Annotated in this window: 48 protein-coding genes, 1 tRNA gene, 1 pseudogene and 3 riboswitches (1 of these 53 running past the window's edge); of the genes and pseudogenes, 23 read left to right on the top strand and 27 right to left on the bottom strand. The window is 75.4% G+C overall.

The window, feature by feature from the left end; all coding sequences use genetic code 11:
- A protein-coding gene (locus tag F1544_RS11780; RefSeq protein WP_167585497.1) for a 2'-5' RNA ligase family protein crosses the window boundary here: on the top strand, positions 1-468 show its 3' portion. Its footprint begins 66 nt before the window's first position; the window shows 468 of its 534 coding nt (coding positions 67-534); its start codon lies beyond the left edge, outside the window; the stop codon is at positions 466-468.
- A 92-nt stretch (positions 469-560) separates the two neighbouring features.
- The gene (locus F1544_RS11775) at positions 561-1,085 is read left to right on the top strand and encodes a dihydrofolate reductase family protein (RefSeq protein ID WP_167585494.1); all 525 of its coding nucleotides are present in this window, start codon (positions 561-563) and stop codon (positions 1,083-1,085) included.
- Between the two features lie 124 nt (positions 1,086-1,209).
- On the opposite strand, the gene F1544_RS11770 is transcribed toward F1544_RS11775, so the two are convergent.
- On the bottom strand, positions 1,210-2,568 hold the full coding sequence (locus F1544_RS11770) for an MFS transporter (RefSeq protein WP_167585491.1): 1,359 nt from the start codon (positions 2,566-2,568) through the stop codon (positions 1,210-1,212).
- A gap of 57 nt (positions 2,569-2,625) precedes the next feature.
- Positions 2,626-2,736: riboswitch (SAM riboswitch) on the bottom strand.
- A gap of 188 nt (positions 2,737-2,924) precedes the next feature.
- A riboswitch (SAM riboswitch) is annotated at positions 2,925-3,035 on the top strand.
- 53 nt (positions 3,036-3,088) lie between these two features.
- Here F1544_RS11770 and F1544_RS11765 point away from each other — a divergent pair.
- Entirely contained in the window at positions 3,089-4,363 is a 1,275-nt protein-coding gene (locus tag F1544_RS11765; protein WP_308470025.1) for an acyl-CoA dehydrogenase family protein, read from the top strand.
- Positions 4,364-4,473: 110 nt separating this feature from the next.
- Positions 4,474-5,688: an MFS transporter gene (locus F1544_RS11760; RefSeq protein ID WP_167585488.1), complete on the top strand. Its 1,215-nt coding sequence runs from the start codon at positions 4,474-4,476 to the stop codon at positions 5,686-5,688.
- A gap of 6 nt (positions 5,689-5,694) precedes the next feature.
- Here F1544_RS11760 and F1544_RS11755 read toward each other — a convergent pair whose 3' ends face one another.
- The 6 genes from F1544_RS11755 to F1544_RS11730 all read right to left on the bottom strand — a co-directional run bounded on the left by F1544_RS11755 (position 5,695) and on the right by F1544_RS11730 (position 12,460).
- Entirely contained in the window at positions 5,695-6,828 is a 1,134-nt protein-coding gene (locus F1544_RS11755; RefSeq protein WP_167585485.1) for a cysteine desulfurase family protein, read from the bottom strand.
- A complete protein-coding gene (gene nadC / locus F1544_RS11750) occupies positions 6,825-7,709 on the bottom strand; it encodes a carboxylating nicotinate-nucleotide diphosphorylase (protein ID WP_167585531.1) in 885 nt (294 codons plus the stop codon). The genes F1544_RS11755 and nadC overlap by 4 nt, the downstream gene beginning before the upstream one ends.
- A complete protein-coding gene (gene nadB, locus F1544_RS11745) occupies positions 7,706-9,307 on the bottom strand; it encodes an L-aspartate oxidase (protein ID WP_208971715.1) in 1,602 nt (533 codons plus the stop codon). The genes nadC and nadB overlap by 4 nt, the downstream gene beginning before the upstream one ends.
- Positions 9,304-10,602: a quinolinate synthase NadA gene (nadA, locus tag F1544_RS11740; RefSeq protein ID WP_167585482.1), complete on the bottom strand. Its 1,299-nt coding sequence runs from the start codon at positions 10,600-10,602 to the stop codon at positions 9,304-9,306. The genes nadB and nadA overlap by 4 nt, the downstream gene beginning before the upstream one ends.
- A gap of 86 nt (positions 10,603-10,688) precedes the next feature.
- On the bottom strand, positions 10,689-11,381 hold the full coding sequence (locus tag F1544_RS11735; protein WP_167585479.1) for an NUDIX hydrolase: 693 nt from the start codon (positions 11,379-11,381) through the stop codon (positions 10,689-10,691).
- A gap of 212 nt (positions 11,382-11,593) precedes the next feature.
- Positions 11,594-12,460 (bottom strand): NAD(P)-dependent oxidoreductase, encoded by an 867-nt coding sequence (locus tag F1544_RS11730; RefSeq protein ID WP_167585476.1) that lies wholly within the window; start codon positions 12,458-12,460, stop codon positions 11,594-11,596.
- Positions 12,461-12,861: 401 nt separating this feature from the next.
- On the opposite strand from F1544_RS11730, the gene F1544_RS11725 reads away from it, so the two are divergent.
- Positions 12,862-14,160, top strand: a complete 1,299-nt coding sequence (locus tag F1544_RS11725) for an MFS transporter (protein WP_167585474.1) — start codon at positions 12,862-12,864, stop codon at positions 14,158-14,160.
- 87 nt (positions 14,161-14,247) lie between these two features.
- Entirely contained in the window at positions 14,248-15,078 is an 831-nt protein-coding gene (locus F1544_RS11720; RefSeq protein ID WP_167585472.1) for an oxidoreductase, read from the top strand.
- An 18-nt stretch (positions 15,079-15,096) separates the two neighbouring features.
- Here F1544_RS11720 and F1544_RS11715 read toward each other — a convergent pair whose 3' ends face one another.
- Positions 15,097-16,002 (bottom strand): LysR substrate-binding domain-containing protein, encoded by a 906-nt coding sequence (locus F1544_RS11715; protein WP_167585470.1) that lies wholly within the window; start codon positions 16,000-16,002, stop codon positions 15,097-15,099.
- Between the two features lie 194 nt (positions 16,003-16,196).
- Between F1544_RS11715 and F1544_RS11710 the strand changes: the two genes are divergently transcribed.
- Positions 16,197-17,240, top strand: coding sequence for an LGFP repeat-containing protein (locus tag F1544_RS11710; RefSeq protein ID WP_167585468.1), 1,044 nt, complete (start codon positions 16,197-16,199; stop codon positions 17,238-17,240).
- 37 nt (positions 17,241-17,277) lie between these two features.
- On the opposite strand, the gene F1544_RS11705 is transcribed toward F1544_RS11710, so the two are convergent.
- Positions 17,278-18,642, bottom strand: coding sequence for a cryptochrome/photolyase family protein (locus tag F1544_RS11705; RefSeq protein WP_167585466.1), 1,365 nt, complete (start codon positions 18,640-18,642; stop codon positions 17,278-17,280).
- Between the two features lie 131 nt (positions 18,643-18,773).
- Here F1544_RS11705 and F1544_RS11700 point away from each other — a divergent pair, with 131 nt between their 5' ends.
- From F1544_RS11700 to F1544_RS11660, 9 genes are all read left to right on the top strand, one after another.
- The gene (locus tag F1544_RS11700) at positions 18,774-19,460 is read left to right on the top strand and encodes an iron-dependent transcriptional repressor DtxR (RefSeq protein WP_167585464.1); all 687 of its coding nucleotides are present in this window, start codon (positions 18,774-18,776) and stop codon (positions 19,458-19,460) included.
- A 258-nt stretch (positions 19,461-19,718) separates the two neighbouring features.
- Positions 19,719-19,851, top strand: a riboswitch (cyclic di-AMP (ydaO/yuaA leader).
- A gap of 87 nt (positions 19,852-19,938) precedes the next feature.
- Positions 19,939-20,757: a C40 family peptidase gene (locus F1544_RS11695; protein ID WP_308470023.1), complete on the top strand. Its 819-nt coding sequence runs from the start codon at positions 19,939-19,941 to the stop codon at positions 20,755-20,757.
- 358 nt (positions 20,758-21,115) lie between these two features.
- Positions 21,116-21,607, top strand: a complete 492-nt coding sequence (locus tag F1544_RS11690; RefSeq protein ID WP_167585528.1) for an HNH endonuclease — start codon at positions 21,116-21,118, stop codon at positions 21,605-21,607.
- A gap of 138 nt (positions 21,608-21,745) precedes the next feature.
- Positions 21,746-25,204 carry an ATP-binding cassette domain-containing protein gene (locus tag F1544_RS11685; protein ID WP_167585459.1) on the top strand — a complete coding sequence of 1,153 codons (3,459 nt, stop codon included), beginning with the start codon at positions 21,746-21,748 and terminating at the stop codon, positions 25,202-25,204.
- A 145-nt stretch (positions 25,205-25,349) separates the two neighbouring features.
- The gene (locus tag F1544_RS24405) at positions 25,350-25,715 is read left to right on the top strand and encodes a hypothetical protein (RefSeq protein ID WP_167585456.1); all 366 of its coding nucleotides are present in this window, start codon (positions 25,350-25,352) and stop codon (positions 25,713-25,715) included.
- Positions 25,712-25,933 (top strand): RNA-binding S4 domain-containing protein, encoded by a 222-nt coding sequence (locus F1544_RS24400; RefSeq protein ID WP_167585453.1) that lies wholly within the window; start codon positions 25,712-25,714, stop codon positions 25,931-25,933. Before F1544_RS24405 ends, F1544_RS24400 begins: the two co-directional genes overlap by 4 nt.
- A 30-nt stretch (positions 25,934-25,963) precedes the next feature.
- Complete coding sequence (gene murQ / locus F1544_RS11670; protein ID WP_167585450.1) at positions 25,964-26,872, top strand: N-acetylmuramic acid 6-phosphate etherase; 909 nt, start codon at positions 25,964-25,966, stop codon at positions 26,870-26,872.
- 254 nt (positions 26,873-27,126) lie between these two features.
- Positions 27,127-29,346 (top strand): maltose alpha-D-glucosyltransferase, encoded by a 2,220-nt coding sequence (gene treS, locus F1544_RS11665; protein ID WP_373368075.1) that lies wholly within the window; start codon positions 27,127-27,129, stop codon positions 29,344-29,346.
- A 46-nt stretch (positions 29,347-29,392) separates the two neighbouring features.
- On the top strand, positions 29,393-30,358 hold the full coding sequence (locus F1544_RS11660; protein ID WP_167585444.1) for a threonine/serine dehydratase: 966 nt from the start codon (positions 29,393-29,395) through the stop codon (positions 30,356-30,358).
- Between the two features lie 260 nt (positions 30,359-30,618).
- Here F1544_RS11660 and F1544_RS26325 read toward each other — a convergent pair whose 3' ends face one another.
- Both F1544_RS26325 and F1544_RS11650 read right to left on the bottom strand, forming a co-directional pair.
- A complete protein-coding gene (locus F1544_RS26325; protein ID WP_167585441.1) occupies positions 30,619-31,284 on the bottom strand; it encodes a PAS domain-containing protein in 666 nt (221 codons plus the stop codon).
- Positions 31,285-31,562: 278 nt separating this feature from the next.
- Positions 31,563-31,635 (bottom strand) — tRNA-Arg (locus F1544_RS11650).
- A 63-nt stretch (positions 31,636-31,698) separates the two neighbouring features.
- Between F1544_RS11650 and ettA the strand changes: the two genes are divergently transcribed.
- Both ettA and F1544_RS11640 read left to right on the top strand, forming a co-directional pair.
- On the top strand, positions 31,699-33,381 hold the full coding sequence (gene ettA, locus F1544_RS11645) for an energy-dependent translational throttle protein EttA (protein WP_167585436.1): 1,683 nt from the start codon (positions 31,699-31,701) through the stop codon (positions 33,379-33,381).
- Positions 33,382-33,504: 123 nt separating this feature from the next.
- Positions 33,505-34,557 carry an LLM class flavin-dependent oxidoreductase gene (locus F1544_RS11640; protein WP_308470022.1) on the top strand — a complete coding sequence of 351 codons (1,053 nt, stop codon included), beginning with the start codon at positions 33,505-33,507 and terminating at the stop codon, positions 34,555-34,557.
- A 41-nt stretch (positions 34,558-34,598) separates the two neighbouring features.
- Here F1544_RS11640 and F1544_RS11635 read toward each other — a convergent pair whose 3' ends face one another.
- The 6 genes from F1544_RS11635 to F1544_RS11610 all read right to left on the bottom strand — a co-directional run bounded on the left by F1544_RS11635 (position 34,599) and on the right by F1544_RS11610 (position 41,143).
- Positions 34,599-34,874: a hypothetical protein gene (locus tag F1544_RS11635; RefSeq protein WP_167585433.1), complete on the bottom strand. Its 276-nt coding sequence runs from the start codon at positions 34,872-34,874 to the stop codon at positions 34,599-34,601.
- A 252-nt stretch (positions 34,875-35,126) separates the two neighbouring features.
- Positions 35,127-36,791 carry a flavin monoamine oxidase family protein gene (locus F1544_RS11630; RefSeq protein WP_167585522.1) on the bottom strand — a complete coding sequence of 555 codons (1,665 nt, stop codon included), beginning with the start codon at positions 36,789-36,791 and terminating at the stop codon, positions 35,127-35,129.
- A 50-nt stretch (positions 36,792-36,841) separates the two neighbouring features.
- Positions 36,842-37,816, bottom strand: a complete 975-nt coding sequence (gene speB, locus F1544_RS11625) for an agmatinase (protein ID WP_167585430.1) — start codon at positions 37,814-37,816, stop codon at positions 36,842-36,844.
- Positions 37,817-37,927: 111 nt separating this feature from the next.
- The gene (locus F1544_RS11620; RefSeq protein WP_167585427.1) at positions 37,928-38,986 is read right to left on the bottom strand and encodes a mannose-6-phosphate isomerase; all 1,059 of its coding nucleotides are present in this window, start codon (positions 38,984-38,986) and stop codon (positions 37,928-37,930) included.
- Positions 38,983-39,774, bottom strand: coding sequence for an SDR family oxidoreductase (locus F1544_RS11615; RefSeq protein WP_167585520.1), 792 nt, complete (start codon positions 39,772-39,774; stop codon positions 38,983-38,985). The genes F1544_RS11620 and F1544_RS11615 overlap by 4 nt, the downstream gene beginning before the upstream one ends.
- Positions 39,775-39,952: 178 nt before the next feature.
- Positions 39,953-41,143 carry a Gfo/Idh/MocA family protein gene (locus tag F1544_RS11610; protein WP_308470019.1) on the bottom strand — a complete coding sequence of 397 codons (1,191 nt, stop codon included), beginning with the start codon at positions 41,141-41,143 and terminating at the stop codon, positions 39,953-39,955.
- A 122-nt stretch (positions 41,144-41,265) separates the two neighbouring features.
- Between F1544_RS11610 and F1544_RS11605 the strand changes: the two genes are divergently transcribed.
- The gene (locus F1544_RS11605; RefSeq protein ID WP_167585424.1) at positions 41,266-41,988 is read left to right on the top strand and encodes a hypothetical protein; all 723 of its coding nucleotides are present in this window, start codon (positions 41,266-41,268) and stop codon (positions 41,986-41,988) included.
- 78 nt (positions 41,989-42,066) lie between these two features.
- Entirely contained in the window at positions 42,067-43,017 is a 951-nt protein-coding gene (locus F1544_RS11600; protein WP_167585421.1) for a GGDEF domain-containing protein, read from the top strand.
- Between the two features lie 29 nt (positions 43,018-43,046).
- On the opposite strand, the gene F1544_RS11595 is transcribed toward F1544_RS11600, so the two are convergent.
- From F1544_RS11595 to F1544_RS11555, 9 genes are all read right to left on the bottom strand, one after another.
- Entirely contained in the window at positions 43,047-44,174 is a 1,128-nt protein-coding gene (locus F1544_RS11595) for an SDR family oxidoreductase (protein WP_167585418.1), read from the bottom strand.
- The gene (locus F1544_RS11590; protein WP_167585415.1) at positions 44,171-44,953 is read right to left on the bottom strand and encodes an urease accessory protein UreD; all 783 of its coding nucleotides are present in this window, start codon (positions 44,951-44,953) and stop codon (positions 44,171-44,173) included. Before F1544_RS11590 ends, F1544_RS11595 begins: the two co-directional genes overlap by 4 nt.
- A complete protein-coding gene (gene ureG / locus F1544_RS11585) occupies positions 44,950-45,852 on the bottom strand; it encodes an urease accessory protein UreG (protein ID WP_167585412.1) in 903 nt (300 codons plus the stop codon). The genes F1544_RS11590 and ureG overlap by 4 nt, the downstream gene beginning before the upstream one ends.
- Entirely contained in the window at positions 45,845-46,507 is a 663-nt protein-coding gene (locus F1544_RS11580; RefSeq protein ID WP_167585409.1) for an urease accessory protein UreF, read from the bottom strand. Before F1544_RS11580 ends, ureG begins: the two co-directional genes overlap by 8 nt.
- Before the next feature lie 5 nt (positions 46,508-46,512).
- The gene (locus tag F1544_RS11575) at positions 46,513-48,216 is read right to left on the bottom strand and encodes an urease subunit alpha (protein ID WP_167585406.1); all 1,704 of its coding nucleotides are present in this window, start codon (positions 48,214-48,216) and stop codon (positions 46,513-46,515) included.
- Positions 48,209-48,550, bottom strand: a complete 342-nt coding sequence (ureB, locus tag F1544_RS24390; RefSeq protein ID WP_167585403.1) for an urease subunit beta — start codon at positions 48,548-48,550, stop codon at positions 48,209-48,211. Before ureB ends, F1544_RS11575 begins: the two co-directional genes overlap by 8 nt.
- Positions 48,547-48,849 carry an urease subunit gamma gene (locus F1544_RS11565; protein WP_167585400.1) on the bottom strand — a complete coding sequence of 101 codons (303 nt, stop codon included), beginning with the start codon at positions 48,847-48,849 and terminating at the stop codon, positions 48,547-48,549. Before F1544_RS11565 ends, ureB begins: the two co-directional genes overlap by 4 nt.
- A 96-nt stretch (positions 48,850-48,945) precedes the next feature.
- Positions 48,946-50,649: a purine-cytosine permease family protein gene (locus F1544_RS11560; protein ID WP_208971712.1), complete on the bottom strand. Its 1,704-nt coding sequence runs from the start codon at positions 50,647-50,649 to the stop codon at positions 48,946-48,948.
- Positions 50,650-50,847: 198 nt separating this feature from the next.
- The gene (locus tag F1544_RS11555; RefSeq protein ID WP_167585397.1) at positions 50,848-51,714 is read right to left on the bottom strand and encodes an acyl-CoA thioesterase; all 867 of its coding nucleotides are present in this window, start codon (positions 51,712-51,714) and stop codon (positions 50,848-50,850) included.
- A gap of 58 nt (positions 51,715-51,772) precedes the next feature.
- Between F1544_RS11555 and F1544_RS11550 the strand changes: the two genes are divergently transcribed.
- Complete coding sequence (locus tag F1544_RS11550; protein ID WP_167585394.1) at positions 51,773-52,738, top strand: zinc-binding dehydrogenase; 966 nt, start codon at positions 51,773-51,775, stop codon at positions 52,736-52,738.
- Between the two features lie 54 nt (positions 52,739-52,792).
- Here the strand turns inward: F1544_RS11550 and F1544_RS11545 are convergent, their stop codons facing one another.
- The gene (locus F1544_RS11545) at positions 52,793-54,727 is read right to left on the bottom strand and encodes a phosphoenolpyruvate carboxykinase (GTP) (RefSeq protein WP_167585392.1); all 1,935 of its coding nucleotides are present in this window, start codon (positions 54,725-54,727) and stop codon (positions 52,793-52,795) included.
- A 128-nt stretch (positions 54,728-54,855) separates the two neighbouring features.
- Between F1544_RS11545 and F1544_RS11540 the strand changes: the two genes are divergently transcribed.
- Positions 54,856-56,382, top strand: coding sequence for a helix-turn-helix domain-containing protein (locus F1544_RS11540; protein WP_167585511.1), 1,527 nt, complete (start codon positions 54,856-54,858; stop codon positions 56,380-56,382).
- A gap of 154 nt (positions 56,383-56,536) precedes the next feature.
- Positions 56,537-57,406: pseudogene (locus tag F1544_RS24385) on the top strand (glutamate-cysteine ligase family protein); the annotation flags it as partial.
- Positions 57,407-57,671 lie beyond the last annotated feature (265 nt).

Raw genomic sequence — 57,671 nt, 5'->3', positions numbered from 1 at the left:
CGCGAGCGGCACTTCCCGCCGCAGCGCAACCAGCTGCGCGCCCACGTCACGATGTTCCACCAGCTGCCCGGCGAGGAGCTGCCCGCCGTCCTCGACGCCGTGCGCGAGGCCTGCGCGCGGCCGGCCTTCACCGTCGAGGTCGCGGGCGTCCGCTCCCTCGGGCGCGGCGCGGCGCTGGTCCTGCGCTCGCCCGAGCTGGACGCCCTGCGCGCCGACCTCGCCCGCCGCTTCACGCCGTGGCTGACGCGGCAGGACGCGCAGAGGTTCTCCGCGCACGTCACCGTCGCGAACTTCCTGGCGCCCGACGCCGCGAAGGCCCTCGTGGCCGACCTGAGCGCCGGGTTCACGCCCTGGGCGGTGCGGGCCGAGGGGGTGGCCGTGCACCGCTACCTCGGCGGCCCCTGGGAGCTCGTCGACGTCGTCCCGCTGGCCGGCGGCCAGGCGGAGGCGGTCGCCCCCCGCCCGTGACCCGGGCGCAGGCGGAACTCCCTCGACCCCGGCCGGGAGCCCTGCCAGGCTGAGCGTCCCGGCGGACGCCGGTCGCCGCGGAGGGAGTCGACGTGCGCAGGCTGACCTACTACGTGGGCGTGACCCTGGACGGGTACGTCGCCGCCCCCGACGGTTCCTCCGACGTGTTCCCCGTCGACGAGTCGGTCCTCGCGTTCATCGCCGCGGAGTTCCCCGAGACCCTGCCCACCCACGTGCGCGAGCAGCTCGGCGTCACGGCCGCGGGGACCCGCTTCGACACCGTGCTCGTGGGCCGGGCGACGTACGAGCCCGCCCTGCGGGCGGGCATCACGAGCCCCTACGCGCACCTGGACCAGCACGTCGTCTCCACGACGCTGCCGCCGCGCGAGGAGGCGGGCCTGCACGTCGGCGGCGGGGACCCCGTCGCGCTCGTGCGGCGGCTGAAGCAGGAGCCGGGCGCGGGGATCTGGCTGGCCGGCGGCGGGAGGCTCGCCGGTGCGCTCCTGGCGGAGATCGACGAGCTGGTGCTCAAGCGCTACCCGGTGGTGCTCGGGGCCGGCATCCCCGTGATCGCCGCCGCCCGGGCTGCGCCGCAGCCGTTCCGCGTCACGGGCTAGACCGTCCTGGCCGGGGGTGCCGTCGTGACGACGTCCGCCCGCACGGGCTGAGCACCACCGCAGGTCGCGGCGGGGCCCGGCCCGTGCGGGCGGCGGAGGTCCTGCGCTGGAGGGGGTTCCCCCGTCAGGACCCGACCGGAGCGGGCACGTGCTCCAGGTCGCCCAGCGTCATGCCCCGCGCCTCGACGCCGCGCGACCACCAGACCACGCCCGCCACCGAGCCGATCAGCCAGAAGGCGGCGAGCAGCACGAACATCGACGTGACGGAGAAGGCCACCGCGACCTCGGCCAGCAGCACCTGACCCACCACCGCGCCCATGCGGCCCACGCCGACCGACGCACCGACCCCGGTGGCGCGCAGGTGGGTGGGGAACTGCTCCGAGAACGTGGGGTAGGCCGAGACCCAGGCGCACGTGGCGAAGAACGCCGCGACGGTGAACGCCACGAGCACGAGCGCCCGCGAACCCGTCGACGCCGCCGCCGCGCACCCGAGCATGCTCAGCGACGCACCCGTGTAGGCCGCGACGACCGACGGCTTGCGCCCCAGGCGGTCCAGCGCCCAGGCGATGAGCACGCCGCCGGCCAGCGCCCCGACGTTGGCGATGAGGAAGTAGTACGGCAGCGCGGCGTCGGAGATCGGCACGGCACCCGAGGCGGAGGAGAACACGAAGACGCTCATCGCCGTGAACAACCCGTAGTAGCCCGCGGCCTCGGAGAAGTCCAGCGCCATCCCCAGGAACAGCTTGCTGCGGTGGTGGGCCCACAGCTCACCCAGGGCGCTGCCGCCCCGGGCCGACGAGGGCGGCAGCGCGTAGCCCTCCGCGCTGGCCTGCCCGGTGATCGCCTCGACCACGGCGTCGGCCTCCGCCAGCCGTCCGCGGGAGGCCAGCCACCGCGGGGACTCGGGCACCAGGCGCCGGGCGAGCAGGCCGTAGACGGCGCTGACCACCCCGAACAGCAGGGTGTAGCGCCACGTCAGCCCGAACGTGGAGATGACGAGGATGGAGACCAGCGAGGACAGGATCCCGCCGAGCGCCCAGAAGCTCATGACCAGGCCGTTGCTGCGCCCGCGGTTGCGCGCCGGCGTGAACTCCGAGATCGCCGAGGTGATCGCCGAGTACTCACCGCCGACCCCGAGGGCCGTGATGAACCGGAACACCATGAAGACCTCGTACGAGGGTGCCGCCGAACTGGCCACCGCGGCGATCGAGTACACCAGCAGGGTCGCGACGAACAGGCGCTTGCGCCCCACCTTGTCGGCGAGCCAGCCGAAACCGACGGCGCCCACGGCGATCCCGAGGAACCAGACGACGTTGATGGTGACCGCCTGGCCGGCGCCCAGGCCGAACTCGGCCTGGATGCCCGGGATCACCGAGCCGATGATCTGCACCTCGAAGGCGTCGAGCATCCAGCCGATGCCCAGGGCGGTGGCGATGCGGGTGTGCGCGGGTTTCCAGCGCGAGTGGTCGAGCCGTGCAGCCATGGGGGTCGTCCTCGAGTCGTAGCCGCGGCGTCGACGACAGGGAGGCAGGCCGGGGGAGGCTCGTCCTTACCGGTGCGTCGGCACCAGGTCAGGTCATCACCCGGGGCACCCCACGACGAGGAGGGTTGCCGCCCAGCAAGCCGGGGCTCTCTGCTGGAACTCGTGACCGGGGCAGAAAGTAACCAGCGCGGGAACCGGCTGTCAACCGGTTCCCCGACCCTCCTCCGGGGCCGCGGACCCGGCGGTGCGGCGGCCGCCCCGACGGGCCGGCGAGGACGGCGACGGCGCCGGCCCCGCCCGGGCGGACTTCGCCGTTCGCTCGACGCGTGTCGGCGTCCTGGGGTAGTTTCGTCGGCGGTCACGAGTTCCAGCGCGAAGCCCCGGCTCGCTGGACGGCAACCCTCCTCGCTGTGGGGTGCCCCGGGTGATGACCTGACCTGGTGCTCGCGCACGGGTAAGGCGGGCCCCCGGGCACGGTCGTCGGACGCGGGCACCCCGACGACGACCTGGGGAGCACCCTGTGACCACCACCACCGACGCGACCTCCGCCGCCGCCACCCGCGGGAGCGCCGAGGAGCGCGCCGGCCGCCTGGCCGCCGCCCGCGCCCGCCTCGCGCCGCTGTTCGCCGAGGCCGCCGAGGGCGCGTCGCGCCGCGAGGCCGAGCGCGAGCTGCCCCGCGCGCAGGTGCGCGCCCTGGCCGCCGCCGGGTTCGGGAACCTGCGCGTGCCCGCCGACCTCGGGGGCGACGGGCTGACGTGGGTCGAGACCGCCGAGCTCCTGGTGGAGGCCGCGACCGCCGATCCCGCTCTCCCGCAGATCTTCCGCGGCCACCTCGCGTGGGTGGAGCACCTCCTGACGCTGCCGCCGGGCTCCTACCGCGACGGCTGGCTGGCGCGGGTCACCGCGGGGGACCTGGTCGGCAACGCGTGGTCGGCCACGGGCGACGTCATCGGCCGCTCGGGCACCGTCGTCGAGCGCGACGGTGCGGGGTGGGTCGTCAGCGGCCGCAAGTACTACACGACGGGCACGATCTTCGCCGACTGGGCGGACGTGACCTGCCGGGTGGGCGACGAGGCGTCCACGGCGCTGGTGCGCACCGGCCAGGACGGCGTCACCGTCTCCGACGACTGGGACGGCTTCGGCCAGCGCGTCACCGGCACCGGCACGCTCGTCCTGGACCGGGCCCGGGTCGAGGAGGAGGACGTGGCCCCCTTCGAGGGCCGCTTCCGCTACCAGACCGCGCTCTACCAGCTGGTGCTGCTGACCGTGCAGGCCGGCATCGCCGCCGCGATCGAGCGGGACACGGGCGCCGAGGTGCGCGCCCGCACCCGCACCTACACCCACGGCCTGGCCCCGCTGGTGCGCGAGGACCCCGCCGTCCTCGCCGTGGCCGGGGAGATCAGCGCGGCCGCGTTCGCCGCGCGCCTGCTGGTGCGCGGGGCGGCCGAGGCGGTCCAGGGCGCCGCCGACACCGCCGCCCGGCGCGACTCGCCCGAGGACCTGGCCGCCAACGTCGTCGCCGAGATCGCCACGGCCCAGGCCCAGGTGGTGCTCTCGCGCTCGGTGCCGGCCGCGGCGACCGCGCTGTTCGACACCCTGGGCGCCTCGGGGGTCTCCACGAGCAGGAACCTCGACCGGCACTGGCGCAACGCGCGCACGGTCGCCAGCCACAACCCGGTGATCTACAAGGCGCGCATCGTCGGGGACTTCTCCGTCAACGGCACCACCCCGCCGTACGTGTGGGACATCGGCACCGCCGCGTCGGTCGCGCAGCAGGGCGGTTCCACCGCCTGACTCCTCCCACCCGTCCGCACCCGCTGCGGTGCAGCGGCTCCGGGACGTGCGGTGCGGTGGCGCGCCGCTCGGCCGCCCGGCCGCGTGCGGCGCTCCCGTAGGTTCGGAGGATGACCTCCCCCGTCTCCGCGCGCCCGGGGTTCTCCCCGGCGCTGGCCCGGCGCCGCGCCGCCATCTTCACGGTCATGCTCGTCGTCGGGACGGGGACCGCCTCGTGGGTCGTGCGGACCCCGGCGGTCCGCGACCTGCTGCAGGCCTCGACCGCGGAGATGGGACTCGTCCTGTTCGGCATCTCCGTCGGGTCCATGACCGGCGTGCTGTCCTCGGCGGGGGTGGTGCGCCGCCACGGCGCCCGGCGCACGATCGGGGCGGGCGGGGCGACGTTCGTCCTGGGTGTGGCCCTCATCGGGGCCGCGGCCCCGATGTCCTCCTCCGCGGGCGCCTTCGCGGGCCTGGCCCTCGTCGGGTTCGGCATCGGGCTGTCCGAGATCGCGATCAACGTGGAGGGCGCGGCCCTCGAGGCCGCGTCCGGGCGGCGGGTCCTGCCCGTGCTGCACGGCTGCTTCAGCCTCGGCACCGTGGTGGGGGCCGTGGTCGGCGTCGGGCTGACCGCCCTCGACACGCCCGTGCCCTGGCACCTGGGGGGCGTCGCCGTGGTGGGGGCCGTGGCGGTCGCGTGGGCCGTCCCGGCGATCCCGAGCGACACCGGGCGGGCGGTCCCCGGGGCCGGGGGCGGCCCCGGCTGGCGCACGCAGCTGGGGCTGTGGCGGCAGCGGCGCATCGTCGCCCTGGGGGTCATCGTCCTCGCCCTGGCCCTGGCCGAGGGGTCCGCCAACGACTGGCTCCCGCTGATCATGGTGGACGGCCACGGCGTCTCGGCGACGCTCGGCTCCGTCGTCTTCACGGGCTTCGCCGCCGCCATGACCGTGGGCCGCTTCGCCGGGGAGCCGCTGCTCGCCCGGTTCGGCAACGCCGCCGTCCTGCGGGCCAGCGCCCTGGTCTCGGCCGTCGGCATCGCCGTCGTGGTGTTCTCCGACAGCGCGCTGCTGGCCGGCTGCGCCGTCGTGCTGTGGGGCCTGGGCGCCGCCCTCGGCTTCCCCGTGACGCTCTCGGCCGCCGCCGACAGCGACGACCCGACGTCCTCGGTGGCCACGGTCGCGGTCGCCGGCTACCTCGCCTTCCTGGTGGGGCCGCCGCTGCTCGGGTTCCTCGGGGAGCACCTGGGGCTGCGCGCCGCGATGGTCGTCGTGCTCGTCGTCGTCGCCGCGGCCAGCCTCCTCACGTCCGCGGCCCGTCCGCGGGACCCCGCCGCCGCCGACCGCTGACGCCGCTCAGACGGAGGCGGCGGCGCCGACCGCGGCCGGCAGGACGCGCAGGACCTCGGCGACGTCGTCGGCGGTGGTGCTCGCGCCGAGGGTGAACCGCACCGCGGTGCGGGCGAGGTCGGCGTCGATCCCCATGGCCAGCAGCACCGCGGAGGCGTCGTCGGAGTCGGCCGCGCACGCCGAGCCGCTGGAGCACACGATCCCGGACTGCTCGAGCTCGGCGAGGACCGTCTCGCCCCCCACGCCGCGGAAGCAGAACGACGCGTGGCCGGGCAGCCGGTGGACGGGGTGGCCGGTGAGGACGGCGGTGGGCACGCTCGCCAGGACGCCGGCGATGAGCTCGTCGCGCAGGGCGCGCAGCCGCGGGCCCTCGCTCGCCCGGGCGGCGTCCGCGGCGCGCAGGGCCACGGCGGTCGCGACGGCCGAGGCGACGTCGACGGTGCCGGAGCGGCGGCCGCGCTCCTGCCCGCCGCCGTGCAGGACGGGGTCCAGCGCCAGCGCGCCCCGCACGTGCAGGAACCCCGCGCCGCGCAGGCCGCCCAGCTTGTGCCCGGACACCGACAGCGCGTCCACGCCGAGCGCGTCCACGCGGAGGTCGAGGTGGCCCGCGGCCTGGACCGCGTCGGTGTGCAGCGGGACCCCGTGGGCGCGGCAGAGGGCCGACACCTGCGCGAGCGGCTGCAGCGTGCCCACCTCGTTGTTCGCGGCCATGACGGACACGAGGGTGGTGTCGTCGGTCACGACCGCGGCGAGCTCGTCGAGGTCGACGGTCCCGGCCGCGTCGACGCCGACCACGTCGACCCGGAAGCCGCGGTGGCGCAGGGCGAGTGCGGTCTCCAGGACGGCGGGGTGCTCGACGGCGGTCGTCACGACGTGGCGCCCGCGCGGAGTCGCGGTGGCGATCCCGGTGACGGCAAGGTTGTCGGCCTCGGTGCCCCCGGAGGTGAACACCACCTCGCCGGGCCGGCAGCCGAGCACGGCGGCGACGGTCTCGCGCGCCGCGTCGAGCCCGGCCTTCGCCGCCCGCCCGACCTCGTGGGCGCTGGAGGGGTTCCCGGTCACCTGCGTGAGGTAGGGCCAGGCCGCCTCCAGCACCTCCCGCGTGGGCGGGGTGGTCGCCGCGTGGTCGAGGTAGATCACGGGGCCGCGGTCCCCGGGGCGGCCAGCGCCGTGTCGAGGCCGATGTCGAGGGTGGGGGAGTTCTGCGTCAGGGCGCCCACCGACACCAGGTCGACGCCGGTCGCGGCGATGGCCGCGACGGTGTCCAGCCGCACGCCCCCGCTCGCCTCGACGAGAGCGCGCCCGGCGACCCGGCGCACCCCCTCCTCGAGGTCGGCGAGGCTGAAGTTGTCGAGCAGGACGACGTCGACGTCCGCGGCCAGGACGGCGTCGAGCTGGTCGAGGGAGTCCACCTCGACCTCGATCACCGTCGTGTGCGGCACCTGCTCCCGCACGCCCTTCAGGGCCGTCGTGACGTCGAGGCCGCCCGCGGTCAGCACCGCCAGGTGGTTGTCCTTGACCAGCACGGCGTCCGACAGCGAGAACCGGTGGTTGTGGCCGCCGCCGGCCCGCACCGCGGCGCGCTCCAGCGCCCGCAGCCCCGGGGTCGTCTTGCGGGTGTCGACCACGCGGGCGCGCGTCCCGGCGACCTGCGCGACGAAGGCGGCCGTGAGGGTGGCGACCCCCGACAGGTGCTGCACGAGGTTCAGGGCGACCCGCTCGGCGCGCAGGACGGCGTGCGCGTTCCCGCTCACCCGGCCCAGCACGTCCCCGGCGGCGAAGACGGTGCCGTCGGCGGGGACGTCGGTCACGCGGACCTCTCCGCCGACGAGGGCCGCGGCCTGGGCGAACGCCGCGTGGACGGCCGCGCCGCCCGCGAGCACGCCGGGTTCCCGGGCGCGCAGCTCGGCGGTGGCCAGCGACCCGGCCGGGACGAGGGCCTCGCTGGTCAGGTCGCCCCAGGGGGCGTCCTCGGCGAGGGCGGCGGCGACGACGGCCGCGACGGCGGAGCGGGAGTTCAGCACGGGGTCCTCCGCAGGGTGAGGCGCCGGGGGACCGGCGGCGGGTTCGGGTGGTCGCTGCGGTGGTGGGCGCCCAGGGAGTTCTCCCGGGCCGTCGCGGCGGCGACGAGCAGCTGCCCCGCGAGCAGGAGGTTCGCGTCCTCCCGCGTCCCGCGGCGCACGTCGGTGCCCGGTTCGAGCGTGACGGGTTCCTCGTCGGGGGTCAGCAGCTTCGCCGCGACGGCGAGGCCGGCCGCCTCGCGGACGAGGCCCGTGTGCTCCCAGAGGGCCGCCTGCAGGTCGCGGCGGGCCAGGTGGGCCGCCGCGGTCGAGGCCGTCCCGGGCAGCTCCAGCACGTCCTCGTCGGCCCCGGGGCGCACGGGCGGGCGGTCGGCGTCGAGGTCGGCGACGACGCGCCCGCCCGTGACGAGGGCCTCCAGCAGGGAGTTCGACGCGAGGCGGTTCGCGCCGTGCACGCCCGTGCAGGCGACCTCGCCCGCGGCCCACAGTCCGGGCAGGCTGGTGCGGCCCGCGGCGTCGGTGCGCACGCCGCCCATCCAGTAGTGCGCCGCGGGGGTCACCGGCACCGGGTCGTGCTCGGGGTCGAGGCCCTGCTCGCGGCACATCGCCGCGATGCCCGGGAAGCGCTGCGCGAACGGCGTCCCGAGCCGCCGGGAGACGCCGGTGGCGTCCAGCAGGACGGGGCGGCCGCCCGTGCGCCCCATGGCGGCGGCGATGGCGCGGGCCACCACGTCGCGCGGCGCGAGCTCCGCACGCGCATCGACGTCGGGCATGAAGCGGTGCCCCTCGGCGTCGAGGAGGAGGGCGCCCTCGCCGCGCACGGCCTCGGAGACGAGGAACGGCCGCGGCAGCGCGGCCGCCGTGGGGTGGAACTGGTACATCTCGAGGTCGCTGACGTCGGCGCCCGCCCGCCACGCGGCGGCGAGGCCGTCGGCCGTGGCCACCGCGGGGTTCGTGGTGCGGGAGAACAGCTGCCCGGCACCGCCCGTGGCGAGGACGACCGACCCGGCCAGGAAGCAGTGCAGGACGTCGCGGCCGTCCGGCCCGGCCAGCAGGACGTCGGCGCCGACGACGCGGCCGTCGGCCACCACCAGGTCGGCGAGGAACCCCTGCTCGCGCACGTCGACGTCGCTGCGGCGCACGGCCGCCGACAGCGCCGCGGAGATCGCGGCGCCCGTCCGGTCGCCGTCCACGTGCAGGATGCGCGGGCGCGAGTGCGCCGCTTCCAGGCCGAGCGACCAGTGCCCGTCGCCGCCGCGGTCGAAGGCGACGCCCCGCTCCGCGAGGACGCGCACGGCCTCCGGGCCGGCGGCGCAGAGCGCCTGCACCGCAGCGGGGACGCCGAGACCGGCGCCCGCGGCCAGGGTGTCGGCGACGTGCGCGGCGACGTCCTCGCGGCCGTCCGCGACGGCGATCCCGCCCTGGGCGTAGTGCGTGCTGCCGTCGCCGAGCTCGGTCTTGGTGACGAGCACGACGGAGCGGGTCCGGGCGGCCTCCAGCGCCGCGGTGAGGCCCGCGATGCCCGCGCCGACGACGAGGACGTCGGTGCGCACCGCCTCCGGCGCGGGACGGGGAGCGGCGGCGGAGAGCGTGCTCACGGCCGCACCGCGAGCATCCGCTCCAGCGCCACCCGGCCGGCGGCCGCCACGTCGTCGGCGACCTTGACCTGGTTCACGACGGTCCCGGCGACCAGCGACTCCAGCACCCACGCGAGGTAGGCCGGGTGGATCCGGTACATCGTCGAGCAGGGGCAGATGACCGGGTCCAGGCAGGTGATCGTGAGGTCCGGGCGGGCGTCGGCGAGGCGCCGCACCATGTTCACCTCGGTGCCGATGGCGAACGCCGTGCCGGCGGGGGCCTCGTCGACGACGCGCTGGATGTACTGGGTGGAACCGTTCTCGTCGGCCGCGTCGACGACCTCGGCCGGGCACTCGGGGTGCACGACGACGCGGACGTCGGGGTTCTCCGCGCGCGCCTGCGCGATCTGGTCGACCGTGAACCGCGCGTGCACCGAGCACCAGCCGCGCCACAGGACCACGCGGGCGTCGGTGAGGGCCTCGGCGGAGTTCCCGCCGCGCGCCTTGCGCGGGTCCCACACGGGCATCTGCGACAGCGGCACGCCCATGGCCTTGGCCGTGTTGCGGCCGAGGTGCTGGTCGGGGAAGAACAGCACGCGCTGGCCGCGCTGGAACGCCCACTCGAGCACCTGCGCCGCGTTGGAGGAGGTGCACACGATGCCGCCGTGGTCGCCGCAGAAGCCCTTCAGCGCCGCGGAGGAGTTCATGTAGGTGACGGGCACGACGGGGACCCTGCCGTCGGCGTCGGGTTCGGTGCCGTACAGCGCCTCGAGCTGCTCCCAGCACGCCGTGACGGAGTCGATGTCGGCCATGTCGGCCATCGAGCAGCCCGCCGCGAGGTTCGGCAGGACGACGACCTGGTCCTCGCGGGAGAGCAGGTCCGCGGTCTCGGCCATGAAGTGCACGCCGCAGAACACGACGAACTCCGCCTCCTGCGCTGCCCGCGAGGCCTGCGCCAGCTGGAAGCTGTCCCCGACGACGTCGGCGAACTGCACCACCTCGTCGCGCTGGTAGTAGTGCCCGAGCACGACGAGCCGGTCGCCCAGCGCCGCCTTCGCCGCACGGATGCGCTCCTCGAGCTCCGGGGCGGGCGTGCGGCGGTACTCCGCCGGGATCTGCTGCTGCACCGGGGTGGTCGGCGGGGCGACGTCGAACCGGGAGGCGCCCGCGCCGTAGGTGGGCGCGGGCAGCGGCAGGCCCGGGGTGGCGTCGAGCGTCCACGGCCCGTCCGCCAGCGCGGGGTCGCACACCGAGTCGGCCGAGCGGGGCGACGGGGTGCGGGTGAGCAGGTCGATCTGGACGGGCACGGAGGCCATCGGGGGAGCCTTCCTGGGCTGGGAGGACGCGCGGGGACGAGAGCCGGCCGGGGGCCGGGAGCGTGCGGGTGGTGCGGCGGGCGGGCTCAGGCGAGCGGGCCCACGTCCTGGAACGGGCCGGTGGAACCCGCGGCGACGAGCGCCCGGTAGAGCCGGGGCGGGCGGTGCCGGCCGCCCGTGAGGCGCTCCTCGGTGGGGGCGATGGTCCCGGAGCCCTCGATCTGGCGGCGGAAGTTCGCCGGGTCGAGCGGGCGCTGCAGGATCGCCTCGTGGACCTCGCGCAGCTGCGCGAGGGAGAACCGCTCGCCGAGGAAGTGCAGGGCGACGTGGGCGTGCTGCACCTTGCTGCGCAACCGGAACAGGGCGTAGCGGACGATCTCGTCGTGGTCGAAGGCGAGCCCCGTGCAGTCGTCGGCGGACGTCCACCGGACGTTGTCGCCCTCGACCGCGGTGGCGGCCTCGTGGTTCCTCACCAGCGCGGAGTAGACGACCGAGACGACCCGCTGGCCGGGGGAGCGGTCGACCCCGCCGAACGTGTAGAGCTGCTCCAGGTAGCTCGGGCGCAGGCCGGTCGTCTCGGCCAGGGTGCGCCGGCCGGCGTCGCTCAGGCTCTCCTCGGTGCGCACCCAGCCCCCGGGCAGCGCCCACTGGTCGCAGAACGGGTCCCGCGTGCGGCGCACGAGCGGGAGGTGGACGCGCACCTGCCCGTCGCGGTCGGGCAGCAGGGCGAAGATCACGGTGGACACCGCGACGAGGATCGCCTGCGAGGTGCCGTTCATCGGGTGCGCCGCCGTCTCGGGTGCCTGCCGGACCCTCTGCTCCAGATGAGTAAAGGTGGTTCCGACAACAACTGCTGGGTTGCACAGTAGGCGATGCCCCGCGCGCCGGGCAAGCCGCCCCCGCGTGTTCGGGTGGTTCCGACCCTCAGTCGGCCTGGACGGGCCGTCCGCCGGCCCGCGGTCCCCCTTCGGACCACGGGCCGGCGACCGCGTCAGCCCCGGCGGTCGTGCGCCCGGATGACCGTGCTGACGTCCTCGTCGCCGTGCCCGGCCTCGACGACGGTCCGGAAGTGGTCTCGCACCGTCGCCGGCAGCGCGGCCTCCGCGCCCGCCGCGGCCGCGGCCTCGAGCACCAGCTCCAGGTCTTTGAGCCCGCCGGCGGCGCCGAACTGCGGGGCGTGCTCGCCGGCGATCATCGCCTTGCCCTTGAGCTGCACGTAGGGGGCGTCCATCGCCCCGCCCGCGACGGCGGCCAGGAAGTCCGCCGGGTCCAACCCGAGGTCGCGGGCCAGGGCGACCGACGTGGCGACGCCGTCGACGACCGTCAGCACCCAGGCGTTGCACACGAGCTTCAGCCGGGTGGCGTCGCCGACCCCGTCCAGCCACACCGTCCGCTGGCCGATCGCTTCGAAGACGCCCTCGACGCGCTCGCGGACCGCGCCCGCGCCGCCGGCCAGGACGGTCAGCGCGCCGTCGGCCGCCGGGCCCTTGGTCCCGAGGACGGGCGCGTCGACGTAGGTCAGGCCGAGCTCGGCGGCGACGGCGGCCAGCCGCTCGGTGCCCGCGACCCCCACCGTCGAGGTCTGCACCCACACCGCCCCGGGCGCGAAGCCCGGGGCCGCGGCGCGCACGGTGGACTCGACGCTGTCCGCGTCCCACAGCATCGTCAGGACGACGTCGGCGCCGGCGACCGCGTCGGCCGGGTCGTCCGCCACGCGGGCGACGTCGGCGAGGGCCTGCGCCTTGTCGGCGGAGCGGTTCCAGACCGCGAGGGGGAAGCCGGCGCGGGCCAGGGACCGGGCCATGCCGGCCCCCATGGTCGAGGTGCCCAGGAGGGTCACGGGGAGTCGTTCGCTCATGGCGCCATGGGCTCACGAACCGCCCGGCACCACCAGCCGGGAGGCCGCCGCCGACCCCGCTCCGGCGACGCCGCGAAACGGGGTGACAACTCCGGGGAGGCGGGTCTACCGTTCTCGTACACGAGGAAGGAGGTGGTCCAGAGCATGAGTTCTTCTCGGACACGTGAGGTGGCTGCCAGCTAGCAGCTGCGTGCAGGACGCGGACCGCTCTGGTCGCCCCGCGCAGCGCGGCGAAACCCAGGCAGTCACCGGGTCCCCGGGCGCCGGTCTGTCCATCCGGCCCTCCACCGACGTGGAGGAAGCGCCCGGGGACTTCCCCTGTCCCCGGCCCTGCGCCCCAGCTCCCGCGACGACGCGGTGAGCGGCGCAGCGGTGGCCCCGGGCCACTTACGCTGGGGGGTGTGACCCCACCACCCGCGCCCGCGCGGGAGCGCCGCCGGCTCTTCGTCGACACGGCCCCGCTGCGGGAGAACCCGCACTTCCGCCGGTTGTGGATCGGCCAGTCGCTCGCCGGCATCGGCAACCAGCTCGCCGTCGTCACGATCGGCCTGCAGGTCTACGCGCTCACCTCCTCCACCTTCTCGGTCGGCCTCGTGGGGCTCGCGGCCCTCGTGCCGCTGGTCCTGCTGGGGCTCTACGGCGGCGCGCTGGTCGACGCCCACGACCGCCGCCGCGTCGCCCTCGTCGCCTCCGTCGTGCTGTGGGTGGTCTCCCTCGCCACGGCCGCGCAGGCGTGGCTGGGTCTGGAGTCCCCGGGCCTGCTGTACGCGCTCGTCGCCGTCCAGAGCGCGGCCTTCGCGATCAACAACCCGGCCCGCTCGGCGATCCTGCCGCGGCTGGTCTCCCGCGAGCAGCTGCCCGCGGCCAACGCGCTGAACGCGACCACGTGGTCGCTGGCCCTCACGCTGGGCCCGCTGCTCGGCGGCGTCCTCGTGGCCACCTGGGGCTTCGAGGTCGCCTACACGATCGACGCCGTGACGTTCCTCGCGACGCTGTGGGGGGTGTGGCGGCTGCCGCCGCTGCCGCCCGAGCCGGGTGCCGAGGGCGTGCGGCGCGCCGGGTTCCGGTCGGTGCTGGAGGGGCTGCAGTACCTGGGCACGCAGCCCAACGTCCGCATGACCTTCCTCGTCGACCTGTGCGCCATGGTCTTCGCGATGCCCCGCGTGCTCTTCCCCGCCGTGGGCGCGGTGCTGCTCGGAGGCGGGGCCGAGACGGTCGGCGTCCTCACCGCGGGCATCGCCATCGGCTCCGTGCTCGCCGGCCTGCTGTCCGGGCCCCTGGGCGCCGTGCGCCGCCAGGGCGCGGTCGTCGTCGGCTGCATCGTCGTCTACGGCGCGTCGATCGCGGGCTTCGGGACGGTCCTCGTCCTGGCCCCCGACGGCGGGTCGTGGCGGCTGCCCGTGCTCGTGCTGCTGCTCGCCGTCTCCGGTGCGGCGGACGCGGTGAGCTCCGTGTTCCGCGGCACGATCCTGCAGGTCGCCACCCCCGACGCCATGCGCGGGCGCCTGCAGGGCGTCTTCATCGTCGTCGTCGCCGGCGGCCCGCGCCTGGGCGACCTCGTCCTCGGCTCCACGGCCGAGGTCACGGGCGAGGGGCTCGCGGCGCTGGTCGGTGGCATGCTCTGCGTCGCCGGGGTCCTGCTGCTGGCCCGCCTGCAGCCCCGCTTCGTGCGCTACGACGCGCTCGACCCCCAGCCCTGACCACTCAGCCCTGACCACTCGTCGTCTGACCACTCACCTCCGGCGCCGACCCCTGGCGCCGAGCCGACCCACCCCTGAGGAGACCCCGTGTCCACCTGGCTCATCACCGGCTGCTCCACCGGCCTCGGCCGCGCCCTCGCCGAGGCCGTCCTCGCCGCCGGCCACCAGGCGGTCGTGACGGCCCGCGACGCCGCGACGGTCCAGGACCTCGCCGACGCGCACCCCGGCACCGCCCTGGCGCTCGCCCTCGACGTGACGGACGCCGCTCAGGTGGCCGAGTCCGTGCGCGCCGCCGAGGAGCGCTTCGGCGCCGTCGACGTCCTCGTCAACAACGCCGGGTACGGCTACCGCGCGGCCGTGGAGGAGGGCGACGACGCCGACGTGCAGCGGCTCTTCGCGACGAACTTCTTCGGCGCGGTCGCCATGGTCAAGGCCGTGCTGCCGAGCATGCGCAGCCGCCGCTCCGGCGCCGTCGTCAACGTGTCGTCCATCGGTGCGCAGATCTGCCCGCCCGGATCGGGCTACTACGCCGCGGTCAAGGCCGCGCTGGAGGGCATGTCCGGGTCGCTGCGCAAGGAGCTGCAGCCGCTGGGGATCCAGGTCGTGGCCGTCGAGCCCGGCGGGTTCCGCACCGACTTCGCGGGCCGCTCGCTGACCGGCGCGACGCAGCCGATCGCCGACTACGCCGAGACGGTGGACGCGCGGCGCAAGGAGAACGACACCGCCCACGGCACCCAGCCGGGTGACCCGGCCAAGGCCGCGCGCGCGATCGTCGAGGCCGTCGAGTCGGGGTCCGCGCCCGGGCTGCTGCTCCTCGGCACCGACGCCCTGGCCGCGGCCGAGGGGATCCTCGACGCCCGCCGCGCCGAGCTCGAGCAGTGGCGCACGCTGAGCGCGAGCACCGACTTCGAGGACTGAGTGCAGGGGTTGGCCGGCCTAGACGCCGGCCAGCTCCTCCGCGCGCTCGGCGACGACCTGCAGCAGCTCGTGCAGGACCGGGCGCCGGTCGGCCCGGCGGTGGCACACCGTGAACACCACGGGGGGCAGCCCTTCAATGGCGACCGTCCGCAGCGGCGGCGGGAGCAACCGGGCGAACGGCCGGGGCATCACGGTCACGGCCCTGCTGCGCACGAGTGCGGTCAGCAAGGACCGGTGGTCGTCGGCCGCCACCTCCACCAGCCGTGCGTCGCTGCGGGCCCGCAGGTCACCCAGGTACCAGAGCCGCATGTAGGAGTCCGGCGCCCGCGGGTTGTGCAGCAGTTCCGCATCAGCGAAGTCCTCGACCGGCACCGTCACCGCGTCCGCGAACGGCGATCGCGGTCCGACCACGCCGGAGCGGTGCAGCACGGCGCACGGTGTGCTCACCACGCCGGGGTGGGTCACCGCGCCGGCCATCCAGACCACGTCCACGCTCTCGCTGACGAGGCCGCGCACCAGGTCGGTGAAGGGCAGACCCTGGCACTGCAGCGTGACGTCGGGGTGCGTTCGCCGCAGCCGGGCCCCCAGGGCGACGAGGTCGCGCCGGCGGGGGTACTCGCCCACGGCACCGGGCACCCCCAGGCGCAGGACTGTGCGCCCGGGGGAGCGCGCGGCGCGCCGGGCCGCCCGGGCCTGCTCCAGCAGCGGACCCGCCTCGCGGGCGAACCGCGCCCCGGCGGGCGTCGGGCCGGGCGCGGCCGCTGCGCCCCGCACCAGCAGGGGGACGCCGACCTGCCGCACGAGGCGCTGCACGCGCTTGGTCAGCGCCGAGGACGTGATGCTCAGGCGTGCGGCCGCCCGGCGGTGGTGACCCTCCTGCACCAGCACCAGGAAGCTCTCGACGCACACGAGGTCCAGGTCCACCGGACCGCCTCCTCCCGCCGTGCGCCGGGCCGGCGGCTCGCGCGGACGCCGGGACGTCCAGGCTGACACGCAGCCCCCGGCTGCGGAGGGTCAATGGCCGGTTCCGCATCGGAACCGGGGAGGGCCGCACGGGTGAGGCGCGCGCAGCATCGACGTGCCACACCGGCGAGGTCCACCACTGCGGAGGTCCCGAGATGACGAGCACCACGACCACCCCGTCCCTGTCGCGCACGCTGACGACCCCCCGCCCGCTCCCCGGCGGCGGGATCGTCAAGGTCTTCAGGCCGACACCGCCCGTCGACCTCCACGCGCTGTTCTGGAAGCCCTTCGAGGACGCCGTCGCGCGCCTGGGCGGCGCACCGGGAGCCCCGCTGTCGCCCGGCTCGATGCCCGAGCCCGCGGGTGAGGGCACCCGGGTCCGCTACCAGGACGGGACGGTCTACCGGCGCAAGGACGGGGGCACGGCCTGGGTCCACGGCGCCATCGAGCAGCGCTACGACCAGCTGGGCGGCGCCACGAGCTGGCTCGGCCTGCCGCTGGCCGACGAGGCAGCCTTCCCCGACGACGGCCGCATCAGCACCTTCGAGCACGGCTCGATCTACTTCTGGGGCGACACCGGGGCCATCGACCTGCGGGAGGTCGTCGTGACGTACTCGGGCCTGCTCTGCTTCGGGGAGACGGACTGGGACGGCGACCCGACGCCGAGCGAGGACGAGCCGTACGTCCTGTTCGGGCTGGCCGGCCCGGCGGGGCAGGTGAACACCCGCTCGCAGATCTACTCCGGGGTCGACGCCGGCGAGGCGCGCCCCGACCGTCTCGAGCTGTACCGGGGGCAGCCGTGCGGGCTGGTGCTGGCGGCCACCCTCATGGAGCACGACTTCGGCGATCCCGAGAAGTTCAAGCCGCTGGTCGAGGAGTTCGTCACCGAGGCGTCGAAGGCCGTGGCTGAGGCGGTGGTCTACGTGCCCGTGGTCGGGCCCGTGCTGGGGGAGATCGCGCAGAAGGTGCTGCCCAAGCTCGAACCCGTCATCACCGACTTCCTGAACGCGCTGCTCGACACGGGCGACGACACGCTGGGCAACGCCGCGTTCGCGCTGTCGGCCAGGGACATGGTCGTGCTGGCGGCCCGCACGGCGCCGGACGTCTACTACGGCGTCGTGTCCAAGCGGCAGTCGGAACTCCTCGGCGGGGGCGCGGGCGCCTCCTACAAGGTGTGCCTCGGCGTCGACGCCGTCTGAGCGCCGGGCCCCGCCCCCCTCCAACTCCGGGCGGACGTCAGCTGCGGATGCGGGCGTAGTCGTCGAGGGCGACCTTGCGCTCGTGGGCGTGGTCGACGATCCGCTCGGGGTAGCCGGAGGCGTAGCCGTCCGCGGCGTCCCACGGTTCGTGCGCCTTCGCGCCGGCGAGGTGGCGCAGCTCCGGCACGTAGCGGCGGACGTAGTCGCCCTGGGGGTCGAACTTCTTGCCCTGCGTCACGGGGTTGAACACCCGGAAGAAGGGCGCGGCGTCCGTCCCGGAACCCGCGACCCACTGCCAGCCGTGGTTGTTGCTCGCCAGGTCGCCGTCGCGCAGGAAGTGCATGAACTCCCGCGCCCCGTGGCGCCAGTCCACGTGCAGGTCCTTGACGAGGAAGCTCGCCACGATCATCCGGACCCGGTTGTGGATCCAGCCCTCGGCGCGCATCTGCCGCATCCCCGCGTCCACGACGGGGAAACCCGTCCGGCCCTCGCTCCACGCGCGGAACGCCTCACCGGGTTCGGTGTAGGCCAGCGCCTCCAGCTGCGGGCGGTAGTACTCGCGCGCCGTCTCCGGCCGGTGCCACAGCACGTCGGCGTAGAACTCCCGCCACGCGATCTCCGTGCGGTACGTCTCCGCGCCCGCGGACCGCTTGCGGCTCAGGTCGGCGAGGATCGTGCGGGGGTGCAGCTCGCCCCACTTCAGCGGCGCCGACAGCTGCGACGTGCCGTTCTGGTCCGGGCGGTCCCGGTCCGTGGCGTAGTCGTCGATGCGCTCCTCGAGGAACTCGTGCCAGCGCGCCAGGGCCGCCTTCTCGCCCGCCGCGGGCAGGGCGAGGTCGCCCAGGTCGGGTTCCGCCGGCCAGTGCGGGCCGTCGACGCCGTCGCCCGCACCGGAGGCGAAGCGGGCGTCGCCGGGGGAGACGGCGGGCCGGGGCCAGCCGTGCTCGCGCCACGCGCGGGAGAACGGCGTGAACACCTGGAACGGGGAACCGGAACCCGTGAGGAGCGTGCCGGGGCCGATCGAGTAGTTCGTGCCGGTGCGCACCAGCTCGCGGTCGTCCGCGGCGAGGGCGTGCTCGACGGCCTCGTCGCGGCGGCGGCCGTAGGGGCCCGTGTCGGCCGTGACGTGCACGCGCCGGGCCGAGGTCCGGGCGGCCACGGCGGGCAGCACCGCGACCGGGTCCCCCTCCTCCACGACGAGCCGGCCGTCGAGGGAGGCGTCCAGGGCCCGCAGCGAGCGCAGGAGGTAGGCGCGGCGCACGTCGCCGGAGGGGCCCCAGAGCGCCGGGTCGACCACGAAGAGGGGGACGACCTCCCCGTCGGCCGCGGCGGCCAGCAGGGCCGGGTGGTCGGACAAGCGCAGGTCGCGGCGGAACCAGAGCAGGGAGCGGAGTTCCGTCACGTCTGCGGACGCTATCCGCGGCACCCCCCGCCCACCACCCGGCCGCACCCGTCGCGCGGCGTGCGCCCACGGCCGGCAGGCCCCCGGGGGACGGATGCGCCCGGCGCCGCGGATGAGGGACGATGCCGGGTGTGAGCGACCTCATCGACACCACCGAGATGTACCTCAAGACGGTCTTCGAGCTCGAGGAGGAGGGCATCGTCCCGATGCGCGCCCGGATCGCCGAGCGCCTGCACCACTCGGGACCGACCGTGTCGCAGACGGTGGCGCGCATGGAGCGGGACGGGCTGCTGCACGTCGGCACCGACCGCCGGCTCGAGCTCACGGACGCGGGCAAGGCCAAGGCGATGCGGGTCATGCGCAAGCACCGGCTGACGGAGCGGCTGCTCACCGACGTCATCGGCCTCGACTGGTCGCTGGTGCACGAGGAGGCCTGCCGCTGGGAGCACGTGATCTCCGAGGAGGTCGAGCGCCGCCTCGTCGACATCCTCGACCACCCGCACTCCTCCCCGTACGGCAACCCGATCCCGGGGCTGGAGGAGCTGGGGGAGATGTGCGAGACGGAGGACTTCCGCGCCGGGGTGCAGCCGCTGACGACGCCGCAGCTGCAGGGCCGCACGGTCGTCGTCCGCCGCCTGGGGGAGCCGCTGCAGACCGACGTGCCGCTCATGGCGCGCTTCGGGGCGGCCGGGCTCACGCCGGGCGCCGAGGTCGTCGCCAAGGCCTCCGCGTCGGGTGTCGAGGTCTCCGTCGCCGGCGAGGTCGTCGACCTGTCCACGGCCGAGGCGGGCCACATCTTCGTGGGACCCGTGGACTGAGACCGGTCTCACACCCGGACGGTCCTCGGGCCGCCGGAACGCCCGTCACTCCTTGCGGTGGCGGGCGTTCGCTGCGTTCAAGGTGATGACACGTAGCGCCGATGGAAGTACGGAGAGTAGCCAGACTGGCATCTGCCCGTGATCAGTGCGTGACATCCGCGCAGCCGGTGGGTTACTGTCCACCCGCTCCCTAGGTCATGCATCCGGGGAGTCCTCACGCGGACGCCGAGCCCTGCCACCGCGAGGAGGTCCCACGACACCCATGGCAGGGGTGGGGGAACCAAGTTCCCGGGCCGAGCGAGACCTGCGGGTCGAGCAGAAGTCCTTGGGGTGAAGCCGGTGCGAACCGGCCGGGCGACCTTCCCGCCCGAACCCGACAGCTCACCTCGCAGGCGTCGGAGAGGCCACCACCTTGACCCCTCACGTCCCGGGGCGGCACCGTGCTGCCGTTCGTCCCCTCACGTCCTTCGCCCACGCGGTGACGACCACCGCGAGCGGAGCCGGTCGCGGCGTCGCCGTCCTGGCCGCCGCCGGGGGCCTGGTCGCCACGATCGCCCTCCCCGCGAGCGCCGCCCCCGAGGCTGCTCCCGCGACGGTCCCGGCGTCCGTCGCTGCGGCCGCGCCCACGGCCGTCGACAGCGCCTTCGGCACCGCGGTCCCGGCCGTCGTCTCGGCGCCCGCCGCGGCGGCCGTCGTCACCACCGCCGCGACCTTCACCGCGGTCCCGACGCCGGCCCCCGTGGTCGTCGTCCCGGCCGTGACCACGAAGGCCACCGTCTCGGTGAAGCCCGCCGTCACCGTGAAGCGCAAGGCCCGCGGCGCGACCGCGGCGCCCAAGGTCCAGGCCGTCCTCCCCGACGCCCCGGCCCCCGCGGCGGCCCAGCCGGCCGCCGCCGCTGTCGTCGAGGTCGTCGCCCAGGCGGCGCCCCCCGCGAGCGGTCTCGGCGACCGGATCCTCAACACCGCCTCGCAGTACGCGGGCCTCCCGTACGTCTACGGCGGCACCACGCCGGCCGGCTTCGACTGCTCCGGGTTCACCGGCTACGTCATGCGCCAGAACGGGGTGTCCCTGCCCCGCACGGCGAACGCCCAGAAGTCCGCGTCCACGCGCATCGACCGCTCGCAGGCCGTCCCCGGCGACCTGGTCTTCTTCTCCAGCGGTGGCCGCGCCTACCACGTCGGCATCTACGCCGGCGGCAACAAGATGTGGGACTCGCCCCGCACCGGCAAGCCCGTCGCGCTCCGCACCATCTGGAGCAGCGCGGTCACCTTCGGCCGCGTGGCCCCCGTCGCCTGATCGACCTCTCCGGCGTCCGACGAGGCCCGGCACCCCTCGGGGTGCCGGGCCTCGTCGCGTCCGCGGCTGACGCGGACGGGCGGCGACCCGCGGGCGAACCTCCGGGAAAGGCGCTGACGCGCGAGCGCTGCCGACGTACAGTGCGCTCACGACGACTGCACCCGCGGGGGAGGCTTCCGATGTCCCAGCGCACCGTGCGTCCGGACCAGGACGCCGCGCCCACGACGCCCAGCGCGCCCGGCCACGTCCGGGCGCCCCGCAGGCACCACCATCCGGTCCGCGTGCTCTCGCACGTCGTCGCCGTCAGAGGCGCCCTCCCCGCCGGGGAGGGCGCCTCTCGTCGTCTGTGGAGGTGCCTGTGCGCACGCTCGTGCTGAACGCCGGCTACGAACCCCTCGCGGTGGTGTCCTTCCGCAGGGCGCTCGTCCTCGTGCTCGCCGGGAAGGCGTCGGTGGTCCTCGCCGACGCCGAACCCGTCCTGGGCGCCTCCATGAGCCTCGAACGGCCGTCGGTCATCCTGCTGTCCCGCTACGTGCGCGTGCCCCGGGGTTCCGTCGTGCCCGTCAGCCGCCGCGGGGTGCTGCGCCGCGACCACCAGCGGTGCGCCTACTGCCGCGGGCACGCCACGACGGTCGACCACGTCCTGCCCCGCAGCCGGCGGGGACCGGACAGCTGGGAGAACCTCGTGGCCTGCTGCATCCGCTGCAACAACGCCAAGGGCAATCGGACGCCCGAGGAGATGGGCTGGGCGCTGCCCTTCCGGCCCGCCGCCCCGCGGGGCGCCTCGTGGGCGGTGCGCGGCGCCGAGCAGCCCGACCCGCGCTGGGACGAGTACCTCGCCGCCGCGTGAGCCCGACCCCGCCTGAGCCCGCCCCCCCTGAGCCGCACCCCCGCCGCCCGGAAACCCGGCGGCGCCGCGTCCACCCCACCGGCTAGCGTCGCAGGCAGGACGCGCGCCGCCGGCGCGCCGGGGTGAGGAGGCGTCGTCGTGGGAGAGCGGACGCTCACCGCACGGCGGCTCGCAGGGCCCGCGGTGAGCGCGGCCCTCGTCCTGGCGGTGGTGGCGGCGGTCGCGGAGACCGCCGCGACGGTGCTGACCGGCCGGCTCGCGCAGGACGCGACCTCGGCCCTGCTCGTCGCGCTGGCCGCGGCCCTGCTCGGGGCCACCGTGCTCGACACCGTCGGGCGCACCGTGTTCTCCGGCGCCGTCGGCCGCGCGGAGGGGGTCCTGCGCGGGGACCTCCTGCAGGCCGCGCTCGCCCAGCCGCTGCCGGCCCTCGCCGACCAGGCCGTCGGCGAGGTGCTCGACCGCGTCGACGACGACCCCCGGCAGCTGGCGCAGCTGCTGCGCACCACGGGGTGGGACCTCGCCCGCTCCCTCGCCCGCTCCTGCCTCGCGTGGGTCGTGGCCGGGCTGACGTGGTGGCCCGCGTGGATCGCGTTCCCGCTGGTCACGGCCCTGGCGCTGCTCGTCGCCCGCCCGCTCACCCGGGTCCTGGCCGCCCGCAAGGTCGTCGAGGAGACCGCCTGGACCGACCACGCCGCGCAGCTGGAGGAGGTCGTCGCGGGCCGCGACGACGTGCGCGCCAGCCTCGGTCAGGCGCACGTCGTGCGCCGCTACGCCGACCAGGCCCGCGCCGTGCTCGACGCCGTCCGCGCCACCTCCAGCGCGTCCGCCGCGGTGGGGCTGCGCACGACGCTCGTGCTGTCCGGGCTGCTCGCGGCCCTCGCCGTCGGGGGCGTCGTCCTCGTCAGCGGCGGCGGGCTGGGCGTGGGGGAGCTCGTCACCCTCTGGCTGCTGGTCGGGGGCTTCGTCGGCGACGTCACCCAGGTCAGCAACCGGCTGCCCGAGGTGCAGGCGGGCCTCGGCGCCCTGACGCGCATCCGCGGCCTGCTCGGGGCCCCGGCCGAGGACGCCGGCGGCGCCGCGGTGCCCACCGGCGCGCTGGACGTGGAGCTGCGCGACCTCTCCTTCGCCTACCCCGACGGCGGCTTCGCCCTGCAGCACGTGAGCCTCGCGGTCGCGGCCGGCACGACCCTCGCGGTCCTCGGGCGCAGCGGCGCCGGCAAGTCGACGCTGGCCTCGCTGCTCTCGCGCGCCGTCGAGCCGCCCCGGGGCGCGGTGCTGCTGGGCGGGCAGGACGTGCGCGACACGGCGATCGCGGACCTGCGCCGCGCGGTCGGCGTCGTCACCCAGCGCACCGAGCTGCTGGCCGCGACGCTCGCGGAGAACATCACCCTGTTCACGGGGGTCCCGCGGGCCGCCGTCGTCGCGGCCGTCGAGGAGCTCGGGCTCGCCGGGTGGGTGGCGACGCTGCCCGACGGGCTGGACACCCGCCTCGGCCCCGGCGGGCTGACCCTGTCCGCGGGGGAGGAGCAGCTCGTCGCCTTCGCGCGGCTGCTGGTGCGCGACGTCGGCGTCGTCGTGCTCGACGAGGCGACGGCCCGGATGGACCCCGTCACCGAGCACCGCGTCACGACGGCCGCCGAGCGCCTGCTCGTCGGGCGCACGGGCCTGCTCATCGCGCACCGTCTCTCGACGACGCGCCGCGCGCACACCGTCGCCGTCCTCGAGCGCGGGCGGCTCGTGCAGCACGGCCCCCGCGGGGAGCTCGCGAGCGCGCCGGGGCCCTTCCGCGACCTGCTCACCGCCGCGGGCGAGGAGGCGGGAGCAGGCGGGGACGTCTCGACGGCCCCGGACCCGACGCCGCGCCCGCGCCGCGACCCCGGCCCGCCGCCGCCCCGCCGGCGGCCGCGGCTGGCCCGCACCGTCCTGCAGACCGTGGCCGTCGCCCCCTCCTGGGGCGTGGTCGGGGCCCTGCTCTTCCTGGCGGTCTCGGTGCTGGGCGCCTACGGCACCCTGACCGGCTGGCTGTGGGGACTGCTCGTGCAGGACCTGCGCGCCGGCGAGGGCCTCTCCGAGGTGGCCTGGACCACGGCCGGGCTGTGCGCGAGCCTGCTCCTGCTGCCCCCCGCGCTCGCGGGCGCCTTCCGCGTCTACCCCCTGTGGTGGAACCTCGTCACGCTGCAGCTGCGCCTGGCCGTCCTGCGCGGGCAGACGCGCCAGCGCCGCCTGCTGCGCACCCCGCCCGGGGAGGTCACGGCCCGCTGCCTGGACTCCGAGCGGCTCGTCCTCTACGCCGACCGCTGGGTCGACGTCGTCATCGGCGCGGTCGTCGTCGTGGTCACCGGCGTCACCTCGGGGAGCGTCGCGGCGGCCGGCGTGGTCGCCGCCGTCATGGCGCTGTCCGCGGCCGTCTCCGTGGCGGGCGCCCCCGTGGCGGGCGCCTCGGGCCGCACGGCGGGCGACGCCCGGGTGGCCTTCGGTCGCTCGCTCGCCTCCAGCCTGGACGCCGCGCGCACGGTCAAGCTCGCCGCCGCGGGACCCGCTGTGCTGCAGCACCTCGCGGACGTCGACCGGCACCGCGTCGCGGCCAGCGTGCGGGAGTTCCGGGTCCGCGCGCTGCTCGACGGCGTCCCGGGCCTGCTGGTCCAGACCGCCACCGTCGCCACCTGGGTCGCCTACCTCGCCGGTGTCTGGGACATCGCCACCACCCTCCTCGTCGCCACGACGCTCGCGGGCGCGACGTGGTTCGGGACCGTCGCGGGGGCCGCCGTCACCGAGGCCCCCGTGGCGCGGGAGTGGGTCCGGGCCATGACGGAGCTCGCCGGCGGCGACGAGCTCGTGGCCCTGCCCCCGGGCGTCGACCTGCGGCGCGGGCTGGCCCCGCGGCCCGCCGTGCCCGGGCGGCGGCCCCTGCGGCAGCTGCGCCTGGACGGCCTCGCCGCGGTCCACGACGACGGGACGGTCGGCGTGCAGGGCGTCGACCTCACGGTGCACGCGGGCGAGCTGGTCCTGCTCGCGGGCCGCGTCGGGTCCGGGAAGTCCAGCCTCCTCGGGGCGCTCGCGGGCCTGCTCGACCACGAGGGCTCGCTGCGCTGGAACGACGACGAGGTGGCCGATCCGCAGACCTTCCTGCGCCCCGGGCAGGTCTGCTTCGTCGCCCAGGTGCCGCGGGTCCTGTCGGGGTCCTTCTCCGACAACGTGCGCCTGGACCACGAGCACCCGCAGGAGCGGCTCACGGCCGCCTTCGACGACGCCCGCCTGCGCGCCGACCTGCTCGACGCCGGCGGGTCCGCGGCGCTGGTCGGCCACCGCGGCGTGCGGCTGTCCGGCGGGCAGGTGCAGCGCCTCGCCCTGGCCCGGGCGCTGGCCACCGGCGCGGACCTGCTCGTCGCCGACGACGTCTCCTCCGCCCTCGACGCGCGCACCGAGGTCGAGCTGTGGGAGGCGCTGCGGCGCAGGGGGGTCACGGTGGTCGGGTCGTCCTCGAAGCGCTCCGCGCTGCTGCGCGCGGACCGCGTCGTCGTGCTCGACGACGGGCGGGTCGCCGCGAGCGGGCCGTGGCGCGAGCTGCAGGAGGCGTGGGGGCACCTCGCCGGCTGACTCGCCGGGGCCTGTCGCCGGCTGGTCCTGCCGGGTACGACCTCCGGGGGGTGCGCGGATGGTCCCGCGGGCGGAGGCGACGGCCCGGACGCGGTGAGACCCTGGGAGCCGATTCGATCGGGGCTGCGGCCCCGGAGGAGGAACCATGACGGAACGCCAGGGCGGCGACCCCATCGACGACGTGCTGCAGCGGCTGCTGCGCACCGGCCGCTTCGACCCGACGGCGCAGCGGCTGGCCAGCGACGGCATCGACCGCGTGCGGTCCTTCCTGTCCGGCGCGGCCGCGACCGAGCCGGCCCCTGCGACGCCGAGCACCCCCGAGCCGGTCACGCCCGAGCCCGTCACGCCGGAGGCCGTCGCCTCCCCGCCCGGTTCGCGCCCCTTCCTCACCCACGTGGTGCCGCTGGCCGACGGCGGTTCCGCCGAGCTCCGCGTGCCCGAGCGCCTCACCCGCGCCGAGGCCGAGCGCCTCGCGACCGTCCTGGCCGCGCTCGCGGTCGACGACGCGTGAGCGAGCCGGAGGACGTCACCGTCACGGGCCTCGTCCGCCTCGGTCAGCTGCTGAAGCTGGCCGGTGCGGTGGGGACCGGCGGGGAGGCGCGCGAGGTGCTCGCGGCGGGGGAGGTCCTCGTCAACGGCGAGGTCGACGACCGTCGCGGGCGGCAGCTGTCCGACGGCGACGTCGTCGAGCTCGGCGGCCACAGCTGGCGGGTGCTCGTCGAGGGCTGAGCCGCCCGGGCGCTGGCTACTGTTCCCGCCATGCCCTCCGACGACCCCCTCGACGCCCTGGCCACCGAGGCCCTCGACGGGACCGGGACCGACCTGGCGGCGCTGGCGACCGCGGACCTGGTCCGGCTGGTCAACGACGCCGACGCCGATGTCGCCGGGCTGGTGCGCACCCAGCTGCCGGTGATCGGCGCGGCCGTCGACGCGATCGCCGAGCGGATGGCGCGCGGGGGCCGGCTGGTCCACGTCGGCGCGGGCACGTCCGGGCGCCTCGGCGTCCTCGACGCCTCGGAGATCCCGCCGACGTTCGGCACGCCGCCGGGGCTCGTGGTCGGGCTGATCGCCGGCGGCCCCGCCGCCCTGGTCAGCGCGGTCGAGGGCGCCGAGGACGACGCCGGGGCCGGTGCGCGCGACGTCGAGGCGCTGGCGCTCACGGAGGCCGACACGGTCGTGGGCATCGCCGCGAGCGGCCGCACGCCGTACGTGCTGGGCGCGCTCGCCGCGGCCCGCGCCCACGGCTGCCTCACGATCGCGGTGTCCTGCAACACCTCCACGCCGCTGTCCGCGGCGGCCGACCTCGGCATCGAGGTCCCGGTGGGCCCGGAGGTCGTGCGGGGTTCCACGCGGCTGCGCTCCGGCACCGCCACGAAGATGGTCCTGAACACGCTCTCGACCCTCGCGATGGTCCGCCTCGGCAAGACCTACGGGAACCTCATGGTCGACCTGCGGGCGACCAACGAGAAGCTGCGCCGCCGCGCCGTGCGCATCGTCGTGACCGCGAGCGGCGCGGGCGAGGACGAGGCCGCCGCGGCGCTCGCGGCGGCGGACGGGCACGCCAAGACGGCCGTCGCGATGCTCGTCCTCGGCGTCGGCGCGCCGGCGGCCCGGGCCGCGCTGGAGGCGGCCGGCGGCCAGCTCGGCGACGTCGTGGGGCACCGCTGAGCGCTGCCGCGCCGCCGTCCGCCGCGCGGCGCGCTCACGGAGTCGAGGATCCGCCTCATCTGTGATGAGGTGATCGGCGGGCTCGGCGGCCGGCACGGCCGTCAGGGACGCACACACCGAGGTCAGCAGGAGGCACGCGCGTGGACGAGGCAGTCGGGCAGGGAGTCGTCGAGGAGCGGACCGGGGGCACGCCCGCACCGGCCGTCGAGGACCAGCCGGCGGACCTCGAGGTCGTCGAGCACGAGCCGAGCGAGATCACCTACGACGAGGCCCGCTACCCGGCGCGGCCCCGCAGCCTGCGCCCGCAGGCGCGTCTGCGCCCGGCCGACCACGCCGCGCTCCGCGTCTCCTCCGAAGGGCCGGCCGACGCGGGCAACGCCGAGTACGTCCGGTGGCTGCTGTCGAAGTCGATGCTCTCCGACGCCGCGGCCATCAGCCGGCAGTTCTCCGGCAAGGCGAGCATGTGGCAAAACCCCTACGCCAAGCCCGACGCGCGCCGCGCCCTGGACACGGCGTCGGTGTGGTTCACGGCCTACCCGATCTCGCTGGTGACGGCGCCCGGCACCTCCTTCCTCGCCGCGCTCGGCGACCCGGCGCTGTGGCGGGCGTTCCAGGAGATCGGCATCGACGCCGTGCACACCGGACCCGTCAAGAACGCCGGCGGCCTCGACGGCTGGCGCCAGACGCCCAGCGTCGACGGCCACTTCGACCGCATCTCCACCGAGATCGACCCGACGTTCGGCACCGAGGAGGAGTTCCGCCAGGTCTGCCGCGTCGCGGCCGCGCACGACGGCAGCGTCATCGACGACATCGTCCCCGGTCACACGGGCAAGGGCGCGGACTTCCGCCTCGCGGAGATGAACCACGGCGACTACCCGGGGATCTACCACATGGTGGAGATCGACCCGGAGCACTGGCACCTGCTGCCCGACGTCGCGCCGGGCCACGACGCGGCCAACCTCGACGCGGCCGCGGAGGCCGCGCTGCACGAGCGCGGGTTCATCATCGGCCAGCTGCAGCGCGTCATCTTCTACGCGCCCGGCATCAAGGAGACGAACTGGTCGGCGACCCGCGAGGTCGTGGGCGTCGACGGCGTCGCGCGCCGCTGGGTGTACCTGCACTACTTCAAGCAGGGGCAGCCGTCGATCAACTGGCTGGACCCCTCCTTCGCGGGCATGAAGCTCGTCATCGGCGACGCCCTGCACTCCCTCGGCGACCTCGGCACGAGCGCGCTGCGCCTGGACGCCAACGGCTTCCTCGGGGTGGAGAAGAGCGCCGAGGGCCCCGCGTGGTCGGAGGGCCACCCGCTGTCGGAGGCCGCGAACCACCTCATCGCCGGGATGGTCCGCAAGGTCGGGGGTTTCACCTTCCAGGAGCTGAACCTCACGATCGAGGACATCCGCGACACCTCCGAGGTGGGCGCGGACCTGTCCTACGACTTCATCAACCGTCCCGCCTACCAGCACGCGCTGGCCACGGGGGACACGGAGTTCCTGCGCCTGACGCTGCGCACCTCGCTGGAGCTGGGCGTCGACCCGGCCTCGCTCGTGCACGCCCTGCAGAACCACGACGAGCTGACCTACGAGCTCGTCCACTGGGCCACCCGCCACGCCGAGGACGTGTACGCCTTCCGCGGCCGCGACACCACGGGCGCCGAGCTGGCCGAGACGATCCGCGCCGACCTCACGCGCCACCTGACGGGCGACGCCGGCCCCTACAACCAGGTGTTCACGACCAACGGGATCGCCTGCACCTCCGCCAGCGTCATCGCCGCCACCCGCGGGCACCGCGACCTCGACGCGCTGACCGAGGACGACGTCGAGCAGATCCGCCGCGCGCACCTGCTGCTGGCCATGTTCAACGCGTGGCAGCCCGGGGTGTTCGCCCTGTCCGGCTGGGACCTGCTCGGCATGCTGCCGCTGCCCGCGGAGAGCATCCGCCCGCTGCTCACCTCCGGCGACACCCGCTGGATCGAGCGCGCCTCCCACGACCTCATGGGCGTGGCGCCCGAGGCCACGGTGTCCAGCTCGGGCGTCCCGGTCGGCCGCTCGCTCTACGGCACCATCCCCGAGCAGCTGGCGTCGGAGACGTCGTTCGTCCGGCGCCTGTCCGGCGTCCTCGACGTCCGCTCCCGCCACAAGATCGCCACGGCGCGCCAGATCGACATCCCCGCGGTGGCGCACCCGAGCATGCTCGTCCTGGTCCACGCCCTCGACCCGGCCGACCACGGCGGCCGCGAGGCGCTGCAGGTCACGGTGCTGAACTTCGGCGCCGAGACCATCGAGGGCTCGGTGCGCTCGGAGACGTTCACGCCGCGCGTGCCGGTCGTCGACATGGGCACGGGTGCCGAGATCGGCTGGGTCGACGACCTGCAGAGCTTCGGCGTGTGGCTCGCGCCCTACGCGGGCATGTCGCTGCTGCTGTGCCCGGCCGACCCGGAGGCCGAGGAGCTGCGCACGGGCCCGCAGGCGTGAGCACGGCCGGCACGGCGCTCGCGGCCGTCCGCCCGGTGGGCGCCCGGTGATCACCCGCGACGACGTGCTGGCCGCGCAGGCCCGCACGGCCGGCCGCGTGCGCCGCACGCCCGTGCTGCGCGGCGAGGACCCGCGAGCGGCCGGCGGGCCCGTCTGGCTGAAGTGCGAGCACCTGCAGCACACGGGCACCTTCAAGGCCCGGGGCGCGCTGAACCGTCAGCTCGCCGCCGCCGAGCGCGGGGAGCTCGACCCGGCGGTCGGGATCGTGGCCGCCTCGGGTGGCAACGCGGGCCTGGCCAACGCCTGGGCCGCGGCGTCGCTCGTCGTGCCGGCGACGGTGTTCGTGCCCACCACCGCGCCTCGGGTGAAGGTGGACGGGCTGCGCCGCCTCGGCGCCCGCGTGCACCTGGTGGGCGCGGAGTACGCCGAGGCCTACGACGCGGCCGTGGAGCACGTCGCGAGCACCGGCGCGCTGTTCTGCCACGCCTACGACCAGCCGGACGTCGCCGCCGGGGCGGGCGTCCTCGCCGAGGAGCTGCTGGCGGACGTGCCGGACCTCGACGTCGTCGTCGTGGCCGTCGGGGGCGGGGGCCTCTTCGCCGGCGTCGCCGCGGCGCTGGCGGGGCGGGCGCAGGTCGTGGCCGTCGAGCCGGTGACCGCGCCGACGCTGCACGAGGCCCTGCACGCGGGCCGGCCCGTCGACGTGGCCGTCTCCGGCGTGGCCGCCGACGCGCTGGGCGCCCGGCGCCTGGGGCAGGTCGCCTTCGACGTCGCGCAGCGCTCCGAGCCGGTCAGCGTGCTCGTCGACGACGAGGCCATCACCGCCGCGCGGGCCGCGCTGTGGCAGGACTACCGCATCGTCGCCGAGCACGGCGCCGCCACCGCGTGGGCCGCGCTGACCAGCGGCGCGTGGAGCCCGATGCCGGGTCAGCGCGTCGCCGTCGTGGTGTGCGGTGCGAACACCGACGTGAGCACGCTGCGTCCGCTGGACGAGCCCCGCACTTCGCGCTAGCCCGACGCGGGTGCGGGGGTGCGGGGGTGCGCGCCCGCGTCGACGTCGCTCCAGGTCAGAGCGGTCGGGGGTGGAGAGGTCGCTCGTGGGCGGCGGGCGGAGGGGGTGCGTCTGGTCGCCCCGTCGCGGCCGGGGTCGAACGGGCGTTCGAGGACTGCTAGCTTCCTCCCCGGCGGGTCGGTGTGGGGAAGGCACCGACCCGCCGCCTCGCGGGTGCCTCGTGCTGACGGTCCAGCTCTCCCTGCGACCCGGACGTGTCCTCAGTCGTCGTCGGCGACGAAGCCGATCAGACGGACGGCGTCGCTGTGGATCCCGGCCACCGGCCGGGCGTGGCTCGCCCGCCAGCCGTAGTCGCCGTGGGGGAGCAGTGCCCTGAACCGGGCCTGGTAGGGGCGCCCGGTGCTGAGCGCCTCGGTGATGGCGGACTCCACGACGAAGTGGTCGTCGGGGTGGATCGCCGCCATGCCGACCGGGTGGAGCTCGCACCACCCGTCGGTGTGTCCCACCCCCAGCAGGCGAGCGGTGATCGAGTCGTAGCTGAGGACTCCGTTGCTCGAGTCGAGCTCCCACGCGCCGGCGTGCCGGGCGGGCAGCGCGGCCATCCCCCGGCTGACCGGGGTGGGCGGGAAGGTGCTGCTCGCGCTGACGCGTCGCACCAGGGCTGGAGGCAGTCCGGCGAAGCGTGCGGAGGGCTCGCCGCAGCCCGCCACGGCTTCGATGAGCTGGCGGTAGGTGAGGCAGTCTCCTCGCACCACGACCTGCTCGGCGCGACCGTCCTGCTCGTCGCCCATCAGGGTGTTCAGCAGCAGCGCCATCTGGGGGTCCGGGCCGGGTGGGGCTCCGTCGCCCCACATGTCCCCGATGAGCTGTCGCACGACCTCGGCCCGTCGCCTCAGCTGGTGCTCGTCGTCCATCCAGGTCTCCACCGGAGAACTCCTGTCGGTGCCGAGGGAGCCTCTGCCTAGACCCCACCCCAGTGACCCCGCCGTCGACGGTCGATCAGGTGTAGCACGACCGGTCAGCGGGGGTCACCCTCCGGTGCGCCGTCCGGGTGGCCGCCCGGGCTGGGACGTGCGTGACCGACGGACTCGCCCGGTTCGTCAGGCGGTGGGTCCCGCTGCTCGTGGCGACTCCGTGCGGACCGACGCGCCGGTCGTCGCGCTGCCCAACAGGTCGGCGAGCGCCTGACCTGGGACGACGCCGGTGCCCCCGGCAGGATTCGAACCTGCGACCGTCGGATTAGAAGTCCGGTGCTCTATCCGCTGAGCTACGGGGGCGTGCCGGAGGGCACCCTACCGAGCGTGGATCGCGACCGGTCGGGACTCGACTAGCCTGGGCGCATGGCGGAGTTCATCTATGTGATGCACAAGGCGCGCAAGGCGCACGGGGACAAGGTGATCCTCGACGACGTCTCGATGTCCTTCTTCCCGGGGGCCAAGATCGGCGTCGTCGGGCCCAACGGCGCCGGCAAGTCGAGCGTGCTGAAGATCATGGCGGGGCTGGACCAGCCCTCCAACGGCGAGGCGCGGCTCTCGCCCGGCTACTCGGTGGGCATGCTCGCTCAGGAGCCGAAGCTGGACGAGACGAAGACCGTCCTGCAGAACGTCCAGGACGGCCTGGGCGAGCTCAAGGTCAAGATGGACCGCTACAACGAGATCACGGGCTCCTTCGAGGACCCGAACGCCGACTTCGACGCCCTCATGGCCGAGATGGGCACCCTGCAGGAGGAGCTGGACCACGCCAACGCGTGGGACATGGACTCCCAGCTCGAGCAGGCCATGGACGCGCTGCGCTGCCCCCCGGGCGACGCCGACGTGTCCGTGCTCTCCGGCGGTGAGAAGCGCCGCGTCGCGCTGTGCAAGCTCCTCCTGGAGCAGCCCGACCTGCTGCTGCTCGACGAGCCCACCAACCACCTCGACGCCGAGAGCGTGACGTGGCTGGAGCAGCACCTGTCGAAGTACCCCGGCGCCGTCCTGGCCGTCACGCACGACCGGTACTTCCTCGACAACGTCGCCCAGTGGATCCTCGAGCTGGACCGCGGCCGCGCCTACCCCTACGAGGGCAACTACTCCACCTACCTGGAGAAGAAGTCTGCGCGCCTGGACGTGCAGGGCAAGAAGGACCAGAAGCTGCAGAAGCGGCTGAAGGACGAGCTGGAGTGGGTCCGCTCGAACGCCAAGGGCCGCCAGACCAAGTCCAAGGCGCGCCTGAACCGCTACGAGGAGATGGCCGCGGAGGCCGAGCGCACGAGGAAGCTCGACTTCGAGGAGATCCAGATCCCCGCGGGCCCGCGCCTGGGCAACGTGGTCATCGAGGCGAAGGACCTCAAGAAGGGCTTCGGCGACCGCACCCTCATCGACGGGCTGTCGTTCTCGCTGCCCCGCAACGGCATCGTCGGGGTCATCGGCCCCAACGGCGTCGGCAAGACCACGCTGTTCAAGACGATCGTGGGCCTGGAGCCGCTCGACGGCGGCAAGCTGCAGATCGGCGACACGGTCAAGCTGTCCTACGTCGACCAGAACCGCGGCGGCCTCGACGGCACGAAGACGCTGTGGGAGACGGTCTCGGACGGCCTGGACTTCATCCACGTCGGCAACCAGGAGATGCCCTCGCGCGCCTACGTCTCGGCGTTCGGCTTCAAGGGCCCGGACCAGCAGAAGCCGACGAACGTCCTGTCCGGCGGTGAGCGCAACCGGCTGAACCTGGCCCTGACGCTGAAGGAGGGCGGCAACGTCCTCCTGCTCGACGAGCCCACCAACGACCTGGACGTGGAGACGCTCGGCAGCCTGGAGAACGCGCTGCTCGAGTTCCCCGGCTGCGCCGTCGTCGTCAGCCACGACCGGTGGTTCCTCGACCGGGTGGCGACGCACATCCTGGCCTACGAGGGCACCGAGGAGAACCCGTCGAACTGGTACTGGTTCGAGGGCAACTTCGCGGGCTACGAGGCCAACAAGGTCGAGCGCCTCGGGCCCGACGCGGCCCGCCCGCACCGGGTGACCTACCGCAAGCTCACCCGCGACTGACCCGGATCGCCCCCGGACGCCCGCGCACCCCCTGGGGTGCGCGGGCGTCCGTCGTCGGGGGTGGTGCACGATGGCGGTCCCCGGCGGCGCGCCCGCGCCGACGGACCCCTGCGAGGAGGACACGTGCCGGTAGCCGGTGGACCGCTGCTGCGGATGGGGTTCCTGACCATCGGCTCCTTCGACCTCGACGACCCGGGCCCGGGCCACGAGAGCCTGCTCGAGGAGATCGTCCTGGGGGAGCGGCTGGGCTTCGACAGCGCCTGGCTGCGGCACCGGCACTTCCAGCCCGGCGTCTCCTCACCGATCGCGATCATGGCGGCGGCCAGCCAGCGGACGTCGCGCATCCACCTCGGCACCGCGGTCACGCCGCTGGGCTGGGAGAACCCGCTGCGCCTGGCCGAGGACCTCGCGACCGTCGACCTGCTGTCCGGCGGGCGCGTCGAGCCGGGGGTGAGCGTCAGCACGCCGATGCGCTGGGACGACGTCAAGGACGCGCTGTACCCGGACACCGCCGACGCCGAGGACTTCGGCTACGAGCGGGTCCTGCGGCTGCAGCGCTTCCTGCGCGGCGACCCCGCGAGCCGGTTCTCGGGCACCCAGGGCATCGAGGTGTTCACCGACGCGGTGACCCCGCACGCCGCGGGGCTCTCCGACCGCCTCTGGTACGGCGGGGCGAGCCTGCGCTCGGCGGCGTGGGCCGGCGAGCACGGCCTCAACCTGCTGGCCTCCAGCGTCGTGCGCTACGAGGGCGCGGAGACCCCCGACGACCCGGCCGACCCCGCCGAGTACGACTTCGCCCGGATCCAGGCCGCGCAGCTGCAGGCGTTCCGGGCCGCCCACCCCGCGGGAGCCGAGGCCCGCGCCTCGCAGGGCCTCGTGGTCATCCCGACCGACTCGGCGACGCCCGCGCAGCGCGAGAAGTACGCCGCCTACGTCGCCGCCCGCACGCCGCGCACGGCTCGGCCCCAGGGCCCGGGCCGGCTCCTGTTCGCGCCGGACCTGCTGGGCTCCGCCGAGGAGATCGCGGAGCAGCTGCAGGCCCACGCGGGCTACCGGGAGGTGCGCGAGGTCGTGTTCGCCCTGCCCTTCGGCTTCGAGCACGACGACTACGTCCAGATCCTCACCGACACCGCCACCCGCCTCGGCCCCGCGCTCGGCTGGTCGCCCTCGGCGTGAGGCCGCGGCGCCCCGCCACCCTGGGCCGGGCGGCGGGGGTGTCACCTCGCGGGCATCGGCCCCCGGTGGATCCAGCGGCCGTCCACGAGGCGCAGGGGCATCCGGAAGACGCTGCGGGGCAACCGCTTCACGGTCGGCTCGGGCGCGGTCGCGGCCGCCGGCGAGACGCTCGGAGCGGGGGCCACGGTGCGCGGGTGGGGCGCGACGACGGCGGCGCCGGGCGCGGGAGTCAGCGCCGTCGCCGGTGCAGCGGCCAGGAGGCCGGTGAGCAGGGCGCCCAGGAGGACGGTCGTGGCGCGGCGTCCGGCGTGGTGCATCAGCAGTCCTCTCAGGGGGTGGCGTCCGCTCCCGGCCCTGGCCGACGCGGTCACCTCGTCCCCTGACGATGACGCGACGGAGGTGGCCGCCGAGGGGGTTCGGGGCAGCGTCAGTCGTCGGCGCCGCTGACGTCACGCTGAGTTCCTGCATGTCACTCAGTCTGGGAGGCGACCGGAGGCGGGTGCAGGGTCCCGGTCGCCCTGACGACCGGGACCCCGCACCCACCGCTGCCCCCGCGGACGGGGCGTCGCTCAGGGGGTGTCGGGCAGGACCACCGGAGCGAGCTCGGCGAAGCGGTCGCCCGGCCCCGGGTTGCCCTCGGCGCTGCGGCCGCCCAGCTGGTGCACGACGCCCCAGACCGCGTTCAGGCCGGTGGTGACGGCGCCCTCGGCCCAGCCGGGGGTGAACGAGATGTCGTCGCCCGCGAGGAAGATCCCTCGCTGGGCGGCGGGCAGGTCGTCCTGCACGAAGTGGGAGAACAGCCGCTGCTGGTAGCGGTAGTGCCCGGGCAGGTTGCCCCGGAACGCCCCCATGAAGTGCGGTTCGCGCTCCCACGAGACGGTGATCGGCTCGCCCAGGACGTGGGAGGCGATGTCGAGGCCCGGGTAGATCTGCGCCAGCGAGTGCAGCATGAGCCGCACGCGCTCGTCGGTCGGCAGCGCGAGCCACTTCAGGGCGTCGTCGTTCCAGGTGTAGCTCAGGCAGATCACGGCCGGCCGGTCCGCCGCCGCCGGGTCGTCGATCCCGTCGCCGCCGTCGAGCAGGTAGGTGCCGCGGGTCATCCGGTCCGTCAGCGTCGTGGACATGACGTGCCGGCCCGTCTCCGGGTCGACGTCGCGCCAGAACGGCCGGTCCACCAGGACGAACGTCTTGGAGGACTGCATGTAGTGCGAGCGCTCCATCGCCATCCACAGGTCGTGGGAGAACAGCGCCTCGTCGGTGTCGATCCCCGCCGAGAGCAGCCACGACTGGCACGTCGTGATGACGGCCTCGTAGGGCCGCTCGGTGCCCCACCGGTCCAGCACGAGCAGCCGGCCGTCCTCGCCGCGGTGGATCCGCTTCACCCCGGGCCGGGGCGACCCCTGGTGCAGGGACTCGAGGGTCGTCCCCGCGGGCCAGAACGCGAGGTCCTCCGGCGCGTGCCGCCACAGGGCCAGCGGCACGCTCTGCGCCCCGCCGAGGATCCGCTGGTGCTGGTCGTCGGCGTCGGTGTGGATGACGCGCAGGATCTCCAGCATCGAGTTCGGGAAGTCGGTGTCCCAGCCGCCCGTGCCGAAACCCACCTGCCCGAACGTCTCGCGGTGGCCGAAGGGCAGCTGCGAGAACGCCTTCGACGCCGCGACGAACCCGTAGAACGTCACCTCGTCCAGCCGCGGGACGGTCCGGTTCCAGATCTCCTTGATGCGCGCGAGGTCGCGGTCCCGGATCGCCTGCTGCATGTCCTGCAGCTCCGCCCCCTCCGCGAGGGCCTCGCGCCAGGCCTGCGCCACCTCGCCGAACAGGGGCGGCAGGTCCTGCGGCGTCTCGGCGTAGTGCGCCCGGCCGCCCAGCTCGATGACGGTGCTGGGCGTCTGCGGCGCGAGCGGGTTCGGGAACGGGCTGGTGCGCAGGCCGAGCTGGTCGACGTAGTGGAAGAACGCCCGCCCCGACCGCGGGAACCGCATGCCCCCCAGGTCGGCGACGGCGTCGGGGACCCCCGGGAAGGTCGCGGACCGCAGGCGCCCGCCGATCTCCCCGGCCTCGTAGACGACGGGCCGCAGGCCCAGCTTCATCAGCTCGTGCGCCGCGACCAGCCCGGACATCCCGGCGCCCACCACGGCCACCTCGGTGCCGAAGCGCTCCGGCGGGACGCTGCCCAGCCCCGCGGGCGAGGCCAGGTAGTCGTCGTAGGGGAACGGGAAGTCCGGCACGAGCATCGTGACGGGGGCGGGGCCGTGCCCCTCCGCGGGAGTTCCGGTGGGCAGCGTCACGAGCGACCCGCGGCGCTGTTCAGCGCGAGCACCGAGAGGATCTCGTAGGCCACGTGCGCCGCGGCGATGCCGGTGATCTCCGCGTGGTCGTAGGCCGGGGCGACCTCGACGATGTCGGCCCCGACGACGTTCGCGCCGACCAGGCCGCGCAGGGTGTGCAGCAGTTCGCGGCTCGTGAGGCCGCCGGCCTCGGGGGTTCCCGTGCCGGGTGCGTGCGCGGGATCGAGGACGTCGATGTCGACCGACACGTACACGGGTGCGCCTTCCAGGCGCCGCCGCATCCGCTCGACGGCCCGGGCGGTCCCGTCGGTCTCGTAGTCGTCGGCGCGCACGACGGAGAACCCCAGGACGCCGTCGTCCTCGAGGTCCTGCTCGCTGTACAGGGGGCCGCGGGTGCCGACGTGGACGCTGCGCTCGAGGTCGATGAGCCCCTCCTCGCTGGCGCGGCGGAACGGCGTGCCGTGCGTGTACGGGGCGCCGAAGTAGGTGTCCCACGTGTCGAGGTGGGCGTCGAAGTGCACGACGGCCAACGGCCCGTGCTGCTTGGCCAGCGCGCGCAGCGCGGGCAGCGCCAGCGTGTGGTCGCCGCCCAGGGCCAGCAGGGTGGAGCCGTCCTCGCTGAGGCTCGTGAGCCCGGCCTCGGTCGCCGCGAGCGCCTCGGTGATGTCGAAGGGGTTCAGGCCCAGGTCACCCGCGTCGGCGACCTGCTGCGTCCCGAACGGCGTGGCACCCAGCGCCGGGTTGTAGGGCCGCAGCAGCTTCGACGCGGCGCGGATGTGGCCCGGGCCGAAGCGGGCGCCGGGCCGGTAGCTGACGCCCGTGTCGAACGGCAGCCCCACGATGGTGACGTCGGCGCGCGAGACCTCGTCCAGCCGCGGGAGCCGCGCGAAGGTGGGCGGACCGCCGTAGCGGGGGACCCGCGTCGCGTCGACGGGGCCGCGCGGGGTGTCGCGGGGGGCTTCGGTGCTCATCGGTCCTCGCTGGGTCGGGGTGCGGGTGGTGCGGGACCAACCCTCGCCCGCGCCGCACCTCCGGTCAACCCCGGTTTCCTGAGCGTGACCCAGCCGGGGAGGGGGCGGCCGTCACCGGGCGGAGGACCGCCCGGCGACGGCCACCTCGCCGGGGGCGGACGCGGAGCGCGGGGTCGCCCGGAGGGTCGGGAGGTGGCCGATGAGGAGGTCGAGGCGGCCCTGCAGGTGGACCCGGCCGAGGGCCGCGGGCAGGACCAGGCTGCGGGCCCGCCCCAGCTCGCCGTCCCACGTCGAGGTGCGCACCCGGACCGGGTCGCCGAGGTTGCTGAGCACCTGCACGGACGCGAACCGGCGCAGGACCGTCACCGGAGCGGCGGACCGCCAGCGCTGCAGGCCGACCGAGGGGCCGTCGCAGCACACGAGGCGCCGCACGCCGTCGTCGCCGGCGGCCGCGACCGCGCCGCGGACGGTGGCCTGCGCGTCCGCCCGGGTGGCCCGCACGACGGCCTCCACCGCGGCGCGACGCTCCGGGTCGTCGCCGGGGGAGCCGTGCCGCCCGCCCCGCAGCAGGCTGGCCGCGGGCGCCGTCGTCCCCGGCTGGATCTCGTAGAGCAGCGTCCCCGGCCCGAAGCAGTGCGGGGCACCACCCGGCACGAGGACCGTGTCGCCGGCGCTCACGGGCAGCGTCCGCAGCACGGAGCCGACGTCGTCGGCGAGCAGGCCCGCCCGCAGCGCGTCCGCGTCCGTGCCCTCGCGCACGCCGCACCAGGCGCTCGCTCCCGACGCGGCCGCGAGCACGTGCCACGTGCCCGTCGCGTCGTCCTCCGGCGGGGTGCCGGCCCCAGCTCCGGCCCTTCTGCCGGCGGCCGCCGGGCGGACGTGGACGGGCAGGGCGCCGCTGCCGTCGACGAAGGTGACCGACAGGGGGAAGCGGTCCCCCCGCCACCCCGGCCCCACGAGCTCCTCGGGGTGCTCCGCCACGAGGGTGCGCAGCGACGTCCCCGCGAGGACGCCCTCGCTGACGAGCGCCCCGGCGTCGTCGCTGACCTCGCTGGAGTCCAGGACCGGCCCGTCGGGGAGCCCGCTGCGGCCCAGCACGTCCGCGATCGCCCGACCGCCCAGGTCGTCCGACCGCGACGACGTGGCGAGCCGCAGCGGGTACCAGATCACAGGATCGGGTTGCCGCCGGTCACCGCGACGCGGGCACCGGAGATGTAGCTGCCGTCGTGGGAACCCAGCAGCACGTACACCGGGGCGAGTTCCGCGGGCTGGCCGGCGCGGCCGAGGGGGACCTGCTGACCGAACGACTCGACCTGCTCCTCCGGCATGGTCGAGGGGATCAGCGGGGTCCAGACGGGGCCGGGCGCCACGCTGTTCACGCGGATCCCCTTCTCGCCCAGCAGCTGCGCGAGCGAGGCGCACATGTTCGCGATGCCCGCCTTGGTGACGGCGTACGGCAGCAGCGTCGGCTTCGGCATGTCGGAGTTCACCGAGCTCGAGCCGATGATGGCGGCACCGGGCTGCATGTGCGGCACGGCGGCCTTCGCGAGGTGGAAGAACGCGCTGAGGTTCGTCGCGATCGTGTGGTCCCACTCCTCGTCGGGGATCTCGTCGAGGGACTCGTGGGTCATCTGGAACGCGGCGTTGTTCACGAGGACGTCGACGCGGCCGAACTCCTCCACGGCCTTCGCCACGATGGAGCGGCAGTGCGCGGGGTCGGACACGTCGCCGGGGACCAGCACGGCCTTGCGGCCGGCCTTCTCGACCCAGGACGCCGTCTCGCGGGCGTCGTCGTCCTCGTTCAGGTAGCTGATGAGCACGTCGGCGCCCTCGCGGGCGTAGGCGATGGCGACGGCCCGGCCGATGCCGCTGTCCGCGCCGGTGATGATCGTCGCCCGGCCGGTCATCTTCCCCGAGCCGGTGTAGCTCTCCTCGCCGTGGTCCGGCTTCGGCGTCATCTCCGTCGTGAGGCCGGGCGGCTGCTGCTGCTGCTTCGGCTGGGACGACTGCGCGGACTGCTCGTGCTGCTCGGACACGGTTCCTCCTCGGCTCGGGTGCTCACCCGTCCGGCTACCCGCTGCGCTGCAGGTCACACGTCGCGGCCGCCCTCGTCTCACCCGGGAGGCCGCCAGGCCCTCACCTGGCCGCGGGCGCGGCGGCGAAGTGCGCGAGGACGTGCGCGGGCAGTTCGGGGACGGCGAGGGGAACCGAGCCGGCACGCAGGGACTGCGCGGCCAGGGCGCCGGCGGCGACGGCCTCGCGGGCCGCGACGGGGGAGACGAGGGTGGGGGTGCCGTCGGCGACGTGGGCCAGGAACTCCGTCACGGCCGCGAGGTCGGCGTCCTCGTGACCGACGGCGACGCCCCCGATCGGGTGCTCGCGGTCGCCCTCGGCCGCCCACTCGTGGCGGCGGTCCCACACGCGGACGACGCCACCGGCGGTGTCGCCGAAGTTCTCCAGGCGCCCCTCGGTGCCGATCACCGTGTAGTTGCGCCAGTAGTCGGGGGTGAAGTGGCACTGCTGGTAGCTGGCCAGCACGCCGTTGCCGAGGGTCATGAGCACCATCGACACGTCCTCGACGTCGACGACGGGGTTGAGCCCCGTCTGGCTCGCGGGGGGCCAGTTGTCGAGGGAGAACCAGTCGGGCATCGTCTCGCCCGTCCGCTCCCGGCGGTCGGTGATGCCGCCGTACACCGCGAGGTCGCCCATGCCGACGACGCGGCGGGTGTAGCCGCCCGCGAGGTGGTGCACGACGTCGAGGTCGTGGCTGCCCTTCTGCAGCAGCAGGGACCCGGTGCGGCGCCGGTCGGCGTGCCAGTCCTTGAAGTAGAAGTCGCCGCCGTGGCCGACGAAGTGGCGCACCCACACGGCCTTGACCTCGCCGATCTCGCCGCGGTCCACGACCCCCTTCATGGTGCGCACGACGGCGGAGTGGCGGAAGTTGTGCCCGACGTAGAGGGCGGTCCCCGTCTCCGCGGCGGCCGCGAGGACCCGGTCGGCGTCGGCCAGCGTCGTGGCCAGCGGCTTCTCCAGGTACAAGGCGATCCCGGCGCGCAGCAGGTCGACCGCGATGTCGGCGTGGGTGTGGTCGGGCGTGGTGACGACGGCGGCGTCGACCCCGCCGGCGGCGACGAGCGCGTGGTGGTCGGCGTGGACGGCGGCGTCCGGGACGTCGGGGAACAGCGTCCGGGCGCGCACCCGGCCCTCGGGGCTGGTGTCGACGACGGCGGTGACCCGGGAACCGGGACGGGCCGCGGGGACGTGGCGGCCGATCTCGGCGCGCGCGCCGGTCCCGACGACGGCGACCGACAGGCCCGACCCGCTCACCGCGTCACCGCGTGGAGGGCGGGGCCGCACGGGAGGGGTTCGCACGGCGTCGTCGGCATGCCCTGACAGTAGCCGCGACCCCCTGGTTGACGCCGGTTCCGGGGGCGCCACACGATGGCGGGGTGCCCGCCGACCCGCCGTCCGCCGCGGACGTCGCCGCGGACGTCGACCGCGTGCGCGAGGCGCTCCGCGCGGCGGAAGCACCGGGGGACCCGGGTCTGCCCGTCGACCGCCTCCTGCACGCCCTCGACGTGCTCCGGCCGGAGGTCCTCGCCGGGTTCGCGCGCGCCGGGCTGGACCGCGCCACGGCCGAGGAGACCCTCGCCGACGTGCCGCGCAAGGTGGCCGTCTACGGCACCGCGCCCGGCACGGGCATCGACGCCGGGTGGCTCCTCCTGCTGGCGCGCGCCGACGTCGTGGCCGTGGGCCGGCTCCAGGTCGAGCGCACCGCGGGCCCCGACGGCCGGGCCGTGCACGTGCCGGAGTCGGGGCCGCTGACGGCGGCCGCGGTCGACGCCTCGTTCGCGCGCTCCCGCGTCCTGTTCGGGCCGTCGGCCTTCACCTGCACGTCGTGGCTGCTCGACCCGCTGCTGCCCCCGGCGCTGGGCCCGGACGGCGGCATCGTCGGCTTCGCTCGCCGGTTCGCCGTGGGAGACGTCGTGCGCGGCGAGGAGCACGACCGCTCGGTGACGCGGTTCGTGTTCCACCGCCCGCTCGCCGACGTCCTCGACCCGGCCCTCGTGGTGCCCCGCACCCGCCTGGAGCGCTGCGTCGCCGGGCACCTCCGCGCCGGCGGGCACTGGTCGCAGCCGTCCGCGACGACCGGTCCTGAGACCCCGGTCTGAGCAGGGCCCGCGCCCCGGCGCTGGGCCATCGGGGTCAGACCGTTGCGCGCTGGACCACTCGGGGTCGAGTCTGTCGCGGTGCAGAGCGGCGGGAACGTTCACGGCCCCGGAGCGGGCGGCCGCGACGAGGGCCCGGACGAGCCTGCCCGGTCACCCGGCGGGGGCCCCTCGCTCGCCGACGACGCCATCAGCGCCTTCGTGCACGCGCCCCTCGGCGTCGCCGTCTGCGAACCCACCGGGGTGGTGATCCGCGTCAACGACGCCGTGACCCGCCTGCTCGGGTACCCGGCGGAGGAGCTGGTGGGTCGCGACCTGTTCCGCCTCGTCGAAGCCGACCTCGTCGGCCGGGCGCTCGCCTCCTGCGCCTCCCTGCGCGACGGTTCCGCCGACACCGTGGTGCACGACACGCGGTTCCGGCGCGCGGACGGGCACCTCCTCGACGTCCGGGTGACCACCTCCGCCGTGCGGGCGCGGGAGACGGCCCACCCGCACGCGGTCATGCACCTGGAGGACATCAGCGAGCGGGAGGACCTGCGCCGCCGTCTGCAGCACGACGCCACCCACGACGCCCTGACGGGACTGGCCAACCGGACCCGCTTCCTCGACGAGCTGCGGCGCGCCCTGCCCCGCGCCGAACGCCACGGGCAGCCCGTCACCGTCCTGTACCTGGACCTCGACGGGTTCAAGTCCGTCAACGACACCTACGGCCACGACGTGGGCGACGAGGTGCTCGTCGCCTTCAGCCGGCACGTGCGAGAGTCGGTGCGCCCCGAGGACACCGCGGCGCGGCTGGGAGGTGACGAGTTCGCCGTCCTCTGCGAGGACACCACGGCGGAGCAGGCCGCGCTGGTCGTCGACCGCCTGACCAGCGGGTCCTGGGCCGGGGAGGTGGCGGGGGTCGCCGCCGGGGCCCGGGTCGGTGTCACGGTCGGCGCGGCGACGTCGGGCGCGGGTCCCCTCGACGCGGCGCAGCTGCTGCGGGACGCCGACGCGGCCATGTACGCGGCCAAGGCCCGCCGCCGGAGCTGAACTCCGCGCTCACGCGGCGGCCCCCGAGGTCAGGCGGTGGCGCCCCGCGGTGGGATCACGCGGTCCGCGCGCAGCCGCGCGAGCAGGTCGAGGTAGCGCTGCTCGGAGTCGAGGCAGTCGCCGAACCCGGCCTGGCGCAGCTTGACCGTGGAGCTCACGTTGTCGAAGCCCGAGTTCCAGATGAAGTCGGCGAACGGCCACTGCACCAGGTCGGCCCACGGCGTCGGGCGCAGGCCGTGGCGCTCGACGAGCCGCTGCCACACGGGTTCCTTGTCCGACATGGTGTCCACCAGCGGTGCGGTCAGGGGGTGCCCCACGTCGACCCCGAAGTCCTCCGCCAGCAGCGGCCACAGGTTCGCCCAGCGGTACTGGTCGCCGTTGGTCACGTTGAACACCTGCCCGTCGGCGTTCGGGCTGCGGCCCGCCCACACCGTGGCGCGCGCCAGGAGTTCTGCGTCGGTCGACTGGTAGAGGGCCTCGTAGGCCGCGCGGCTGCCGGGGAAGGCCAGGGGGACCCCGACCGCCGCGCAGAGCGTCCCGTAGACCGCGACGGCCATGAGGAGGTTCATGGGGTTCCCCGTGGCGTAGCCCAGCACGGCCTCGGGGCGCAGCATCGTCACGGCGAAGCCGTCCCGGGCGCCGCGCTCGCGCAGCACGTCCTCCTGCGCGTAGTAGAAGTTCGGGGCCAGCAGCCGCGGGTCGTCCTCCTTCGCCGGGGTCTTGAAACCCCCCAGGTGCGCGCCGTAGGCCTTGCCGCCCTGGTACAGGGTGACGTGCTCCAGGTGCCCGCCGGCCTGCGCGACGTCGAGGGCACCCCGCAGCAGGGCGACGTTCGGGGCCACCAGCTCGGCCGGCGGTCCCGCCTCGACGTAGGCACCGAACACCAGGTGCGTGACGTCGCCGACGTCCGCGAGCGCGCCCCGGTCCGGGTCGGCGAGGTCGACCGCGCGGTGTTCGACGCCGTCGGGGAGGTCCGAAGGGGCGCGCCGCGACAGGCCGATGACGCGGTGGCCGAGGCGGGCGTGCTCGATCGCCACGTGGCGGCCGATGACGCCGCCGACGCCCGCCACCACGACGGTGCCGACGGCGCGCTCGCCCGGGGACGAGGCCTGGTCGGTCGAGGGGTCCTGGCCGGTCGTGAGGTCCGTGATCGTCATGCCCGGCCCGTACCCGCGTGCGCCCCGGCCAACCTCGAACCCTCCGTGGTCGTGCAGGTCGTCCCTGCACGGTCACCGAGGGGGAGGACGCCGGTTCGCCACCGCGCCCACACCGCGCCGAGCGGGCTGGTGTGCGCGTCGGTCAGCAGCGCGCGGACCTGGCTGCCGGGGCCCTCCAGCTGGAGCACGTCCTCGCCCTCGGCGCGCGCACCGAGGAGCGTCACCGTGTCCAGGCAGCGGGCCGGCCCGAGGACGGCGGGGGACGCCCGCAGCCCCGTGTCGGTCAGGTCGAGGTCCTCCGCGAGCAGCGCCCGGCCCTCCCGCCGCGCGCGCGTCCGGTTCAGCAGCGCACCGCCGCGCTCGCCGCTGCGGCCCAGGACCAGGACCTCGCGCAGCAGCGCGCGGGCGCCCGGGGCGAGGTCCACCTCGAGCGTGCGCAGGACGTCGGCGCCACCCGCCACCACGAACGGCTCGCCGTGCCAGAGCAGCCTCGCGTCCTCGCCCAGCCGGGCCCGGACCGTCCAGGACGACGGCGGACCGCCGCGGCCGTCGTAGGCGACGGTCCCCGCGACCTCAACGACGTCCAGGGTGCAGCCGGCCCCGACGGTGACGTCGACGTGCACCGCGTCGCCCGCCAGCAGCAGCGCGCGGGCGCCCACCAGCGCGACCCGCGCCCCGCGGGGCGTGGTGGCCAGCACGCGCGGCAGCAGCGCCGTGGTGGCGAGGTCGAGGGCGACGCCCGAGCCGTCCGCGCGGCGGGCGACGCCGACCCGCGTCACGAGGAGGGGTGGGAGGTGAGCAGGGGGGCGTGCTCGTCGCCGTGGCCGTGCTCGTCGTGGTGGCCGTGCTCGTCGTGGTGGCCGTGCTCGTCGTGGTGGCCGTGCTCGTCGTGGTGGCCGTGCTCGTCGTGGTGGCCGTGCTCGTCGTGGTGGCCGCGCTCGTCGCCGTGGCCGTGCTCGTCGTCCTGCTCGTCCCCGTGCGCGTGGGTCATGCCGTCCGCGTGGGAGTGCGGGGCCATCGGGCCCGGGTCCTGGGGGACGTGCCGGCCCGTGCGGAACTCGGCGAGCGTCGCCCGCAGCCACGCGGTCAGCTCCTCGACCGAGGCCCGGTCCAGCCGCGACAGCGCGACGACGGGACGGCCGCCGCGGGCCTCGCCGGCGTCGGCGATCATCCGCGGCACGTCGACGCCCACGTGCGGGGCGAGGTCGGTCTTGTTCAGCACCAGCAGGTCGGCGCGCGCGATGCCCGGGCCGCCCTTGCGGGCCACGTCCCCGCCGCCCGCGACGTCCAGGACGAACAGCTGCGCGTCGACGAGCGCGGGCGAGAACGTCGCCGTGAGGTTGTCGCCGCCGGACTCCACGAGCACGACGTCGAGCGGGTCGAAGTCCGCCTCCAGGTCCTCCACGGCGAGGAGGTTCGCGGTGATGTCGTCTCGGATGGCCGTGTGGGGGCAGGCGCCCGTCTCGACCGCGCGGATGCGCTCCGGGTCCAGCACGCCCGCCGAGCGCAGGAACCGCGCGTCCTCGTCGGTGTAGATGTCGTTGGTGATGACGCCCAGGCGCAGGGTGCCCGACAGCTCCCGGCACAGCAGCGCGATGAGGGAGCTCTTGCCCGTCCCGACGGGGCCGGCGACGCCGAGGCGGAACGAGCGGTGGGCGACGGGCTTCTGCTCAGGCATGGAACAACCTCCGGGGGGTGCGGGCGTGCTGGAGAGACTGGAGCTCCACCAGCGGCGCGGCCGTGGCGGGGATCTCCTGGGGTGAGGTGAGGGCGGCGGTGCGGGCGACGAGCGCCTCGATCGCGGGGTGCGCCGCGAGCGTCCAGGCGACCGTGTCGGCGGGGTCGCCGGGCAGCAGCTTGAGGACGGCGGCGCCGACGGTGGCGACGTCCTCGTGCCCGCACAGGCGGACGAGGCGGGCCGCGTCGAGCCCGGCCAGGGCGGCGACGACCCCGAGGACGACGGGCCGGGCGGGCGTCCGCGTCAGCGCGGCCAGCCGCGCTTCGCCGGGCCACAACCGCTGCGCCAGACGGAGGTAGCCGCGGCCCAGGGTGCGCGAGGCCTGCCGCAGCGCCTGGCTGGGCGTGCGCGCCGCCCAGGCCTCCTCCACGGCGGTGAGGTCCGCACCGGCGAGGCTCAGGTGGCGGGCGACCACCGCCGTGCCGGCGTCGACCGCGACGACGGTCGCGATCCGCCCGCGCAGGAACGCCGGGACGTCCGCGACGGTCAGGCCGCCGTGCACCACGGCGGGTTCCAGGCCCGCGGACTGGGTGTGGGCGCCGACGGGCAGCCGGGCGTCGGCGAGCAGCGCCAGCACGAGGTCGGGGGAGGCCACGGCGCTCAGAACAGCGAGTACAGCTGGGCGAGCGGCAGGACGTCCACGGGGGCGGGTTCCACGAGGTCGCCGTCGATCCGGATCGCGAACGTCTCCGGGTCCACCTCGATGCGCGGCAGGGCGTCGTTGTGGACCATCTGCGCCTTGCCGACCGCGCGCGTGTCCCGCACCGCCACCAGCCTGCGCCGCAGGCCGAGCCGGCCGGCCAGCCCGTCGTCGAGGGCCGCGGGGCTGACGAACGTGACGCTGTGGTCCGCCCCGGCGGCCGCGATGAGCGCGGGGCGCATCAGCACGGGCTGCGGGGTGGGGATCGAGGCGTTCGGGTCGCCCAGGGCCCCGACGACGAGGGCGCCGCCCTTGAGGACCACCGAGGGCCGGACGCCGAAGAACGCGGGTTCCCACAGGACGAGGTCGGCGAGCTTGCCCACCTCGACGGAGCCGACGAGGTGGTCGATCCCGTGCGCCACGGCGGGGTTGATCGTGTACTTCGCGACGTAGCGGCGGGCGCGCTCGTTGTCGGCGGGGAACGTCTCGCCCAGCGGACCGCGGCGGGCCTTCATGACGTGCGCGACCTGCCAGGTGCGGGTGATGACCTCACCGATGCGGCCCATGGCCTGCGCGTCGGAGCTCGTGATGGACAGCGCCCCCAGGTCGTGCAGGACGTCCTCGGCCGCGATGGTCGTGGCGCGGATCCGGGACTCAGCAAACGCCAGGTCCTCGGGCACCGTGGGGTTCAGGTGGTGGCAGACCATCAGCATGTCGAGGTGCTCCGGCACCGTGTTCACGGTGTGCGGCAGCGTGGGGTTCGTGGAGCCGGGCACGACGTTCGGGAGCCCGGCGACGGTGATGATGTCGGGGGCGTGCCCGCCGCCCGCGCCCTCGGTGTGGAAGGCGTGGATCGAGCGGCCGCCGATCGCGGCGATCGTGGAGTCGACGTAGCCGGACTCGTTGAGGGAGTCGGAGTGCAGGGCCACCTGCAGGCCGAACTCGCCGGCGGCGCGCAGCGCGGCGTCGATCGCGGCGGGGGTGGAACCCCAGTCCTCGTGGACCTTGTAGCCGCCCGCCCCGGCGAGGGCCTGCTCGGCGAGGCCCGCGGCGCTGACGGTGTTCCCCTTGCCCAGCAGCAGGAGGTTCACGGGCAGGTCGTCCAGGGCGCGGTGGGCGGCGCGCAGGTGCCACGCGCCCGGGGTGACGGTCGTGGCCTTCGTGCCCTCGCTGGGCCCGGTGCCGCCGCCCACGAGGGTCGTGAGCCCCGCGGCGAGCGCCTCGTGGACCTGCGAGGGGGAGATCAGGTGGACGTGGCTGTCGATGCCGCCGGCCGTGAGGATGCGCCCCTCGCCCGAGACGACGTCGGTGCCGGGCCCGATGCGCAGCCGCGGGTCGACCCCGTCGGCGATGTCGGGGTTGCCCGCGCGGCCGATGCCGCAGACGAGCCCGTCGCGGATCCCGACGTCGGCGCGGTAGATCCCCGTGTGGTCCAGCACGACCGCGTTGGTGATGACGGTGTCCGGGGAGCCCTCCGCGCGGGTCGTGGTGCCCTGCGCCATCGACTCGCGGATCGACTTGCCGCCCCCGAACACGGCCTCCTCGCCGCCCGCGGTGAGGTCGGCCTCCACCTCGATCCAGAGGTCGGTGTCGCCCAGGCGGACCTGGTCGCCGGTGGTCGGGCCGTAGAGCGCGGCGTAGGCCGTGCGGTCGATCTCAACCACCGAGGTGGCCCCCCTCCGGGTCGATCTGCAGGCCGGGCACGCGCCGCGCGCCGCGCAGGGCGACGGCCTGCACGCTGCGGGAGACGCCGGGCTCGAAGCGCAGGGACGTTCCGGACGGGACGTCGAGGCGGAACCCGCGCGCGGCGGCGCGGTCGAAGGCCAGGGCGGCGTTCGCGTCGGGCAGGTGCAGGTGGGAACCGATCTGCACGGGCCGGTCGCCCGTGTTCTCCACGACGAGCGTCAGGCGCTCGTCGTCGGTGCGGTCGGCGTTCAGGACGATCGTGCCGGGCCGCACGCGGATCGCGCCGGGGCCCTCGCCGGGGACGCCGCTCACGAGATCGGCTCGTGCAGCGTGACGAGCTTGCGGCCGTCGGGGAACGTCGCCTCGACCTGGACGTCGCGGATCATCTCCGCGACGCCCGGCATGACCTGCGCGCGGGTGAGCACGCGGCGGCCGGAGTCCATGAGGTCCACGACGCGCTCACCGTCGCGGGCCCGCTCGACGACCCAGGTGCTGAGCAGGGCCACCGCCTCCGGGTGGTTCAGGCGCACGCCGCGGGCCAGGCGGTCGCGGGCCACCATGCCCGCGACCGCCAGCAGCAGCTTCTCGGTGTCGGCCGGACTGAGGTGCACGTCCGGTCCTCCCTCCCTGTCGCGGTGGCCGCCGGGTCCCGGTGGCCGTCGTGACCGCAGTTGTACCGCAGGACCCCGCTCGCAGCTGCGGAGACGTCACCGCGGGGCGGGCAGGACCGCGACCGCGGGCGGGTCGGCGGGCAGGACGTGGTCGGCGACCCGGTCGGTGCTCAGGCACAGCGAGCAGACGACGTCGTCGTGGGTCTGGCAGGCGGCCACGTCGGGGCGCTCGTAGTCCTGCCGGCAGACGTGGCAGGTGAGGACCTCGCCGGAGGGGTTGCCGAACTCGTCGAACAGGGCGTTCGGGAGGCCGTCGTCGGCGCGGCGCAGGTAGTAGCGGCCCTTCGTGGCCACCGCGACGACCGGCGTCAAGACGACCGCGAGGACGACCGCCACGATCGGGGAGTAGGGCTGCAGGCCCGCGCCGAAGACCCCGAAGAACACGAGGATGGAGGCGAGGGCCGAGACCAGCATCGACGTGAACCCGACGGGGTTGACGGCGTACAGCATCCCGCGCCGGAACTCCGGGACCAGCGGCGACAGCTTGAGCAGGTGCTTGTTGACGATGATGTCGGTCGCCACCGTGACGATCCAGGCCATCGCGCAGTTCGCGTAGAACCCCAGGATGGTGTTGAGGAAGTCGAACATGTTCGCCTCCATCAGCGTCAGCGCGATGACGAGGTTGACGATGACGAAGAGCATCCGGCCGGGGTAGTGCTTGGTGACCCGCGTGAAGGAGTTCGTCCAGGCCAGCGAGCCGGAGTAGGCGTTGGTGACGTTGATCTTGATCTGGCTGATGACGACCAGGACGACGGCCAGGGTCATGGCCAGCCAGCCGGGCATCATCTCCTCGTACACGCCGAGGAACTGGTGGACGGGCTCGTTGGCCGTGGCCGCCGCGGCCGGGTCGAGCGAGGCGATGAGGTAGACGGCGATGAACAGGCCGATGGCCTGCTTGAGCGCCCCGAAGACGACCCAGCCCGGGCCGGCCAGCACCATGGCCGACCACCAGCGGCGGGAGTTCTCCGGCGTCCGCGGCGGCATGAAACGTAGGTAGTCGATCTGCTCGGCGATCTGCGCGATGAGCGAGAGGCACACGCCCGCGGCCAGGAACACCGCGGCGGCGCTGATCGTGCCGCCCTGCCCGTCCTCGCCGGCGTAGGAGGCGAAGTCCCCCACCGAGGAGGGGTTGGCGATGACGAGGTAGGCGAAGGGGATCACCATGAGCACCAGCCACAGCGGCGTCGTCCACACCTGCAGCTTCGACAGCGCCTTCATGCCGTAGATCACCAGCGGGATGACCATGAGCGTCGAGACGGCGTACCCGAGCCAGCGGGGGATGCCGAGCCCGAGCTCCAGGCCCTGCGCCATGATCGAGCCCTCGAGGGCGAAGAAGATGAACGTGAACGTCGCGAAGATGACGTTCGTGACGACCGAGCCGTAGTAGCCGAAGCCGGAACCCCGGGTGATGAGGTCGAGGTCGACGTTGTAGCGCGCCGCGTAGTACGCCAGCGGGAACCCGGTCACGAAGATGACGACCGCGGCGACGGCGATGCCCAGCAGGGCGTTCACCGTGCCGTGGGCGATGCCGATGTTCGCGCCGATCGAGAAGTCGGCGAGGTAGGCGATCCCGCCCAGGGCCGAGGTGGCCACGACCCCCGGGGTCCAGCGCCGGTAGCTGCGGGGCGCGAACCGGAGGGTGTAGTCCTCGAGGGTCTCGGAGGTGGCGGTGCTGACGCCGGGGTGCACGGCCGTCGCGGTCGACGGTTCGGCGCCGGGCCCGCTGGTGGGCTGGGTCATCGGTGTCCCTCTCTGCGGTCGCGGCCGTTCGGGCTCCGTGCCGCGGACGCCACCGGCCGGCTGCGGCAGGTCACCCCGGGGACACGCGCTCGACGCTAGGCCGTCCGGGTGAGCCTCGGGACGCCGTGCAGCGGAAGTTGACGCAGTGGAAACACCGGCGCAACACGCGCCCGCCGGGACCGTGGAGACAGAGGGCCGTCAGGACAGCAGTTCCCCCGGCAGCCGGACCATGCCCTCCTGGGCGACGGTGGCGATCAGCCGGCCCGCGCGGTCGAACATCCGCGCCGTGGCCAGGGCGCGCGCCCCGGAGGCCGACGGCGTGTCCCCGACGAAGAGCACCCACTCGTCGGCCCGGGCCTCGCGGTGCCACCACATCGCGTGGTCGAGGCTCGCGACGCTCGCCCCGGGCGTCGCCCACGGCAGGCCGTGGCGGCGCAGGACCGGTTCCAGCACGGTGAAGTCCGAGGCGTAGGCCAGGGCGGCGCGGTGCAGCAGCGGGTCGTCGGGCAGGGGGCCCGGCACCCGCAGCCACGCGGACTGCCGCGGCGAGCGCGACGGGTCGGCGTCGAGGTAGACCGGCGGGTCGACGTGGCGGATCTCCACGGGTCGCGACGACGCGATGCGCCGGGCGCCGGGGTGGTCGACGTCGGCCAGGAGCTCCGCGTCGCTCGTCAGCTCCTCCGGCCCCGGCACGTCGGGGGCCTGCTCGGCGTGGTCGAGGCCCTCGGCCGGGACCTGGAACGAGGCGATGCCGGAGAGGATGGGCACGCCGTTCTGCACGGCCTGCACGCGGCGCGAGGAGAACGAGCGCCCGTCGCGCAGCCGCTCCACCGCGAACTCCACGGGCACGGCGGGGTCGCCCGGGCGCAGGAAGTAGGCGTGCAGGGAGTGCAGGGCCCGCCCGGGCTCCACCGTGCGCCCGGCGGCCACGGCCACCTGCCCGAGCACCTGGCCGCCGAACAGCCGCGGCCGCCACTGCGGGAGGTTCGGGCCCGTGAACACGTCGCCGGGGCCCGCCGCGCGGACCACGTCGAGGACGTCCAGCAGGGACACGGGAGTGCTCACGGCGGCGAGGCTACCGAGCGCGGGTGCACGGCGGCGGGAGACGGGTAGCGTCCCCGTCGTGCTCGCCGCCCGCGCCGTCCGCCCCGCCCCCGACGACCCGCTGTCCGCGCTCGAGGTCGCGGACGCCCCGGCGGCCGCACCGCCGGCCGGGTGGGTGCGCGTGCGCGTGCGGGCCGCCGCGCTGAACCGCCACGACCTGTGGAGCCTCGCCGGCGTGGGCCTGCCCGCGGAGCGGATGCCGATGGTGCTGGGCTGCGACGCCGCGGGCACCACCGACGACGGCCGCGAGGTCGTCGTGCACGCCGTCGTGAGCGACGAGGACTTCCGCGGCGACGAGACCCTGGACCCGCGCCGGACGCTGCTGTCCGAGCTGCACCCCGGGACGCTCGCCGAGGAGGTCTGGGTGCCGCGGCGCAACGTGCTGCCGGTGCCCGCCGGCTGGTCCTTCGAGCGGGCCGCCTCCCTCGGCACCGCGTGGCTGACGGCCTACCGGATGCTCTTCACGCAGGCGCGCGCCGTGCCCGGCCAGACCGTGCTGGTGCAGGGGGCCGCGGGCGGCGTGTCCAACGCGCTCGTCGTCCTGGGCGCCGCGGCCGGGCTGCGGGTGTGGGTGACCGGCCGCGACCCCCGGCGGGTCGAGCGCGCCCTGGCCTGGGGCGCGGCCGCGGGGTTCGCGCCGGGGGAGCGGCTGCCCGCCCGCGTCGACGCGGTGTTCGAGACCGTCGGCAAGGCGACCTGGAAGCACTCGGTGCAGTCGCTGGCCCCCGGCGGGACGATCGTGGTCGCCGGCGCGACCACGGGCGGCGACGCCCCGGCCATGCTGGAGAACGTGTTCTTCCGCCAGCTGCGCGTGCTCGGCTCGACCATGGGCACCCGCGAGGAGTTCGAGCGGCTGCTGCGCTTCTGCGAGCTCGCCGACCTGCGGCCCGAGGTCGACTCCGTCCACGCCCTCGCCGACGCCCGCGACGCCTTCGCGCGCCTGCACTCCGGCGAGGCCGTCGGCAAGGTCCTCGTCACCGTCTGACCCGACCCGGTGGTCGTGCAGGGACCCCCTGCACGACCAGGGCGGGGAGGTGGGTCAGGCGCCCGAGAGGCGGTAGCGCAGCAGCTCCAGGTGCCCGCTGATCTCCGCGGGCAGCTTGCGGCCGAAGCCCGCGAAGTACGCCTCGAGCAGGTCGACCTCGGCCAGCCACGCCTGCGGGTCGACGCGGAACAGCTCGGCGAGGTCGGCGGGGGAGACGTCGAGGCCGGACACGTCGAGGGCGCCCTCGGCGGGCAGGTGCCCCAGCGGGGAGAACCGCGCGCCGGCCGAGCCCTCGAGCCGGCCGCAGATCCACTCCAGCACGCGGGCGTTCTCGCCAAACCCGGGCCACAGGAACCCGCCGTCGTCACCGCGGCGGAACCAGTTCACGCTGAACACCGTGGGCAGGCCGTGGGTGGGCAGCTTCGCGCCCACATCGAGCCAGTGCTGGAAGTAGTCGGCCATGTGGTAGCCGGAGAACGGCAGCATCGCGAACGGGTCGTGGCGCAGCCGGCCGACCGTGCCCTCCGCGGCGGCGGTCTGCTCGGAGGAGATCGTGGCCCCCATGAACACCCCGTGACCCCAGTCCAGCGACTCCGCGACGAGCGGGACGTTGCTGCGGCGGCGGCCGCCGAACAGGACCGCGTCGATGACGACGCCGTCCGGGTCGGAGAACTCCTCCGCGAGCGAGGGGCACTGCGCGGCCGGCACCGTGAACCGGGCGTTGGGGTGGGCCGCGGGCCGCCCCGAGTCCGGGGTCCACGGCTCGCCGCGCCAGTCGGTGAGGGAGGCCGGGGGTTCGTCGGTGAGCCCCTCCCACCACACGTCGCCGTCCTCGGTGAGGGCGCAGTTGGTGAAGATGACGTTCTCCCGCAGCATCTCCACCGCGACCGGGTTGGTCGCCGGGCCGGTGCCGGGGGCCACCCCGAAGAACCCCGACTCGGGGTTGATGGCGCGCAGCCGCCCGTCGGCGCCGGGCCGCATCCACGCGATGTCGTCGCCGATCGTCTCCACGCGCCAGCCCGGCAGGCTGGGCTGCAGCATGGCGAGGTTCGTCTTGCCGCACGCGGACGGGAACGCCGCCGCCAGGTGGTGCACCCGCCCCGCCGGCGTCGTCACCTTGAGGATCAGCATGTGCTCGGCCAGCCAGCCCTCGTCGCGGGCCATGACGGAGGCGATCCGCAGGGCGAAGCACTTCTTGCCCAGCAGGGCGTTGCCGCCGTACCCGGAGCCGAACGACCAGATCTCCCGCGTCTCGGGGAAGTGGGCGACGTGCTTGACCGGGTTGCAGGGCCACGCGACGTCCGGGCGGGTCGTGCCGTCCGCGGCCACGAGCGGGTACCCGACGCTGTGCACGGCCGGGACGAAGGGGGTTCCGGGGGTGATCGCCGCGAGGGCCGCGGACCCCGTGCGCGTCATGACGCGCATGCTGACGACCACGTAGGGGGAGTCGGTGAGCTGGACCCCGAGCTGCGAGATCGGCCCGCCCACGGGGCCCATCGAGAACGGCACCACGTACATCGTCCGCCCGCGCATGCAGCCGGCGAACGCCTCGTCGAGCTCGACGCGCAGGGCCGCGGGCTCCCGCCAGTTGTTCGTGGGGCCCGCGTCCTGCTCCCGCTCGGAGGCGATGAACGTCCGGTGCTCGACGCGGGCGACGTCGCCGGGCGCCGAGCGGGCCAGGAAGCTGCGGGGGCGCTTCACCGGGTCCAGGGCGATGAGCGTGCCGTCGGCGACCATCTGCGCCGTGAGGCGGTCGTGCTCCTCCTGCGAGCCGTCGCACCAGACGACGGCGTCCGGCTGGGTCAGCAGGGCCGTCCGGCGGACCCAGTCGAGCAGCTCCGGGTTCGCCGTGGCCTGGCCGAGCACCGCGGCGGCGTCGTTGCTCACCCCGGTGCGCACCCCGGTGCGCACCCCGGTGCCCACCCCGGTCCCCGTCCCGGTGCGGGCGGTCGTGCGGTCTCCGTCGGGAGTCGTCTCCAGGGCCGTCATCGCGGTGCCTCCTCGTGTCGTCTGCGTCGCTGCGTCGAGTTCCAGGTTGCGGGGCTCCGCGCGGCACCACAACGGTTCCGGCCCGTGAAGAAACGCGGTTCTTCCGCTAGCGTGAACTCGTGACCCGTCTGCGCGTCGCGGCGCTCGAAGCACTCACCGATCCCGCCGACGCGCCCGCCGCGGCGCCGGGAGGGGTGGACGCGCTGACCGTCGGGCGGCGCATCCGGCACCACCGCCGCGCCCGCGGGCTGACGCTGGCCGAGCTGGGCGCCGTGGTCGGGGCCGCCCAGAGCGCGCTGTCCCAGGTCGAGAACGGCAAGCGGGAACCGCGCCTGTCGCTCATCGCCGCGGTCGCCGCGGCCCTCGACGTCGAGCTGACCGACCTGCTGGACCCGGCCCCGCCGCCCTCGCGCCGAACCGCGCTCGAGATCGAGCTCGACCGCGCCCAGCGCAGCCCCCTGGTCCGCGAGCTCGGCCTGCCGGCGGTCCGGGCCGGCCGCTCCCTCCCGCTGGACGCGCTGGAGTCCCTGGCGGCCCTGCACCGCGAGCTCGCCCGCCGCCACGACGCCGCCAACGCCACCCCGGAGGAGGCCCGCCGGGCGAACACGCAGCTGCGGACCCTCATGCGGGCGGTCGACAACCACCTCCCGGAGCTCGAGGCGCTCGCCGAGGACGTCGTGCGCTCGGCGGGCTACCGGGGCGGGGCGCTGACCCACCGCACCGTGACCCGCATCGCCGACGACCTGGGGTTCACCCTGCTGCACGTCGAGGACCTGCCGCACTCCACGCGCACCGTCACCGACCTCGCCAACGGGCGCATCTACCTGCCGCCCGCCTCGATCCCCGGCGGGCACGGGCTGCGCTCGCTGGCCCTGCAGGCCATCGCCCACCGGGTCCTCGGCCACGAGCGGCCGCAGAGCTACGCCGACTTCCTGCGCCAGCGGCTGGAGATCAACTACTTCGCCGCGGCGTGCCTCATGCCGAGGAGCGCGTCGGTGGAGTTCCTGTCCGCGGCCAAGGCCGGCAAGGACATCGCCGTGGAGGACTTCCGCGACGCGTTCGGCGTGACCCACGAGGCGGCCGGTCACCGCCTGACGAACCTGCTGACCGCGGAGCTGGGGATCCCCGTGCACTTCCTGCGCGTCGGCGAGGACGGTGCGCTGTACCGGGGCTACGAGAACGACGGCGTGCCCTTCGTGCAGGACGCCACGGGGGCCATCGAGGGGCAGCCCGTGTGCCGCCGCTGGACGGCGCGCACGGTGTTCGACGTGACCGACCGGACGACCGAGAACTACCAGTACACCGACACCCCCGCGGGGACGTTCTGGTGCTCCAGCCAGACGGGGTCCACCCGCGAGGGGGGTTTCTCCATCACCGTCGGCGTGCCCTACGCGCACGCGAAGTGGTTCCGCGGCCGTGACACCCGGGTCCGCGCCCGCAGCTCCTGTCCCGACGCCGCGTGCTGCCGGCGCCCGCCCGCGGACCTCGCCGCGCACTGGGCCGGCCGGTCGTGGCCGAGCGCGCGGCTGCACGCGCAGACCCTGGCGCCGCTGCCGTCGGGCACGTTCCCCGGCGTGGACGACCACGAGGTCTACGCGTTCCTCGCGGCCCACGCCCCGGCCCCGGGCACCTCGCCGGACGGACGGCCGGACTGACGGCCGGGCTGACCGCCGGCCGCGACACGAGGGGACCGGGTTCCGTCGCGGGCGCCACCCGTGCGAGGCTCGTCCCGAGGTCACCTGGTGGCCCCACGCCGACCCGCGGTTCCGACCTGGAACCGGTCCGGACCTGGAAGGGGCACTGCCGCCGATGACCACCACCGAACCCGCCGCCGCCGCCGTCGCCCCCGCCCCACTCGCCGCCGACCCCGGCGCGCCCCTGGACGTCGAGGCCGTGCGCGAGCGCGTCGCCCGCGACGCCCTGCGGCCGGGAACCCCGGGGACCGTCGGGCTGGAGCTGGAGCGCCACGTCGTGGACCTGCGGCGACCCGGGCACCGCGTCGCCTGGGACCGCCTCGTCCGCGTCCTCGACGGCTGCGCACCGCCCGCCGGTTCCCGCGTCACGCTGGAACCCGGCGGGCAGGTGGAGCTGTCGACGACGCCCCTGCCCGGACCCGTCGCGGCGGTGGACGCCCTGCGCCGCGACAGCGCCCACCTCGACGCCGTGCTCGCGGCCGACGACCTGGTGCTGCTGTCGACCGGGACCGACCCCGCCCGCGCCCCCCGCCGCGTGCACCCCGGGGCCCGCTACGCCGCGATGGCCGAGCACTTCACGGCCGTCGGCCACGGCGCGGACGGCGCCGCGATGATGTGCTCGACCGCGTCGCTGCAGGTCAACCTCGAAGCCGGTGCACCGGCGGAGTCCGCGCAGCGGGTGGCCCGGCTGCACCGGCTCGTGCCCGTCCTCATCGCCCTCTCGGCCTGCAGCCCGCTGCTGGGCGGGGTCGACACGGGCGCGCGCTCGGCGCGCCAGGGGGTCTGGCAGCGGCTGGAACCCGCCCGCTGCCGGCGCTCGCCCGCCGTGACCGACGACCCGGACCCCGCGGGGTCGTGGGCGGACTTCGCCCTCGCCGCCCCCGTGGTGTTCGTCCGCGACGCCGACGGCGGGTGCGCCCCCGTCGTGGACGCCGTGCCGTTCGCGGACTGGGCCGCCGGCCGCCGCCTGCTGGGGGACCGCCGGCCGACCGCCGCCGACGTCGACGCCCACGTCAGCACGCTGTGGCCGCCCGTGGCAGGACGTCAGCAGGCGCGAGACCTGCATCTGCGTGACGCCGAGCTCGTCGGCGATCTGCTGCTGGGTGGCGTCGCCGTAGAAGCGGAGGGCGAGCAGGCGCTGGTCGCGGGGCCCGAGGGCTGCGAGCAGGGGGCGGACCGCGGCCCCGTCGATGACGCCGGCGATCGCGTCGCCGTCGTCGGCGAGGGAGTCGGCGACCGTCGCCTCGCCG

Origin of the sequence: Kineococcus rubinsiae, from assembly GCF_011839805.1 — a bacterium.
GTDB classification, from domain to species: Bacteria; Actinomycetota; Actinomycetes; order Actinomycetales; family Kineococcaceae; genus Kineococcus; species Kineococcus rubinsiae.
Note: the sequence above shows the minus strand (reverse complement) of the source record. Positions and strands in the feature narration are given on the sequence as shown.

Excerpts from the sequence above, each read along its gene's own strand:
- F1544_RS11770 (WP_167585491.1), bottom strand. The coding sequence starts at position 2,568 with ATGGCTGCACGGCTCGACCACTCGCGCTGGAAACCCGCGCACACCCGC.
- F1544_RS11760 (WP_167585488.1), top strand. The coding sequence starts at position 4,474 with ATGACCTCCCCCGTCTCCGCGCGCCCGGGGTTCTCCCCGGCGCTGGCC.
- nadA (WP_167585482.1), bottom strand. The coding sequence starts at position 10,602 with ATGGCCTCCGTGCCCGTCCAGATCGACCTGCTCACCCGCACCCCGTCG.
- F1544_RS11735 (WP_167585479.1), bottom strand. The coding sequence starts at position 11,381 with ATGAACGGCACCTCGCAGGCGATCCTCGTCGCGGTGTCCACCGTGATC.
- F1544_RS11730 (WP_167585476.1), bottom strand. The coding sequence starts at position 12,460 with ATGAGCGAACGACTCCCCGTGACCCTCCTGGGCACCTCGACCATGGGG.
- F1544_RS11710 (WP_167585468.1), top strand. The coding sequence starts at position 16,197 with ATGACGAGCACCACGACCACCCCGTCCCTGTCGCGCACGCTGACGACC.
- F1544_RS24405 (WP_167585456.1), top strand. The coding sequence starts at position 25,350 with ATGACGGAACGCCAGGGCGGCGACCCCATCGACGACGTGCTGCAGCGG.
- murQ (WP_167585450.1), top strand. The coding sequence starts at position 25,964 with ATGCCCTCCGACGACCCCCTCGACGCCCTGGCCACCGAGGCCCTCGAC.
- ettA (WP_167585436.1), top strand. The coding sequence starts at position 31,699 with ATGGCGGAGTTCATCTATGTGATGCACAAGGCGCGCAAGGCGCACGGG.
- F1544_RS11635 (WP_167585433.1), bottom strand. The coding sequence starts at position 34,874 with ATGCACCACGCCGGACGCCGCGCCACGACCGTCCTCCTGGGCGCCCTG.
- F1544_RS11630 (WP_167585522.1), bottom strand. The coding sequence starts at position 36,791 with ATGCTCGTGCCGGACTTCCCGTTCCCCTACGACGACTACCTGGCCTCG.
- speB (WP_167585430.1), bottom strand. The coding sequence starts at position 37,816 with ATGAGCACCGAAGCCCCCCGCGACACCCCGCGCGGCCCCGTCGACGCG.
- F1544_RS11615 (WP_167585520.1), bottom strand. The coding sequence starts at position 39,774 with ATGACGCCGAAGCCGGACCACGGCGAGGAGAGCTACACCGGCTCGGGG.
- F1544_RS11595 (WP_167585418.1), bottom strand. The coding sequence starts at position 44,174 with ATGACGATCACGGACCTCACGACCGGCCAGGACCCCTCGACCGACCAG.
- ureG (WP_167585412.1), bottom strand. The coding sequence starts at position 45,852 with ATGCCTGAGCAGAAGCCCGTCGCCCACCGCTCGTTCCGCCTCGGCGTC.
- F1544_RS11560 (WP_208971712.1), bottom strand. The coding sequence starts at position 50,649 with ATGACCCAGCCCACCAGCGGGCCCGGCGCCGAACCGTCGACCGCGACG.
- F1544_RS11545 (WP_167585392.1), bottom strand. The coding sequence starts at position 54,727 with ATGACGGCCCTGGAGACGACTCCCGACGGAGACCGCACGACCGCCCGC.